Annotated in this window: 50 protein-coding genes, 1 rRNA gene and 1 other RNA gene (1 of these 52 running past the window's edge); 23 read left to right on the top strand and 29 right to left on the bottom strand. The window is 32.2% G+C overall.

The features are described from left to right. The 4 genes from ABD816_RS18030 to ABD816_RS18015 form a co-directional block, all read right to left on the bottom strand. A protein-coding gene (locus ABD816_RS18030) for an ATP-dependent Clp protease ATP-binding subunit (protein ID WP_344929765.1) crosses the window boundary here: on the bottom strand, positions 1-2,195 show its 5' portion. The gene continues 286 nt to the left of window position 1, outside the view; the window shows 2,195 of its 2,481 coding nt (coding positions 1-2,195); its start codon is at positions 2,193-2,195; its stop codon lies off the left edge, out of view. Positions 2,196-2,575: 380 nt separating this feature from the next. Further along, a complete protein-coding gene (locus ABD816_RS18025; RefSeq protein WP_344929763.1) occupies positions 2,576-3,685 on the bottom strand; it encodes a DEAD/DEAH box helicase in 1,110 nt (369 codons plus the stop codon). A 100-nt stretch (positions 3,686-3,785) separates the two neighbouring features. Further along, positions 3,786-4,175 carry a hypothetical protein gene (locus ABD816_RS18020; protein WP_344929761.1) on the bottom strand — a complete coding sequence of 130 codons (390 nt, stop codon included), beginning with the start codon at positions 4,173-4,175 and terminating at the stop codon, positions 3,786-3,788. 206 nt (positions 4,176-4,381) lie between these two features. After that, a complete protein-coding gene (locus ABD816_RS18015) occupies positions 4,382-8,086 on the bottom strand; it encodes a metallophosphoesterase (protein ID WP_344929760.1) in 3,705 nt (1,234 codons plus the stop codon). A 53-nt stretch (positions 8,087-8,139) separates the two neighbouring features. Between ABD816_RS18015 and ABD816_RS18010 the strand changes: the two genes are divergently transcribed. Beyond that, positions 8,140-9,318, top strand: coding sequence for a Pycsar system effector family protein (locus ABD816_RS18010; RefSeq protein WP_344929758.1), 1,179 nt, complete (start codon positions 8,140-8,142; stop codon positions 9,316-9,318). A 171-nt stretch (positions 9,319-9,489) separates the two neighbouring features. Here ABD816_RS18010 and ABD816_RS18005 read toward each other — a convergent pair whose 3' ends face one another. Next, entirely contained in the window at positions 9,490-11,853 is a 2,364-nt protein-coding gene (locus ABD816_RS18005) for a GAF domain-containing protein (protein WP_344929756.1), read from the bottom strand. 247 nt (positions 11,854-12,100) lie between these two features. On the opposite strand from ABD816_RS18005, the gene ABD816_RS18000 reads away from it, so the two are divergent. Further along, complete coding sequence (locus ABD816_RS18000) at positions 12,101-13,240, top strand: redoxin domain-containing protein (RefSeq protein WP_344929755.1); 1,140 nt, start codon at positions 12,101-12,103, stop codon at positions 13,238-13,240. 54 nt (positions 13,241-13,294) lie between these two features. Here the strand turns inward: ABD816_RS18000 and ABD816_RS17995 are convergent, their stop codons facing one another. After that, a complete protein-coding gene (locus ABD816_RS17995) occupies positions 13,295-13,945 on the bottom strand; it encodes a rhomboid family intramembrane serine protease (protein ID WP_344929754.1) in 651 nt (216 codons plus the stop codon). A 75-nt stretch (positions 13,946-14,020) separates the two neighbouring features. Here ABD816_RS17995 and ABD816_RS17990 point away from each other — a divergent pair, with 75 nt between their 5' ends. After that, complete coding sequence (locus tag ABD816_RS17990; protein WP_344929751.1) at positions 14,021-14,926, top strand: lysophospholipid acyltransferase family protein; 906 nt, start codon at positions 14,021-14,023, stop codon at positions 14,924-14,926. 67 nt (positions 14,927-14,993) lie between these two features. Here ABD816_RS17990 and glmM read toward each other — a convergent pair whose 3' ends face one another. Then, a complete protein-coding gene (glmM, locus tag ABD816_RS17985) occupies positions 14,994-16,382 on the bottom strand; it encodes a phosphoglucosamine mutase (protein ID WP_344929750.1) in 1,389 nt (462 codons plus the stop codon). A gap of 170 nt (positions 16,383-16,552) precedes the next feature. Here glmM and ABD816_RS17980 point away from each other — a divergent pair, with 170 nt between their 5' ends. From ABD816_RS17980 to ABD816_RS17970, 3 genes are all read left to right on the top strand, one after another. After that, positions 16,553-17,137, top strand: a complete 585-nt coding sequence (locus tag ABD816_RS17980; protein ID WP_344929749.1) for an acyl carrier protein phosphodiesterase — start codon at positions 16,553-16,555, stop codon at positions 17,135-17,137. A 2-nt stretch (positions 17,138-17,139) separates the two neighbouring features. Then, positions 17,140-18,825 carry a gamma-glutamyltransferase gene (gene ggt, locus ABD816_RS17975; RefSeq protein WP_344929748.1) on the top strand — a complete coding sequence of 562 codons (1,686 nt, stop codon included), beginning with the start codon at positions 17,140-17,142 and terminating at the stop codon, positions 18,823-18,825. Between the two features lie 111 nt (positions 18,826-18,936). Continuing rightward, positions 18,937-20,586 (top strand): leucine-rich repeat domain-containing protein, encoded by a 1,650-nt coding sequence (locus tag ABD816_RS17970; RefSeq protein ID WP_344929747.1) that lies wholly within the window; start codon positions 18,937-18,939, stop codon positions 20,584-20,586. Between the two features lie 171 nt (positions 20,587-20,757). On the opposite strand, the gene ABD816_RS17965 is transcribed toward ABD816_RS17970, so the two are convergent. Further along, positions 20,758-21,648: a DUF72 domain-containing protein gene (locus ABD816_RS17965; protein WP_344929744.1), complete on the bottom strand. Its 891-nt coding sequence runs from the start codon at positions 21,646-21,648 to the stop codon at positions 20,758-20,760. 216 nt (positions 21,649-21,864) lie between these two features. Here ABD816_RS17965 and ABD816_RS17960 point away from each other — a divergent pair, with 216 nt between their 5' ends. Further along, positions 21,865-22,269, top strand: a complete 405-nt coding sequence (locus tag ABD816_RS17960; protein WP_344929741.1) for a glyoxalase — start codon at positions 21,865-21,867, stop codon at positions 22,267-22,269. 94 nt (positions 22,270-22,363) lie between these two features. Here ABD816_RS17960 and ABD816_RS17955 read toward each other — a convergent pair whose 3' ends face one another. Further along, entirely contained in the window at positions 22,364-23,638 is a 1,275-nt protein-coding gene (locus ABD816_RS17955) for a tetratricopeptide repeat protein (protein WP_344929740.1), read from the bottom strand. A gap of 26 nt (positions 23,639-23,664) precedes the next feature. Further along, positions 23,665-26,214, bottom strand: coding sequence for a DNA gyrase subunit A (gene gyrA / locus ABD816_RS17950; protein WP_344929738.1), 2,550 nt, complete (start codon positions 26,212-26,214; stop codon positions 23,665-23,667). Between the two features lie 371 nt (positions 26,215-26,585). Between gyrA and ABD816_RS17945 the strand changes: the two genes are divergently transcribed. Continuing rightward, positions 26,586-29,144 carry an ATP-dependent Clp protease ATP-binding subunit gene (locus ABD816_RS17945; protein WP_344929736.1) on the top strand — a complete coding sequence of 853 codons (2,559 nt, stop codon included), beginning with the start codon at positions 26,586-26,588 and terminating at the stop codon, positions 29,142-29,144. A gap of 329 nt (positions 29,145-29,473) precedes the next feature. Here the strand turns inward: ABD816_RS17945 and rny are convergent, their stop codons facing one another. The 4 genes from rny to ABD816_RS17925 all read right to left on the bottom strand — a co-directional run bounded on the left by rny (position 29,474) and on the right by ABD816_RS17925 (position 31,860). Continuing rightward, positions 29,474-31,039: a ribonuclease Y gene (rny, locus tag ABD816_RS17940; RefSeq protein ID WP_344929735.1), complete on the bottom strand. Its 1,566-nt coding sequence runs from the start codon at positions 31,037-31,039 to the stop codon at positions 29,474-29,476. A 54-nt stretch (positions 31,040-31,093) separates the two neighbouring features. Continuing rightward, positions 31,094-31,215: non-coding RNA, 6S RNA (gene ssrS / locus ABD816_RS17935), on the bottom strand. 56 nt (positions 31,216-31,271) lie between these two features. Then, on the bottom strand, positions 31,272-31,562 hold the full coding sequence (locus tag ABD816_RS17930; RefSeq protein ID WP_344929733.1) for a cell division protein ZapA: 291 nt from the start codon (positions 31,560-31,562) through the stop codon (positions 31,272-31,274). Between the two features lie 7 nt (positions 31,563-31,569). Further along, positions 31,570-31,860, bottom strand: coding sequence for a hypothetical protein (locus ABD816_RS17925; protein ID WP_425549124.1), 291 nt, complete (start codon positions 31,858-31,860; stop codon positions 31,570-31,572). Positions 31,861-32,040: 180 nt separating this feature from the next. On the opposite strand from ABD816_RS17925, the gene ABD816_RS17920 reads away from it, so the two are divergent. Beyond that, a complete protein-coding gene (locus tag ABD816_RS17920) occupies positions 32,041-33,729 on the top strand; it encodes a M23 family metallopeptidase (RefSeq protein ID WP_344929729.1) in 1,689 nt (562 codons plus the stop codon). A gap of 13 nt (positions 33,730-33,742) precedes the next feature. Next, entirely contained in the window at positions 33,743-36,208 is a 2,466-nt protein-coding gene (locus ABD816_RS17915) for a TonB-dependent receptor (RefSeq protein ID WP_344929728.1), read from the top strand. 93 nt (positions 36,209-36,301) lie between these two features. Here ABD816_RS17915 and ABD816_RS17910 read toward each other — a convergent pair whose 3' ends face one another. Beyond that, the gene (locus ABD816_RS17910) at positions 36,302-37,444 is read right to left on the bottom strand and encodes a cysteine desulfurase family protein (protein ID WP_344929726.1); all 1,143 of its coding nucleotides are present in this window, start codon (positions 37,442-37,444) and stop codon (positions 36,302-36,304) included. A gap of 296 nt (positions 37,445-37,740) precedes the next feature. Here ABD816_RS17910 and ABD816_RS17905 point away from each other — a divergent pair, with 296 nt between their 5' ends. Both ABD816_RS17905 and ABD816_RS17900 read left to right on the top strand, forming a co-directional pair. Continuing rightward, positions 37,741-38,793 carry a hypothetical protein gene (locus ABD816_RS17905; RefSeq protein WP_344929724.1) on the top strand — a complete coding sequence of 351 codons (1,053 nt, stop codon included), beginning with the start codon at positions 37,741-37,743 and terminating at the stop codon, positions 38,791-38,793. Between the two features lie 15 nt (positions 38,794-38,808). Next, complete coding sequence (locus ABD816_RS17900; RefSeq protein ID WP_344929722.1) at positions 38,809-39,351, top strand: hypothetical protein; 543 nt, start codon at positions 38,809-38,811, stop codon at positions 39,349-39,351. Between the two features lie 175 nt (positions 39,352-39,526). On the opposite strand, the gene ABD816_RS17895 is transcribed toward ABD816_RS17900, so the two are convergent. Both ABD816_RS17895 and ABD816_RS17890 read right to left on the bottom strand, forming a co-directional pair. Continuing rightward, positions 39,527-40,075, bottom strand: a complete 549-nt coding sequence (locus tag ABD816_RS17895) for a Smr/MutS family protein (RefSeq protein ID WP_344929720.1) — start codon at positions 40,073-40,075, stop codon at positions 39,527-39,529. After that, entirely contained in the window at positions 40,072-40,311 is a 240-nt protein-coding gene (locus tag ABD816_RS17890) for a hypothetical protein (RefSeq protein WP_344929719.1), read from the bottom strand. The genes ABD816_RS17895 and ABD816_RS17890 overlap by 4 nt, the downstream gene beginning before the upstream one ends. A 107-nt stretch (positions 40,312-40,418) precedes the next feature. Between ABD816_RS17890 and ABD816_RS17885 the strand changes: the two genes are divergently transcribed. The 5 genes from ABD816_RS17885 to ABD816_RS17865 all read left to right on the top strand — a co-directional run bounded on the left by ABD816_RS17885 (position 40,419) and on the right by ABD816_RS17865 (position 42,213). Next, positions 40,419-40,685 carry a DUF2752 domain-containing protein gene (locus ABD816_RS17885; RefSeq protein ID WP_344929718.1) on the top strand — a complete coding sequence of 89 codons (267 nt, stop codon included), beginning with the start codon at positions 40,419-40,421 and terminating at the stop codon, positions 40,683-40,685. Next, positions 40,686-41,012: a CCC motif membrane protein gene (locus ABD816_RS17880; RefSeq protein WP_344929716.1), complete on the top strand. Its 327-nt coding sequence runs from the start codon at positions 40,686-40,688 to the stop codon at positions 41,010-41,012. Between the two features lie 61 nt (positions 41,013-41,073). Beyond that, on the top strand, positions 41,074-41,379 hold the full coding sequence (locus ABD816_RS17875; RefSeq protein WP_344929715.1) for a DUF2085 domain-containing protein: 306 nt from the start codon (positions 41,074-41,076) through the stop codon (positions 41,377-41,379). Between the two features lie 12 nt (positions 41,380-41,391). Beyond that, positions 41,392-41,631, top strand: a complete 240-nt coding sequence (locus ABD816_RS17870; RefSeq protein ID WP_344929713.1) for a hypothetical protein — start codon at positions 41,392-41,394, stop codon at positions 41,629-41,631. A gap of 258 nt (positions 41,632-41,889) precedes the next feature. Further along, positions 41,890-42,213 (top strand): CCC motif membrane protein, encoded by a 324-nt coding sequence (locus ABD816_RS17865; RefSeq protein ID WP_344929712.1) that lies wholly within the window; start codon positions 41,890-41,892, stop codon positions 42,211-42,213. Between the two features lie 96 nt (positions 42,214-42,309). On the opposite strand, the gene rocD is transcribed toward ABD816_RS17865, so the two are convergent. The 3 genes from rocD to ABD816_RS17850 all read right to left on the bottom strand — a co-directional run bounded on the left by rocD (position 42,310) and on the right by ABD816_RS17850 (position 44,881). Next, positions 42,310-43,590, bottom strand: a complete 1,281-nt coding sequence (rocD, locus tag ABD816_RS17860) for an ornithine--oxo-acid transaminase (protein ID WP_344929710.1) — start codon at positions 43,588-43,590, stop codon at positions 42,310-42,312. Positions 43,591-43,899: 309 nt separating this feature from the next. Further along, positions 43,900-44,283, bottom strand: a complete 384-nt coding sequence (locus ABD816_RS17855; RefSeq protein WP_344929709.1) for a DUF6768 family protein — start codon at positions 44,281-44,283, stop codon at positions 43,900-43,902. Next, positions 44,273-44,881, bottom strand: coding sequence for an RNA polymerase sigma factor (locus ABD816_RS17850; protein WP_344929708.1), 609 nt, complete (start codon positions 44,879-44,881; stop codon positions 44,273-44,275). The genes ABD816_RS17855 and ABD816_RS17850 overlap by 11 nt, the downstream gene beginning before the upstream one ends. Positions 44,882-44,953: 72 nt before the next feature. On the opposite strand from ABD816_RS17850, the gene rlmD reads away from it, so the two are divergent. Genes rlmD through ABD816_RS17835 form a run of 3 tightly spaced genes read left to right on the top strand, consistent with a single transcriptional unit; the run spans position 44,954 to position 47,679 of the window. Further along, complete coding sequence (gene rlmD, locus ABD816_RS17845; protein WP_344929706.1) at positions 44,954-46,363, top strand: 23S rRNA (uracil(1939)-C(5))-methyltransferase RlmD; 1,410 nt, start codon at positions 44,954-44,956, stop codon at positions 46,361-46,363. 43 nt (positions 46,364-46,406) lie between these two features. Next, the gene (locus ABD816_RS17840; RefSeq protein ID WP_344929705.1) at positions 46,407-46,964 is read left to right on the top strand and encodes a DUF6452 family protein; all 558 of its coding nucleotides are present in this window, start codon (positions 46,407-46,409) and stop codon (positions 46,962-46,964) included. Next, entirely contained in the window at positions 46,930-47,679 is a 750-nt protein-coding gene (locus tag ABD816_RS17835) for a DUF6048 family protein (protein ID WP_344929703.1), read from the top strand. Before ABD816_RS17840 ends, ABD816_RS17835 begins: the two co-directional genes overlap by 35 nt. 51 nt (positions 47,680-47,730) lie before the next feature. Here ABD816_RS17835 and ABD816_RS17830 read toward each other — a convergent pair whose 3' ends face one another. The 5 genes from ABD816_RS17830 to ABD816_RS17810 all read right to left on the bottom strand — a co-directional run bounded on the left by ABD816_RS17830 (position 47,731) and on the right by ABD816_RS17810 (position 53,425). Beyond that, positions 47,731-48,729: an AAA family ATPase gene (locus tag ABD816_RS17830; protein WP_344929701.1), complete on the bottom strand. Its 999-nt coding sequence runs from the start codon at positions 48,727-48,729 to the stop codon at positions 47,731-47,733. 25 nt (positions 48,730-48,754) lie between these two features. Beyond that, on the bottom strand, positions 48,755-50,749 hold the full coding sequence (locus ABD816_RS17825) for a TonB-dependent receptor (RefSeq protein ID WP_344929699.1): 1,995 nt from the start codon (positions 50,747-50,749) through the stop codon (positions 48,755-48,757). A 58-nt stretch (positions 50,750-50,807) separates the two neighbouring features. Next, complete coding sequence (locus ABD816_RS17820; RefSeq protein ID WP_344929698.1) at positions 50,808-51,296, bottom strand: P-loop nucleotide/nucleoside kinase family protein; 489 nt, start codon at positions 51,294-51,296, stop codon at positions 50,808-50,810. Positions 51,297-51,474: 178 nt separating this feature from the next. Further along, positions 51,475-52,167: an energy transducer TonB gene (locus tag ABD816_RS17815; RefSeq protein WP_344929696.1), complete on the bottom strand. Its 693-nt coding sequence runs from the start codon at positions 52,165-52,167 to the stop codon at positions 51,475-51,477. Between the two features lie 112 nt (positions 52,168-52,279). Next, positions 52,280-53,425, bottom strand: a complete 1,146-nt coding sequence (locus ABD816_RS17810; RefSeq protein WP_344929794.1) for a THUMP domain-containing class I SAM-dependent RNA methyltransferase — start codon at positions 53,423-53,425, stop codon at positions 52,280-52,282. 203 nt (positions 53,426-53,628) lie between these two features. On the opposite strand from ABD816_RS17810, the gene ABD816_RS17805 reads away from it, so the two are divergent. Genes ABD816_RS17805 through ABD816_RS17795 form a run of 3 tightly spaced genes read left to right on the top strand, consistent with a single transcriptional unit; the run spans position 53,629 to position 55,468 of the window. Beyond that, positions 53,629-54,360, top strand: a complete 732-nt coding sequence (locus ABD816_RS17805; RefSeq protein WP_344929695.1) for a class I SAM-dependent methyltransferase — start codon at positions 53,629-53,631, stop codon at positions 54,358-54,360. Further along, on the top strand, positions 54,360-55,037 hold the full coding sequence (locus ABD816_RS17800) for a ZIP family metal transporter (RefSeq protein ID WP_344929694.1): 678 nt from the start codon (positions 54,360-54,362) through the stop codon (positions 55,035-55,037). Before ABD816_RS17805 ends, ABD816_RS17800 begins: the two co-directional genes overlap by 1 nt. A gap of 2 nt (positions 55,038-55,039) precedes the next feature. Then, entirely contained in the window at positions 55,040-55,468 is a 429-nt protein-coding gene (locus ABD816_RS17795) for a DUF4268 domain-containing protein (protein WP_344929693.1), read from the top strand. A gap of 6 nt (positions 55,469-55,474) precedes the next feature. On the opposite strand, the gene ABD816_RS17790 is transcribed toward ABD816_RS17795, so the two are convergent. From ABD816_RS17790 to rrf, 4 genes are all read right to left on the bottom strand, one after another. Continuing rightward, positions 55,475-55,945 (bottom strand): SLATT domain-containing protein, encoded by a 471-nt coding sequence (locus ABD816_RS17790; protein ID WP_344929691.1) that lies wholly within the window; start codon positions 55,943-55,945, stop codon positions 55,475-55,477. 150 nt (positions 55,946-56,095) lie between these two features. Continuing rightward, the gene (gene trhA / locus ABD816_RS17785; protein WP_344929690.1) at positions 56,096-56,722 is read right to left on the bottom strand and encodes a PAQR family membrane homeostasis protein TrhA; all 627 of its coding nucleotides are present in this window, start codon (positions 56,720-56,722) and stop codon (positions 56,096-56,098) included. Between the two features lie 72 nt (positions 56,723-56,794). Next, positions 56,795-57,187, bottom strand: coding sequence for a hypothetical protein (locus ABD816_RS17780; RefSeq protein ID WP_344929689.1), 393 nt, complete (start codon positions 57,185-57,187; stop codon positions 56,795-56,797). A gap of 413 nt (positions 57,188-57,600) precedes the next feature. Beyond that, positions 57,601-57,671: ribosomal RNA gene (gene rrf, locus ABD816_RS22325) — 5S ribosomal RNA — on the bottom strand; the annotation flags it as partial.

Raw genomic sequence — 57,671 nt, 5'->3', positions numbered from 1 at the left:
GCAAATGGAACTATTTCTGTTAGTCTACCTAAAAATTCTGGTCTAAAATGTCTTCCCATAATCTCTAATAGATCTGACGATTTTGGAACATCTCCTTCATTAAAAGATTGCACTACATGATCACTACCTATATTAGAAGTGAATAATATAACTGCATTAGAAAAATCTCCGGTCTTACCTAATCTGTCATTTAACTTTCCTTCATCCAGAATCTGTAAAAATATATCAAATACAGATGGATGTGCCTTTTCTATTTCATCAAATAATACTATAGAATATGGCTTTTGTCTAATTTTATTAACCAGTAACCCTCCTTCTTCATAACCCACATATCCCGGAGGTGCTCCATATAATAAGGCAGCAGAATGTTCTTCTTTAAACTCTGACATATCAAATCTAAGAATAGCATCTTCTGTCTGAAATAAAAATTCTGCAAGTGACTTGGCTAATTCTGTTTTACCCGTACCCGTAGGTCCGGTAAAGAAAAAAGACCCAGTAGGTAAGCCTGGCTTACTTAATCCTGATCTGGATTCTAAAATTGCGGCTGATATAGTTTTTACCGCATGATCCTGACCGATTAACCTTTTCTTTAGGGTATCCTCCATTGTCAGCAAACGTTCTTTTTCATCTGCCTGTAACTTTCCGACTGGAATACCTGTTTTATTAGCAATCGTGGCAGAGACATCATTTTTATCAATCAACGTTTTGTCCTCTGATGATTTATCAAGAAAGCTATTAAGAATCCCTAATATTTTCTCTTTATAATTATCAAATGTTTCCGTCCCGAGTACCATTTCATCCTCACTCAATTCTGTAAATAAAAGATAGCTAAACTTACTTTTTAAATTATCAAAGATCCACTTAACCTCTTCAAATTTATTTATTTCTTCAGTATCTCTTGCCCCTATTTCTTCTAAGTTTTTACGAATTTCTTCAATTTGATTAGATGTAGTTTCAATCATATATCTGGAAGCAGACATAGTTCTATCTATCAAATCTATCGCTGCATCAGGTAAGCTTCGATCCTTATTAAACCTTTTAGAAAGACGAATAGCCTCTGCAATGGTGTCATCTATGATATCTAAACTATGATGCTCTTTGTATTTACTAATCGTATTAGAAATCATCTTTAGCGCGTCTTGTTCTGAAGGCTCCTCTAACGCAACGATCTCAAATCTTCTCGACAACCCTTCGTCTGTTTCTATATGTTTTCTATAGGCATCATTAGTAACTGTAGCAATGAAAGTTACTTCTCCTTTTGCCAATTCTGATTTAACTATATTGACCAGCCCTTGATTTCCGCTATCTTTTGCTGTCAGGTTATTTAATTCATCAATTAACAATACAGGTTTATCAAATTCTTTTAGTGCAGCAATAATCTTTTTAAATCGATCTTCTACTTCACTTTTATAACTGGCTCCTGAAACTAAATTAATAAAATCAAGTTCATAAATTTGTGCATTTTTTAAGGATTCAGGTACTTTACCAAGAACTACTGCTTCTGCAAATGCGTCCAGAAGTACAGTTTTACCAACTCCTGGTTCTCCCGTAATTAAAACATTAGGTTTAGAGTGTCTACCTAATATCTCAGTAATCATTTTTACCTCTGCATCTCTCCCAAAAACATCATCTAATTGCTCATTCTTTGCTGCAAAAGTTTTATCAAAACAGTATTCATCTAAGATCCCGGAATCTACCTTCTTTCCCCCTTTGTTAGCTGCTTTACTTGCTCCAGAACTTGCAGTACCATTACTGGAAATATTTTGTGAAGCGGCAATCAAGACTTCATCTGCTTTAAGGGGCAACGTCTTTAATTGTTCATAGGAAAACCCAACTCCTGGTGTACATAATGAAATTAAAATCGCTTTAGCAGTAATCTCATCTTCTCCTAATTTTAGTTTAATTGTATCTGCCTCATTAAATACAGCCTCTATAGATTTATCACCAGAGATAGCATCGGGAATATTTACAACTCTAGGAAGGGCTTCAATTCTAACCTCTGCCCAGTCATCATAGTAATAAATATCTCCATCTATTTGATCAAAAAAATCTTTTAATCCCACATCTTTATGCAAAAGTGCTTTTAATAAATGTGCAGCATTATACTCATCATTATAATATTCTTTTGCTATGGATTGTGCTATATGGATTGCATTATCCACTTTTGGTGACAATTTATAATCTAATATTTGCATTTAATCGGTTTTCTGTAAAGTAAACAAATAAGATAGAAATAAACAAAAAAAAGTGTATCAGCGAGATACACAGATATTCAAATGGTACAATCAATTTATTTTTTATTTGGTCTTTTGATTATTTGCTTCAAAAATATCGTAAAAAAAGAACGTTTACTATGCGGTTTATAGTGAAACACCTACCCCCTGTTTTCAGGGGGTAAAAAATTATAAAAAGTAATGATTTATCTCTACACAATGGTACAAGATAAATCATTACTTTTAAAGTTATCGTTATGGTAGATATACCTTTTTGTAAATCTCTACATATATTAAAGTATTAAGAAAAGTAAAGGGTAAGGTATATTTTTATATGCAATAAAGTAGACTATGGTATTTTATTATCGTACCTGACTGAAGTTGATATTCAATTCTTTTTCTAAGTCTCTAATAACTCTAAGTTCTTTTCTAACAATCAAAGCCAAAGACAAACCAGTTTTTCCTGCTCTAGCGGTTCGTCCACTTCTATGAGTATAATATTCTATTTGATCCGGAAGTTGATAATGAACTACAAAAGCTAAATCTGCCACATCAATACCTCTGGCAGCAACGTCTGTAGAAACCAGAAACTGAAGTGTTTCTTTCTTAAAAGCGCGCATCACTTTATCTCTGTCTTTTTGCGTCATATCACCTTCTAATAACCCTGTATTATAATTCTTAGCGATAAGTTGTTTTGATAAAGTTCTGGCAGCAACTTTTGTTTTAGTAAAAATAATACCGCGCTGACCTTTATGAGATTTTAAAAAATAAGTAAGGGTATCTAATTTATTAGCCTCTTCTACTACCACAAAATTATGATCAATTCCTTTATTAACAGTTTCATTTCTATCTACAGAAATTCTAACCGCTTTTTTATCTACATAGGAATCTATGATCTCACTTAAGGATCCAGGGATAGTTGCAGAAAAAAGCCAAATATTTCTATTGCCTTTCGTTTTACTCAAAATAGTGGTTAAATCTTTCTTGAATCCCATGCTCAACATCTCATCCGCTTCATCCATTACAACAGTCTTAATTTTTGAAATATCAACTGATTTTCTTTCCATTAAATCAATAAGTCGTCCTGGTGTGGCCACAATAATATGAGTAGGTCGCTTTAATCTAGCTATTTGTCGTTCTATCTTTTCACCTCCATATACAGATTCAGTAAAAATTTTATCCGTATACTTCGTATATTTAAAAAGCTGTTTAGCAATTTGCTGTCCAAGTTCTCTGGTGGGTGCTAGGATTAGTGCCTGAACTTCTTCTTTATTGGTATCAATATCAAGTAGTAAAGGTATGCCAAACGCAGCCGTTTTACCTGTTCCTGTCTGTGCTTTACCAATAAAGTCAATTTTATTTTTAATAAGAACTGGTATCGCTTGTTCTTGTATTTTAGTAGGAACGATTATACCCATTTCTTTCAGACCTTTATTTAGATCTTTAGGAACTCCCAATTCTGAAAATGTCATTGTTGCTGTAGTTTAGGCTGCAAAAATAGGAGAATAAATTCATTGCTGAACTATATAACGGAATATACCTCGCAAAACACAATCATATGTATTAAAAATTTTATCCTGAAATTTTCATAAAGTAATCGAATAACTGTCGTTTTAAAGTAAGTCCTTTTTTATGGTAATGTAACTTATTCATACAAAAACCTCCTGAACAATTAAAATCGGCGCCGGCATCAGAAGAAATAATATCAATCAATGATATTTGATTAAAAGTATTACTTTGATTATGATCGCATTTAGGAGTGATATGCTCTTCAAAAGTTTTTACATTGTAAGTAATTTCTTTCAAGACAGCCTCGTGGTTATGTGTATCTTCGTTTAACGTATTTTTATAAGATGGATGAGCGTCAGAGTGATTATGGACATCCTGAACCTCTTGAGCACTAATTGTCGTAGTAATAATACTTAAAATAATAAACAATGTGTTAGGAAGCCATTTAGTCATAAATCTAATTTTTTAGTGTGTTAAAAAACATTATAATAATTTCAAAAATCAAAAAATCTAATTTTTAATAATCGGCAAATTACACAAAAATAGGTTTAAGTGCAAATATTTACATTTTTTTAACACATAAAAAGAGGAATTTTCTTCAAAACTGCTAGAAATTGACTATTTAGGTTATTAATATTCTTGTACCATATCTTCTATCATTAAAAATTCATACCCAACACGAAAGTAAAACGCATCCCATCCTCACTAGTAAATAACCCCATTTTACCGGTAATTGCATCCACGGCATTTATCCATATGCCTCCTCCTGCAGATGAATGCCATATATCGGACTCTTCTTGATCAAACCAAACCCGACCTAAATCATAACCTCCGTATATACCAAGTTGCAAAGGCAATAATCCTGTTTTAAATTTATTGAAACTATACCTGAGATCTGTACTAAAAGCAAGTGCTTTATCCCCAGTGAAACGTTCTTCCCTATATCCACGTAAACTCCTTACTCCCCCTAAGGTTGCCGCTTGATAAAACTCAAATCCATTACCAATCATAACCTTTGACAACACTTCGGTTTTTAACACTAGTTTTCGATTTTTGGTTAGCGCATTATAGAATCCAAGTGTTGTATTCAAATAACCATAGGTTCTATCTACATCATCTATGTTCATTTTAGAACCTCCCTGAAGGCTAAACAACATTCCTCTTGTAGGATTCGCATTATTATCCGCATTTTGATATTCATATTCCATATCGACTCCAGCAAAGAATTTTCTATTAAAAAAATCAGGATCTCCGGAAACTATATCTAAACCTGAGGTAATAAATCGATTCTGAGTATCCTGTACTTCCACACCTTCATACGATCCGGTAAAAGAAAATGAACTACCATAGCGTCCACGCTTAGTAACACCCAAATCCAGAGACCATATTCCAGTCTTTACTCTATTGTAGTCTAACTCTAATGTTTCATCTTGATTCTGTGTATTATTACCAAAACCAAAAAAGTTTTGAGCATAGTTCTCACTGGTATAGCGTCCTCCTGCGATTAAATTCCAGGTACTTATTGCATTCACAAATTCTCCCTTATAAGATATGTCATAACCTTCTGTGGCAAAAAAATAGGCTGCATTCAACATATGTTTACTTTGAAAAGGACTGTCATTAAAACCTTTTACCGTATATGTATTAGTAGCATTGATATTAAATCCATCATCAGGATTAAATCCGATCAAAGGGGTTAACGTATTTATCTTATCAATATGTTTATTGAAATCGTATGTATTATAATTGTAGTTGTTACTAAAAATGAACTTTGCTCCTCCTTTCTGGTTGACCTGATTAGGCTTTGTTTTATGATCATAGATTTTAACTTTTTCTCCCTCAGCAATCGTATAAGTATCTTTATTTTGTCCTCCTATGATTCTAATAGGTATTGCCTTTTTTCCTTTTCCTTGTACTATAAACTCATCTTCATTATCCAATCCATAGATCCATATTTCATTAGTTTCATCAGATAGAATGGTTCTTTGATAATATACTTTTTCTGTAATCTCTTTTTTTAATCTTGAAACTTTTATATGTGTTTTATTATTTTCTCTGGTAATCTCAAATAACTCACTTTTATCGGTTCCTGTAACAATTACCTGTTTAGAGAGGTACTCATAATACCTTGTTGCAATATCTTCGATATCATCTCTTCTTTTTCTTAAGTATTTTTTAATTCTTATAATGGTATCATCCTGCAGTTCTTCTGGCAAATTTTTGAATGCTTTCTCTATAGCTTCATCACTAAGATTATCTTTAATATAAGCAGCCTGATCTAACCACATTTGCCTACTTGAATTTTGTGCGAAGGTTCTGTCTAATTTAATTCCGGCTGTATTAATCCATCTTATATTCTTAAGTTTTTCATCAAATACCTGAAATTTACGAACGACAGGAACCAGTAACTTGATAACATTAATAAGCCCTCCATCATAATTAGAAAATACCTGGTCTCTATCTTTAGGTATAGGTCGGTATACTTTACTTGTATCGGTATCAAAACGAGACCACCTCCATTGATCCGAGTGCCTATCCCAATCTCCTAAAATCATATCAAATAATCGGGTTCGTATATAGTGTGCTTCATCGATCTGATAGGTTGGAGTTTTTCTTATATTCTTAAGAACATCATCTGTACCTTCGATATCATTAGGAATACCAAATGATGCTACGTCTTTAAATTCTTTTCCCGGGCGTTCTTCTAAAAAATACAATTCATCACCAAAATCTTCATTATAAGCTCCCAGTGCCGGGTGTTTTGGTATATAATATACTTTTGGATTGGCATGATAGACATTAATAGCATCTGCTAATCCACCAACTGCCAAAAACGCGTATGGGTAACTAGATGTATAAAAATCTGACAATAATTCTTCTGTAAAGGTATCATCAAAACCGTCTTCAAGATAGGTATTTATAAATGCTCCTTTTTGTAAAAATTGGGTCACACTTTTTCTCATAGCTCTCAGACTATATCGTTTTCCATCTTTATCAACAAGCCTTAACGATCGAGTTACCTGACCTCCTCCTCTTCTATCAATAGTAAAACCTCCCATGAGGGTATCTAAAGTAGCTACCGGGAATTGAATATCTTTACCATAGACATCTCTGTAATGATCTCCCCATAATGATGTATAAAATTTAGATTTTTCTGTTTCTTCTTTTTCATAAATAGATGATGAAATCTGAGCTTCAAATTCATTTTTATACTCATCTGCTGGGTGTTTTTTTGTTTTTGCATGTACTTCTGACTGAAACACTAGCGTTGCAACTCCTGCTTCGTTTCCATAATATCGTACATTAGACGACCCATCTTTATATATATCTAATACAGCAAAACCTTGTCCTGGATAAGAAAACACCCCATCTTCCCCCAAAGAAACTGCAGAAACTTTAGATCCTGAACCTGATATAATTTGCTTTAACCCCTTATTATTAATATACTGTAATGAATGTTCATGACCAGAAGCAAATATGATACGTTCATTATCTCTTGCTATTGTTGATAAACGTTTCATTAGCATATTATAGCTTTGATTATATCTATCCTGAGAAGTCACACTTCCCTGAGAACGTATTTGGGTAGCTAAGGATCCAACGAAAGGCATCGGGATTTTATTGTTAAAAGGAAAAATATGATTTTTAAAACTATACCTTCCTCCATACATACCATTAGTAAACATAGGATGATGCATTGTTACTAAAATTGTTTTCCCATTATATTTTTTAAATTCTCCTGCTACTTCGCTTAAAAATTTATCTCTAGTTTTAATTTCGCAATCGTCATTCATTGTTGGGTTCTTATTCCAATTTTCCAAATACCACTGTGTATCCAGAATTATGAGTTGAATCTGATCACTTACCGCGATACTTTCTATAGGACAACCTTTTCCGGGGAGAAAGGATTTTTTCTTTTTCAATTTTTTAGTTATATATTTTGCCTGTCGTTTTAGGCCTTTTGCTCCTTCAGCATACCAATCGCGATTTCCGGGAATAAAAACAACTTTTCCCTCAAAATCAGTTGAAGCCTCAATTTGCGTATCTATGATTTGTTCAGAAATCAATCTTGCTTCAGAGTTCTTTTCTGGCATTCCTTTTGGATATATATTATCTCCTAAATATATGAGATAGTCATCTTTGGTCTCCTCCCTTTTTACAACCTGTTTTAAAACCTCTAAACCGAGAGAATTTTCATTAATATCAGCATTACCAGCATCTCCTATGAGATAAAAGGACATCTCTATTTCTTTTTCTGGTATCGTTCTAGAGAAATTTTTATCTATATAACCAGGGGAATATGTTGCACAAGAATTTAACAACATAATAGATATAGCAATAAAAGTTAGGATATTTTTATTCATAATGAAGTACATTCATTTTTTTTTAATTAATTTGGATTTTGAAAAAATATAACATGAATACACTTCTCGAAAAAACAGATAACTTTGTTGCAGATCTTTATAAAAAAAAACTATCCGAGAACTGTATATACCATAATTATACACATACCAAAAGAGTATTTAAAAGTACAAAAGAAATTATAGACAATAGCACAATTTCTGAGGAAGAAAAAGAAGTTTTATTGCTAACTGCACTATTGCATGACACCGGATACTCAGAAGGATTTGAGAACCACGAAGAGAAAAGTGTTCGTATTGCTTCAGATTTCTTAGCTAATCAAAAAGCTGACAAAAGACTTATTGATCAAGTTGCCGCTTTAATTATGGCGACTAAAATGAATCATACTCCAACTAATCCCTTAGAAAATATTATTAAAGATGCCGATTCATCTCATTTAGCTAAAGATTATTTTAAAGAAACAAGCGAATTCTTAAGACAAGAATTTAGACTCACCCACGTTAAAAACTATAGTAAATCGCAATGGCTAAAAGCAAATATTAATTTTCTACAAAATTTGCATGAATTTCATACACCATATGCCATAAAAAACTGGGAACCAAAAAAACAAAAACATCTATCTCAAATAATAAAAGAACAAAAGGCTTTAAAAAAGGAAAATAAAGCTAAGAAACTAAAAAAATTGGTTAAACAAGAAAGCCCTGAAAAAGGTATTCAGACAGCTTTTAGAGTTACTTTACGAAATCATCTAAAATTAAGTGATATTGCAGATACAAAAGCAAATATTTTACTTTCTGTAAATGCCATTATTATATCATTAGCACTTTCTAGTCTAATTCCTAAGTTAGATAATCCATCCAATACTTACTTAATTATTCCTACCGGTATTTTTCTTTTTTTCAGTGTTACCTCAATGATTCTTTCTGTATTAGCAACAAGACCTAACGTGACTACTGGAGAGTTTACGCAGAAGGAAGTAAAAGAAAAAAAAGTAAATCTATTATTTTTTGGTAATTTTCATAAAATGCCATTTAATAATTACAAGACAGCCATGCATGAATTGATGGAGAATAAAGATTATATTTATGACACTATGATAAAGGATTTATACTTTTTAGGTAAGGTTTTACATAAAAAGTACAAAATATTACGTATTACATATACTGTATTTATGATTGGTATAATTATTTCTGTTGTTTCTTTCGTTATAGCCTTTAATACACTAGAGAATTAAAAAAACCTAATGTTATACATAATAAAAAAACCAGAAAAGCTAGCTTCTCTGGTCTAATTTAAATTATTAAAAACTGTCAACTTATTTAAGAACGACTTATCATTTTTACCTAAAAAAAAATTATTTAACCTCATTTAAATCATCAGGTTCACTACAGTTCAGGAAACCATACTAATTTAACTCTTTCATCAAATCGTCATAAGTATAATACTCTTTTCCTTCCTTATTCTTATTATAAAGAATATCAACCCGTAATGCCTTAAGACCTGTAACTCCTTGTAAATCTTCTAATTCTACAGTTTCCACATCTTCTTCTAAATACTTTTTTGATTGTAAAAATTCAATGTATTTTTCGTATTCTTTTTCATCAGAGCGCTGAGAATAGACAATGACTAGTTTCCCTTTCTCTGTAATACGTTGATCAGTGCCTTTTATATATGCCTTATCCACTCTTTTCTTTACTACTTCATATCTTGCATTATAGGTTCCATCAACATCAAACCTTTTTTCATCCATTCTAAACCGCACAGATAAAGAAGTATTAAATACTAAAATCATCGATGCTACGTCTAATGCTACTGGCAATTCTTTTTTGAATTGATAATATTCATTCTCCATTTCACAAATCACCTGCAACTGCCAGAGTCTAAGGTTATATAAATAAATTTTATGAAAGCTATTATGCTTTGTAATCGACTCACCTATATACATATTATGTTCTACTCCATCAGTTTTAAACCTTTCGAAATAATGCGGATACATCGCTTGGGCATCTTTTTGCTTTTCATCCAATACGGCAGCCATCTTTTTATTGATTAGCATAACTGATTCGTCATAATGCTTTCGATATTTATAAAGCATTTTACTTCCCTTATCCAATGAGTTAGTATATCTCTCAATTAAATTCTTTAGCTCTTCACTTTTTTTGCTAAGGTGCTTAAATAATGGTGTAATTTCCTTGTTAATAAAGCTTAAGATTTTCTGTTCACTATCTACCTGTAGTTTTTCAGAAATAGTCCTAATATAATTTTCTATTCTATATTTAATCTGATCGTATATTGGTAATGAATCTAACTCGATTATGTTTTTAATAATTTTTAAGATTTCTTTAAGTTGTAAAACTAAGTCTTGTTTTACTGCATCATTACGCGCTTCTGATGAACCTTTGATATCTACCTGACCGAATAATGGATATACATCTTCAAAAACAATTTCTCTAAAAGAGACAGGATTCCCTTCTAGATTTGCCAACATAAAACGCTCAGCCTCTTTTCTAAATTTCCAATAAACACTATGGTGAATTGCAGTGCATTCATCTTGTATAATCAATTCTAATTCATCTTCTACTTTTGCCTTAGATCGTACTACAGAATCCACAAGATATGGCATCACATCCTGAAGTTTATTTGCATTGATACTATTAAGTTCAGAAACATTGGGAGAAACAAGCTCTAACACTCCTAATAATTTATCATTCGCTTTTATAGGAGCAAAAATAGCACTCTGGATATGTTGTGATATTAAATTTTTATACATCTTTTCATCAGGCGCATAACTAGCATATTTTTTAACATCGGAAATTGCAAAATAAGTAGACTCTTTGAACAAATGATGATATGTACCTTTACACAATGCCATCTCGCAATCAAGATCGTATCGATTATGTAAAATATAACTCCCCATGTTCTTAGAGGGTACTTTCTCTAGTGTCTTTTCTTCTTCATTGTAGTTAGAGAAACCAACCTTAATCTCTGGAAGATTAAAGATAGCTCTAAATATATTTTGAAAACTGTTAATAAAACCAGCTTCATTCTTATCATATTTTAAAAGACTAGTTTTAAACTCTGATAAAGAAACATCAGTAGTTACATCAAAAAGATTTGCTATAACAATCCCTTTAAAAACCCAACTATTAGGCGGGAACATTTCTTTCCATATCTCGACCTTATCAAAACTATCTATTAAAATAGCAACATCCTCTTGCGTTATATCTCTCGCTTCATCAGTTTTTAGAATCTCAATAAAATCAGCATTATACATTAATCTATAATGGCGTATGATTCCTTTTGCATCAGGAATATCATAGAAAAAAGGTCTTTTGAAATCAATCTGATATCCATAATATTGATTCAAAATAATACTACATCCCATAATAAAGTAATGATCTTCATCAAGATTTTTTATTTTAAGTTCAAAATCTGATCCTGCCGCCTTTATAATATTTTTATAACGCTGCGTCGATTTTATCACTGTATTATTAAAGGGTACAGTAGCTATTTTTATTTCATTTTCCTGTAGTATCTGAGAAAATGAATCTTCTAATACAAGATTTACCTGAGGCAAAAGTTCTTGCAATCTTTGTTCTGAAGTAATGCCTTCTTCAAGTTCGGGATATTCTTTTGCAATATTCAATATAGAAATCGCACGCTCTCGCAATAGTTGATTATCACTTTCTAAAAACTCTCTATACTTTTTAAAAAATAAAGAAAAGCTTATTTTCAAATCCATGGGAAAATCATATTCTAATACCTGCATAACTCTTTTATTTATGATCCTTTACAAAAATAATCAAACACTATATTTTATATCATCTATTAACAATTTATTACATCAAAATCGATAATTTTGATACCAATTGATACAATGATTATAGAAATCCGATACATTTATAAGTTCAATTGTGAAAACCTACATGAAATTAACAATTAATTATATTTAAAAGTTAATTTGTAGTGTTTCAACCCTAGATTATATATTTTTGCGCTTTATAAAATCATTTAAAATGAAAAAATTAGTATTACTAGCTATTATTTTAATCACAATAGCCTGTGAAAAAGAGGAAAAAGGATATTCAATTTCTGGTATAGCTCAAGGGTTCAACGATGGAGTTATTGTTTATGTCAATTCAATAAATCAATCAAATCGACCAATTATTATTGATTCAACAACCATCAAGGATGAAAAATTCAAAATTTCCTTACCTGTAGTAGAAGATAATGATTTTAATTATATCACTTTTAAAGACACCCCTGGAAAAAAGAATATCCCAGGAAATGTTTTGTTCCTGGCAGAAAATAATCCTATAAAAATGACTGTCTACAAAGATAGTTTACGTTCATCTTTAGTTAAAGGAGGTCCTGAGAATGATTTATTTTCGAAATATATTAAAACCATGACACAATATGCTAAAGAAAAGCAGGAGGTGAGCAGAGAATATCAAATTGCGTCTAAATCTCAAGAAAAAGAGAAGTTAACCGATTTAATGAATAAGCAACTAGAACTTACTGAGAAGGAAAAAACATTCAGAACAGAAATCGCTGAAAAAAATCCTAACTCTTTAATTTCTGTGATTGCATTAACAGACCTTTTAAGCCTAAAAGCAGTACCTGTAAAAAAGGTAAAGGAAATATATACCAGTCTTGAAGACACGTTGAAAACTACTCGTCTTGGCAAAAACTTAGAACAATTAATTAGTACATCTGTTGGTAAAATTGATATTGGTAGTGTAGTCGATGATTTTTCTGCACCTACCCCAGAAGGTACGATGCTTTCTCTAAAAGAGTCAATGGGTAAAATTACGATTATTGATTTCTGGGCATCCTGGTGCAAGCCGTGTAGGGCAGAAAACCCAAATGTGGTTAGAATATATAACAAATATCATGATAAAGGACTTAATATAATTGGAGTCTCGCTAGATAAAACCAAAGAAAAATGGATCACAGCTATTGAAAATGATAAGCTTAACTGGAATCATATTTCTAATCTACAATCCTGGCAGGAACCCATTGCTAAATCATTTGGTGTTCGATCTATTCCGGCTACATTTATAATCGATGAGAACGGAAATGTAATCGCTAAAAACTTAAGAGGACCCGCATTAGAAAGTAGAATTGCTGAATTACTTAGTGAAAAAACGCTGTAAATTAGCACATTAATAAGTGACTAGGCTACCCTTCAAGGCAGCCTTTTTTATTTTTTACAATTTACCTAAGCGTTGCATTGCAAATAAAATGATAATAGGAACTAACAGTAATACTATCATAAGTAAATTTTCTTGAAACAATCCTGGTGCCATGAGTAAAGTAATGATGTACCCTCCTACAGCACCTCCAAAATGAGCATCGTGACCAATATTATCTGCCTTATTTTTCATACCATAAATGGAGTATAAAAGATATCCAATACCAAAAACATAAGCAGGGATAGGGATTGGAATAAACATTAAATAAAGACTTTCATTAGGGTCAAAAAGTATTGCTGAATAAATAATCCCTGAGACTGCACCACTGGCACCTACAGCACTATAATGATACTCATTCTTATGAAAAAATAAAGAAAATAAATTCCCTACAATTAAGCTTCCTACATATACACCTGCAAACTTTACATTACCTAAATTATTTATTACAGTATTAGCAAAGAAAAAAAGAGTAAGCATATTAAAAAATAAATGCTGCATATCTACATGCAAAAAAGCAGAAGAAATCATACGCACTTGTTCTCCTCTGCGTATGCCGCCAATATTAAATTTATACCGTTCAAAAAAAGAAAAATCTTTAAAACCTCTTAATGAAAAAATAACATTCATTGTTATTATACCCAAAACCATAATCTCCATATCTAACATATCCCTTATTTTAACGCCCAAATATACTATATAATTGATGTAAAAGTTATCTTTGCCACCTTAAACAAAGTACGAATGCAATTACTAGTATACTGTTTGGTATACCCTACATTATGGGTGATCTCTAAGTTACCATGGCGTCTTTTCTATATATTTTCTACCTGTGTATACTTAATTGTATATTATATCATTGGGTATAGAAAAAAGACAGTAACCGAAAATCTGGTTTTAGTTTTTCCTGAAAAAGATAAAAAAGAAATACATCGCATTCGAAAAGCGTTTTATAAACATATGTGCGATATGTTTTTAGAAATGATTAAGTCTATTTCTATTAAAGAAGAAGAAATGGTGGATCGTTTTCGATTAAAAAATCTAGATGATTTAACTAAGCTTGAAGAAAAAAACAAAAGTATTATTATCATGATGGGGCATTATACCAGTTATGAATGGACCAATGCTATAGATCTCATTACAAAATTCAGATGTGTAGGTATTTATAAGCCGATCAAAAACAAATATTTTGACCGCTTGGTGCATCGCATTAGAGGTAGGTTTGGCTCCGGTTTAATTCCAAGTGCCAAAGTATTTAGAGAGATTTATAGCAATCAAAATAAAGAAAACCCTGATTTAAACCTTTATGGATTAATCTCTGATCAATCACCCAAATTAGATAGAGCTATGTTTTGGTCAGACTTTATGGGGATTAAAGTCCCTGCGTTTATGGGAGGAGAAGTATTAGCTAAACGATTAGATCTTAGTATATATTATTTTCACGTAGAAAAAATCAAACGAGGGTATTATGAAGCTACTTTAGTTCCAATTGCCGAAGATCCTACTAATGTTCCTGATTATTATATTACAGAACAATTTCTAAGACATCTGGAAACACAAATCCGTAATAAGCCAGAGTACTATTTATGGACCCATAAGCGCTGGAAACATCGTTTCTCTACTCCACCAAATGGAGCTACTATAAAATAAGAATATTAAAAAAGCCTGTAACGTTGATCAACATTACAGGCTTTAGATTTTAACACAAACAAGTATGCTATATTCCTGCTATCTCCTTTAGCGTACTAATAGTATTCTCTGCTAGTTCATCTGCTTTTTGTTGACTTAATGCCTCTGTATATATCCTGATAATAGGTTCCGTATTACTTTTTCTTAGATGTACCCAGCAATCATCAAAATCCACTTTTACACCATCAATGGTATTCACTTCTTCTGCGATATACCTTTTATGAAACCCATCCAGAATAGCATCAACATCTAATCCCGGAGTCAACTGAACCTTATTTTTACTCATAAAGTAAGAAGGATAGCTATTTCTCAATTCACTAATACTACATTTCTTTTCTGCTAAATGTGTTAAAAATAAAGCCACTCCTACAAGAGAGTCTCGACCATAATGCGATGCAGGATAAATAATCCCTCCGTTACCTTCTCCTCCTATGACGGCATTAGTTGCTTTCATCCTTTCTACTACATTTACTTCACCTACGGCACTTGCCTCATAGTTACCTTGATGCTTTTCAGTAACATCCCTTAGTGCTCTACTTGAAGAAAGGTTAGAAACCGTATTTCCTTTTGTTTTACCGAGCACATAATCCGCACATGCAACCAGTGTATATTCTTCTCCAAACATTTCTCCATCCTCACTCATAAATGCCAAACGATCAACATCTGGATCCACTGTAAGACCTAGATCAGCATTTTCTTTAACTACCAGTTCAGATAAATCTGTGAGATGTTCTTTTAATGGCTCCGGATTATGTGGAAAATGCCCCGTAGGATCACAATATAATTCTATTACATCTACTCCCATTTTATTTAGCAATCTTGGTATAGCAATTCCACCTGTAGAATTGACTGCATCAACTACCACCTTAAATCCAGCTTTTTTCACAGCCTCAGCATCTACTAATGCGAGTTGAAGTACTGACTCTATATGTTTATCAATATATGTATCGTTCTCGGTAATCGACCCCAAGTCATCTACTTCTGCAAAATGATAATCATCAGTAGCGGCTATCTCCAAGATCTTTTGCCCATTGACTCCATTTAAAAATTCACCTTTGTTATTAAGTAATTTTAATGCGTTCCATTGTTTTGGATTATGACTAGCGGTCAAAATAATACCACCATCTGCCTGTTCCATTGTTACAGCAACCTCTACAGTAGGGGTTGTTGAAAGCCCTAAATCTATCACATGGATTCCTAATCCTACCAAACTATTCATTACCAATTGCTGAATCATCTCTCCAGATATTCTGGCATCTCTACCAACAACAACTCTGGGATGTTCTTTATTCGTATCTTTTTTTAACCAACTGCCATAAGCAGATGCAAATTTCACTGCATCAATAGGTGTCAGATTATCCCCGACTATACCTCCTATAGTTCCCCGAATACCTGATATTGATTTTATAAGTGTCATATATAAATTTATATTTATTTATTATTTTAACTCTGTTAAGACTACGCTAATCCTATATGAGTTATGCAAGCTTTATAACAAATGTACACGCTACAAATCATTACCACAACTTTAGTATTAAAGTTTATAAAAATAATCAAGCAACTTACAAAAAATTGTACATTGAGCTAATGAATTTCTTAGCCCATATTTATTTATCCGGAAATGATACAGAATTAAAAATCGGTAATTTTATTGCTGACGCCGTAAAAGGAAAAAAATTTGATCAATTTTCTAATAGAATCCAACAAGGTATTATATTACATCGTAAAATTGATTCCTATACCGATAGTCATCCTATTGTAAAACAAAGTGTAAAAAGACTTTTCCCGAGATACGGACATTATAGTACGGTCATCGTAGACATTTTATATGATCATTACCTAGCAGCGTATTGGAGCGAGTACTGTGAAATACCATTAGACCAGTATGTTGCTGACTTTTATGAATTACTACAAGAATATTTTGAAATACTACCTAAACGAATACAAAATTTTCTCCCTTATATGTTGCGAGATAATTGGTTACTCAGTTATTCCACCATACCTGGTATAGGAAGGATTTTATATCAAATGAATCATCGCACTAAAAATAGGTCTAAAATGAATTTCGCAGTTGTAGAACTGGAACAAAATTATTCGGATTTTGAAAAGGAATTCAGATCTTTCTTTTTAGAACTTGAATTATTTACTAAAGACGAAATAAGAAGATTATGAATATGAAGGTATTAATTTATATACTGTGCTTGTTTTTCCTATGTTCCTGTAAAAAAGAAAAAACAATAGCTACCCCAGGAGTCATTAGCAAAAATGCTATGGTTGTTTCTGCCAGAAAAGAGGCTTCGATGATAGGTTCTGCTATTCTCAAAAAAGGAGGAAACGCTTTTGATGCCATGATTGCTACAGAAATGGCTTTAGCTGTAACATACCCTTATGCTGGAAATTTGGGTGGAGGTGGATTTATGGTATACCGCAAAGCAAATGGAGCAACTGGAGCATTAGATTACAGAGAAAAAGCACCAATTGCTGCTCATAAAGACATGTATCTCGATAAAGATGGAAATCCAATCCCCGATAAAAGTCAGATTGGTGGGTTATCTGTAGGTGTACCTGGAACCATAGCGGGGATTTTTGAAGTACATAAAAAATTTGGTTCTCTACCCATAGCAGAGTTATTGACTCCAGTAGTCGAATTGGCTTATAAAGGTTATGCCATTACTAATAAACAACAAAAGCGTTTCGAAAAATATCAGGATATTTTTAAGAAAACTAATGGAGATACTACCTTATATTCAAGATCTTACCAAGCTTATGATACTATAAGAAATGTAGCATTGGGACAAACATTAGAACGAATAATTAAAAATGGAAAAGATGAATTCTATAAAGGTAAAACAGCGCAAAAATTAGTTGAGTATCTACAATCCAGAGGTGGAATCATTACCTTAGAAGATTTAGAAAAATATGAGGCAAAATGGCGCAAACCTATTACATTTCAATACGACAACCTCTCTCTCATTTCGATGTCTCCCCCATCCAGCGGTGGCATTTGCCTGGCACAAATCATGAAGATGATAGAACCATATGATTTACATTCTTATGGTCATAATTCGATGGAAACAATAAAGATACTTACAGAAGCAGAACGAAGAGCTTATGCTGACCGCAGTTATTACTTAGGTGATCCGGATTATGTAAAAATACCCATTGACGCTTTAATAAGTAAAGAGTATGCTAATAGTAGAATGAAAACCTTTAGTTTTGATCAACCTACCCTATCCTCTGATCTTAGTTATGGTAAAATTCCTGGATATGAAAGCGACGAAACCACTCATTATTCGATTGTTGATCCTTTTGGGAATGCGGTATCAGTCACAACTACCTTAAATGGTGCCTATGGTTCTAAATTATTCATAGAAGAACTAGGGTTCTTTTTGAATAATGAAATGGATGATTTTAGCACAAAACCAGGAGTTCCTAATATGTATGGGCTATTAGGAGCAGAAGCTAATGCTATTGTACCAGAAAAAAGAATGCTCAGTGCGATGACACCTACTATCATAGAAAGAGATAATGCGCTATGGATGGTTGTAGGTACTCCAGGAGGCTCTACCATCATTACATCTGTTCTACAAACCATATTAAATGTACACGAATACAAAATGACTATGCAGGATGCTGTTAATGCACCTCGTTTCCATCATCAATGGTTACCAGATTCCATATATTTTGAACCTCATAAATTTGATCAACAATTACTTACAATATTAGAGTATCAAGGATATCCCGTGAGTGAAAAAGCTTCAAAAATAAGTAGTAAAGTAGATGCTATATTAGTGTTACCTAATGGAACTTTAGAAGCAGGGGCAGACAGAAGAGGTGATGACACTGCTATTGGTTTTTAGTAGTTTAGCAAATTAGCGGACATTCAATTTCAGTTTAAAAAATTGATTTTAAGATAAAATTAGCATAAATTTGTAAAAAGTAATACCCCAACCCCAATAATTATTGTACCTATGAAAATTAATACACTAAGCATTCTTGCCTATTTTTCTTTGTTCATTTTTTTTACATCTTGTAGCAAGGAGTTTAGTGATGATCTTATAAAAGCTCAAGAGGAAGAAGTCGTTGTGGAAGAAGAAGAGGAAGAAGAGGAAGAACCTGTCTTTAGCGATGAAAAAGTGATTGTATCTTTTACCTTACCACAAGCTGCTAACACCGCTTTACTAAGTGAAGATAAACAAGCGATCATCAATGAAGATAATACCATCAACTTCCTATTACCTCACGATAGTAATGTGACAGCTGTAGTGCCAGAAATTATTATTTCTGAAGGTGCAACGATTAGCCCCGCCAGTATGGAACCTCAAAACTTTACAATACCAGTAACCTATACTGTTACTGCAGAAGACGGTACAGCATCTACCTATACAGTATCTATCAATTTACCAGGGATTTCAGAACGGAAAGCATTGATTAATATGTATTATGACACCTACATAAACACAACAGTGGATGATGATTACTCTTGGGATTTAGATGATCCGGACATGAATAATTGGTATGGAGTAACCGCAGAGGATGAAAAAGTAATTGAGTTAAATTTTGACTCTGACTTTAAGCTTAATCTTACCAGTGATGTTACTAACCTAATCCATCTTAAAAGTTTAAGCATGGATGATAGTAATAATACATTAATTGAAGAAATTGGTGAATTAACGACATTAGAAAGTATTAGCTGTGAGTATTGTGGTACTGGTGATTCATTAGAGTGGTTAGGCAATCTTGTAAATCTTCAGCGCTTAAACTTATTTGACACCGGTCTTAGAGAAATTCCGGAAAGCATTGGTCAATTAAAATCATTAACCTACTTAAATTTAGAATTAAACCCCATCGGTACACTTCCTGAATCTTTTGGCGAACTTACGGCATTAGAGACGCTAAACTTATATGAATGCGATATCGAAAGTTTACCCTCTAGTTTAGAAGGTCTTATCAATCTAGAAACACTAAATCTCTCTTACAATAAGCTTACGGATATTTCTGCGATTAAAAATTTAACTAATTTAAAAAAACTATATATATCAGAAAATCAATTAACAACGCTTCATTCTAATATAAGTACATTAACTAATTTAGAACTATTATTTGCCTCTGATAATTCTTTAAATTCTATTCCTTTAGAAATTGGAAACCTTACAGCACTTACCAATCTTAATTTAGGAAGAAATAATATTTCAAGTATTCCTCAAGAAATAGGTAATCTAACCAATTTGACCAGCCTTAGTTTGCATACCAATGATATAGCTTCGATTCCAGCCTCCATTGGAAATTTAGCTAATCTAGAGACATTTTTAATCTACGGAAACTCAATCTCAGTAGTACCAAATCAAATAGTAAATTTAGCTAATCTTATTTATCTTAATTTAAGCACTAATAATTTAGACGACATTCCTGCAGATATCGGTAATTTATCTAATTTAGAACGGTTATATCTCCAAAATAATGAATTAACAGAAATACCAGTAGAGTTTGGAAGGCTCGTTAAGCTCGAACAATTATATTTAACAGGGAATATTAATCTAACCTCAATTCCTCAATCCGTATGTAATCTTGCGAATACAGGAACTACAATTTCTGTAGAAGATACAGTGACGTGTAACTAATCATTATATATAATATCTTATTATTACTTCTAAAGATGTATTTATTTTTAAATCCTAACTAATGTCTTTGATCTAAAACACTTCTATTGTATTAATCGTTTGTTTATTGTCAACAACTTTAACGTTGAATTGTATTCCTTCAACTATTTTATAGATAATTAGTAAACATGATCAAAACAAGGACAACTCATCAGACGAATGTTTTGGGATATCAAGAGTAGCGCCCAATTCTTTATTAAGCAATTGAATAAAATGTTTAGATAATAAGGGGGATTCTGTCTCCAGATTCTGATGTACAAAAAAATGAATATGCTCAATCCCTTGTTGTTTCCATATTTTTAATCGCTGTATCCAATCATCTAATCTCGTATAATCACTAGGATGATTTGCTCCTACGTAACGTATAAAAGCTTCTTTATTTGTCAATCTCATATGGAGTAAATCCCTACGCCCTGCTGTATCTGTAATAATATTAGAAACATCATTCTTTTCTAACAATTCATACAACTCCTTAGCAACAGAAGTATCCTGAAACCAGTCTGTATGCCTGAATTCTATAGCCAATCTAATTTCTTTTGGCCATCGATCTAAAAAATTGACAACCCTATCAAAGTTTTTAGGACCAAAATTACTGTGCAGTTGTAAAAAGATAGTCCCTAACTTTTCCTTCAGGTGGATTGCACTGGCTAAATATTCGTCAACATAAGGCTGAACCTCATCATTCAATCGTTTAAAATGTGAAATATTCTGAACTAACTTTGGAAAAAAGGTAAATCCCTCAGGTGTTTTATCATACCATTTTCTAAATTGATCTTCAGAAAAAATTCTATAAAAAGTAGCATTTAATTCTATCGCGTTAAACTGTCTGGAGTAATAATAAAGCTCATCTTTTGTTCCCCTTGGATAAAACCCTTTCAAATCTTGTTTATTCCATTTAGCACACCCTACTGAGATTGACAGTTTTTTAGAAACCCCTTCTTTTAAAATGTTTTTCGTATCAATATGGTCTTTTGGCAATTCAAAATCAATACGTTCCGGAAATTCTACTTTACCAAATTGCATATTTATTACTTTTTCTTTTTTATGTTTATTCTAATAAAAGTTTATCTAAAGTAATCTATTTACCAACATTTTAATAATTAAAATTCTCTAAATGAAAATAAATATTTAAGTAATTATTGAATTGAGTTTTATTTTGTTCATAAGTGGTTTAAAACTCTGTTTCTTCTTGTTCACTTTAGAATAAACAATTCTGTATTTTTAGTAAACATCTTTATTATGGAAAACAGAAAATCTAAATTATTGGCGATACGCCCACAAATTTTGAGTGCGCGAGTATCTGAAAACATGTCTTTTGATGAACAATTTCAGAATAAAACAATCAGACCCATTATCAAATTACAAGATGAATTATTAACCGAAATATTTAAAAATTATATAAAAAAAAGAAAGAATACATTCTATGATTTATCATTAGAGCAGCGTTTACTTTATATTGAAAATGCTATCCAAAAAGATATGAAGTTCAGAAACAGTTTAAAAGGGATGGTCATCGGTCATTTTACAGTAAGTGAGTACTTGTTATATATTAAAAACTCCTCTGCTTTAAACAAAAGAATGATGAATATTGTCAAAGAACGATTACAAAGTAATATTCAGCTGTTAGATCAAGAGTTGGTATAAAGATATTAAAGAACATAATAGCGCTCATCTTTAATGAAGCAAAAAGCCGAAACGATAACGTTTCGGCTTTTTGTATGGTATAAAGAATGTACAATTAGTTTCCTCCTTCCAAGGCTTCCAATTTGCCTTTTATTTCATCTGCTTTTGGATCATCTAATTGAGTGTAAATATTTTTTAATGTTTTCAAAACATCTACGTTATCAGGTGTACTTTTTAAAGCACCTTCTAAATAAGGAATTGCGCTTTTATATAATTCCTCACGCTGAATTTTTAAAGCATCGTATTTTTTATAATCACTACTAGAGGTTCCTAACGCATTCATTTCATCAACGATAGCTGTTTCTTTACCTAAGATTAAAGAAGCAACATTAATCTGTGCCTTTCCATAATCAGGTTTTAGCTCTAAAGCTCTTTTATAATACTCTAACGCTTTATCATTATTACCTAAACGTGAAGCACTAACGCCCAAATTATATAATAAATCAGGATTATTAGGATCTTTCGCAACTATTTGCTCCATGATCTCTTTATATTTCTCCACATTACCTAACTTATAAAACATATCGGCTTCAGCCTGTAATAAAGAAGAATCATCGGGATTTTCTGCTTTTGCTAATTCTAAAGCCTTCATTGCCTCTTCATCCTTACCTTGACTTACATAAATAAGTACGATGTTTTTAGTGATTTCAGATTTTTTAGAACCTGATTCTTTCTTTTCTGGTTTAATATGAGTTCCAGCTTTTACAGAAATATCACGTAAATTTTTTGATGGAAACGCTTCTTCTTCGCTAGTCTCTTTATTTATAGCTACATATTGAGTTTCATTACCATCAAACCCAAGCTCTACTAATTCATTATAATAAGATAATGCTTCATCATACTCTTTTGCATTTACAGCATTAGAAGCCGCATAGTATAAGTATAAAGTATCTTTTTTATTCGTCTTATATCCTAAATATAATTTTTCTGCAGCTGATTTATTATCGCCTGCTTTTTGATCTTCAATTGCTTTAGTCACTAAAGCATCTCTTAATGCTTTTAATTGTGTCTCAGCTTCTCCGGTAAATTTATTGCTACCTGAAGCTTTTTCTATTTCTGAAACCTTAAGATAAGACATTGCTGCTGATTCCAATTGATCTAAAGAATCTCCAGCAGTAGCCGATGTTACTTGTCCATTAAGTAAATAATACTGAGCTTTCATTTTCTCATCTGCCACATCTAATTTTCCTTCTACAGCTTTTAAAGCATTAGCTGCTTCATCCATTTGTCCTGATTTAACCGCTTTTACCGCAGATTTTAGCTCTTGCTTTTGAGAGAATCCAACAGCACTAATGGCTAAAAAAAATACTATTACAAATCTAATTTTCATTACTTCTAATTTTATCTTGGTTTAATTTAATCCTTTTGTGTTTCATCAATATCCGTGCCATCAATACTATTTTCATCATTGTCTTCGGCAGGAATATTTAGATCTATATTATTTTCATCTTCCTCTTCTACCACGTCTTCATCATGCATTACTTTAGCAACGGCCGCAATAGAATCTTTTCCTTTTAAATTAATCAAACGAACCCCCTGAGTTGCTCGTCCCATAACTCTTAAATCCTCAATGGCTAATCTAATTGCAATACCAGATTTATTAATTATCATTAAATCATCAGTATCCATAACATTTTTAATGGCCACAAGATTCCCGGTCTTATCAGTCACAGAAATCGTTTTCACTCCTTTACCACCTCGATTCGTAATTCTATAATCTTCTAACTTAGAGCGTTTACCATATCCATTCTCAGAAACTACAAGTATATCGCTCTCCATATCGTTGACAGCAACCATTCCTATAACCTCATCTTGTTCATCAGCTAATCGTATACCACGAACTCCAGAAGCTCCACGCCCCATAGGCCTCGTTTTCTCTTCCTCAAAACGAATCGCTTTTCCTGATTTTATAGCAAGCATTACCTGGCTTTTTCCATCTGTAAGTTTTGCTTCTAACAGCTCATCATCATCTTTTATTGTAATCGCATTGATACCATTTGTTCTTGGTCGCGAATATTGTTCCAAGGATGTTTTTTTGACCTGACCACGTTTAGTTGCCATTATGACATAGTGAGAATTGATATATTCTTCGTCTTTAAGATCCTGAGTACAGATAAAAGCTTTTACCTTATCATCACTCTCTATATTAATCAAATTCTGTATCGCCCTTCCTTTAGATGTCTTACTTCCTTCAGGGATCTCATAAACTCTCATCCAGAAACATTTCCCTTTTTGAGTAAAGAATAACATATATTGGTGGTTAGTACCCACAAATAAATGTTCTAAGAAATCTTCATTTCTTGTAGTACTTCCTTTCTGTCCCACTCCTCCTCTATTCTGTTTCTTATATTCTGTCAGAGAAGTACGTTTTATATATCCCGCATGCGAGATTGTAATGACTACTTTTTCATCCGGAATCATATCTTCTATACTAAGATCACCTCCGGCATATTCTATCTGAGAACGTCTGGCATCACCATACTTTTCTTTTACTTCTTCGAGCTCTTGTTTAATGATCTCCATTCGACGTTCTTTCTTTGCAAGAATATCTTTAAGATCCTCTATCGTCTTCATCAATTCTTCATACTCTAAGCGTAACTTATCCTGCTCCAGCCCTGTGAGTTGACGCAATCGCATTTCTACTATTGCTTTTGCTTGAATTTCTGAAAGTTTAAAGCGTTCAATCAATTTTTCTCTAGCTTCATCCGCATTAGAAGATGCTCTGATCAATGCTATTACTTCATCAATATTATCAGAAGCTATTATCAATCCTTCTAATATATGAGCTCTCTCTTCTGCTTTTTTCAACTCATACTTTGTGCGTCGCACCACAACATCATGTCTGTGCTCCACAAAGTAATGAATCATTTCTTTTACATTCAGCAACTGGGGTCTTCCATTTACTAAAGCAATATTATTAACACTAAAAGAAGATTGTAATGCGGTATACTTATATAAAAGATTTAATACAATATTAGGTATCGCATCTCTTTTTAAAATATATACGATCCGCATTCCTTTCCTATCCGATTCATCTCGAATTGATGAAATACCATCTATCTTTTTGTCATTAACAAGATCAGCAGTTTTTTTGATCATATCTGCCTTGTTGACCTGATAAGGTATCTCACTAACAATAATGCACTCTCGGCCATTAACTTCTTCAAAACTAGCTTTACCTCGCATTACCACACGTCCCCTACCAGTTTTAAACGCCTCTCTCACCCCATCATATCCATAGATCACGCCACCTGTCGGAAAGTCAGGCGCTTTGATATGCTGTATGAGTTCATCAATTTCTATATCGTTATTATCTATGTAAGCAACGGTTCCGTCGATAACTTCACTTAGATTGTGTGGAGGCATATTAGTTGCCATACCTACAGCAATCCCGGATGCACCATTAACTAATAAACCAGGGATTCTACTAGGTAAAACCGTTGGCTCTTGTAGAGTATCATCAAAATTAAAAGTATGATCTACAGTATCTTTATCTATATCTGCGAGCATATCCTCTGATATCTTACGCATTCTCGCTTCTGTATATCGCATTGCAGCAGGACTATCGCCATCTACAGATCCAAAGTTACCTTGACCATCTACCAGCATATAACGCAGACTCCATTCTTGTGCCATACGCACCATCGCGTCATAAACAGAAGTATCTCCATGTGGATGATATTTACCTAAAACTTCACCGACAATTCTTGCAGATTTCTTGTGTGCACTACTTGCCCTAACACCCAGTTCATGCATTCCGTATAAAACACGTCTATGCACAGGTTTAAGACCATCTCTAACATCCGGTAATGCACGAGATACTATAACGGACATCGAATAATCGATGTACGCTGACTTCATCTCATCTTCTATATTGATAGGAATTAGCTTTTCTCCTTCAGCCATAAAAATTATTTTATTCTAAAATTATTTAATAAACGCGCTAATTTAAATAAATTACGGTTGCTTTAACTGATAAAACCTTAAGTAATATACGTAATTTATTAACAACTTAAACGACCTATATAGTTAATAAGTCTATAATCTTAGATTTTGATTATTAAAGCATTTTTTGTCTATTTACTAATTAAAGGCAAAATTCTTATAAATACATTGCTGATTTAACAGAAAACATTCTGTTTACAAATTAAAAAAGAACTATTGTAAAGTGGCATAGATTTGCGGTAATTATGACAATTTTTAGTTAAAGGAATAGTTTTTGCTATTGTAATTTGAAAAATTACTATATTTATTAAAAAGAAAAGGAACTAAATTGTATGGATGATAATTTTTCACCTAGAGTAAAGGATGTAATTGCTTACAGTAAAGAAGAAGCTCTTAGATTAGGGCATGACTTTATTGGAACAGAACATTTGATGCTAGGTTTGTTGCGGGATGGAAGTGGAAAAGCAATTAATATATTAGACGCCTTAGATATAGACTTAACGAATCTAAGAAGAAAGGTTGAAATACTTAGCCCTGCAAACCCCAGTGTTGCTATTGCAACGAATGAAAAAAAGAACTTACATTTAACAAGACAAGCTGAAAGAGCATTAAAAACAACTTTCCTAGAAGCAAAGCTGTTTCAAAGCTCTTCTATCAATACAGCTCATTTGTTATTATGTATTTTAAGAAACGAGAATGACCCAACTACAAAGCTTTTAAATAAGCTTAAAGTAGATTACGATAATGTTAAAGATCAATTCAAATTTATGATTGCTAACGAAGAAGAATATATAGAAAACCCAAAGGCGGAATCATTTTCTGATGATGACGATATGACTGGGGATGCCTCAAAAGAAAACCCTTTTAACTCTCCTGCTGGAGGTAATAAATCAACTAAAAAATCTAAAACTCCGGTCTTAGATAATTTTGGAAGAGATTTAACAGTAATGGCAGAAGAAGGAAAATTGGATCCTGTTGTAGGCAGAACAAAAGAAATCGAACGTGTTTCTCAGATCTTGAGTCGACGTAAAAAGAACAACCCACTCCTTATAGGAGAGCCTGGTGTAGGTAAATCTGCTATTGCAGAAGGTCTTGCATTGCGAATTGTTCAAAGAAAAGTATCCCGTATTTTATTTGACAAACGGGTGGTCACTTTAGATTTAGCAAGTTTAGTAGCTGGAACTAAGTACAGAGGACAGTTTGAAGAACGGATGAAAGCCGTGATGAATGAATTAGAAAAAAATGATGATATCATCCTTTTTATAGATGAAATTCACACTATTGTAGGCGCCGGTGGTGCTACAGGAAGTCTGGATGCATCAAACATGTTCAAACCCGCTCTGGCAAGAGGAGAAATACAATGTATTGGTGCTACTACACTGGATGAATACAGACAGTACATTGAGAAAGATGGAGCACTCGAAAGGCGTTTTCAAAAAGTAATAGTTGAACCTACTAATGTTGAGGAAACTATTGAAATCCTAAACAACATTAAAGAAAAATACGAAGAACATCATAATGTTACTTATACTGACAAAGCTATTAAAGCTTGTGTCACATTGACAAGTAGATATATGACGGATCGTTTTTTACCAGACAAGGCCATAGATGCATTAGATGAAGCAGGATCGAGAGTTCATATCATAAATATAGATGTCCCGAAGAAAATTTTGGATCTTGAAAAAAAACTGGAAGAAGTCAGAGATCTGAAAAACAGTGTTGTTAAAAAACAAAAATACGAGGAAGCTGCAAAACTAAGAGATGATGAAAAGAATCTTGAAAAGGAATTAAGTATTGCCCAAGAACAATGGGAGAAAGACTCTAAGCTTCATAAAGAGACTGTAGATGAAGAAAATGTTGCTGATGTAGTTTCTATGATGACGGGTATTCCAGTAAATAGAATTGCACAAACAGAAAGCAATAAATTAGCAGAATTACCGCAATTGATCAAAGGAAAAGTAATCGGACAGGATGACGCTGTAAGCAAAGTTGTAAAAGCTATACAACGTAACCGCGCTGGATTAAAAGATCCCGATAAACCTATTGGATCTTTCATTTTTCTAGGTCAGACTGGGGTAGGTAAGACACAATTAGCAAAAGTACTTGCCAGAGAGCTTTTTGACAGTGAAGATGCGCTGGTACGTATTGACATGAGTGAGTATATGGAAAAATTTGCTATTTCAAGACTTATTGGGGCACCTCCGGGATATGTAGGATATGAAGAAGGTGGACAACTAACAGAAAAAGTGAGAAGAAAGCCTTATGCTGTTATTCTATTAGATGAAATTGAGAAAGCACACCCAGACGTATTTAATATGATGCTACAGGTGTTAGATGATGGATTTCTTACTGACAGTCTTGGTCGAAAAATTGATTTCAAAAATACAATTATCATCATGACTTCTAATATTGGAGCACGAAAACTCAAAGATTTTGGTCAGGGAGTTGGATTTGGAACTGCTGCAAAGAAAACCCAATCAGAAGAATATGCAAAAAGTGTGATCGAAAACGCATTGAAAAAAGCTTTTGCTCCTGAGTTTTTAAACAGAGTAGATGATGTGATCGTATTTAATGCTTTAGAACGCGAAGACATCCATAAGATCATCGATATAGAATTAAATAAATTATACAAACGAATCGGTGCATTAGGTTATGATTTATCGCTAACCGAAAACGCAAAGGATTACCTTACTGAAAAAGGTTTTGATAAGCAATATGGAGCGAGACCTCTTAAAAGAGCCATTCAAAAATATATTGAAGATGCTCTAGCAGAAAAAATAATTAATGCAAAACTAGAGGAAGGTGACAGTATTGTTATGGATTTAGATAAAGACAATTCAGATGAACTTATCATTGACATTAAAAAAGCAGAAAAACCTACAGAATCATAGTTAGCGAAAAGTAACAATACTCTGTAAAAAAAATTAGGCTGGTTTTAAAAAACCAGCCTAATTTTTTATCCTATATTTTTAAACGATACTTAACGTATAGTTTTCATCATAACTTAAACCACTTCAACAAACGGTATAAAAGGCTACTTTCTATGGAATAGCAATATAAAGTATACGTGAAAATTTATCTAATTTAAAAGATTCCACCTCAATCAAATACTAATATTAGAGTTGTTGTTTTCTAAAAACTACTTGTAAAAAAAGACTCTCTTTTCAGAAAGTCTCTTTTATGATATAGATTATTACGACAATATCTTTTTATCTACTTACTATTTGGCAATATTCACCGCTCTAGTTTCTCTAATTACAGTTACTTTTACCTGACCAGGATATGTCATATCTGTTTGTATTTTTTGAGATATTTCGAATGACAGACTGGATGCTTTTTCATCATTTACCTTTTCGCTCTCCACAATTACACGTAATTCTCTACCTGCTTGTATGGCATACGCCTTTTTGACACCGCTAAAACCAAAAGCTATGTCTTCTAAATCTTTTAGTCTCTGAATATAAGAATCTAACACCTGACGACGCGCTCCGGGTCTAGCTCCACTAATAGCATCACACACCTGAACAATAGGTGATATTAACGCTGTCATTTCTACTTCATCGTGGTGAGCACCTATTGCATTACACACCTCTGGCTTCTCTCCATACTTTTCTGCCCATTGCATCCCTAATATAGCATGTGGAACTTCTGTCTCCGTATCTGGCACTTTACCTATATCATGTAACAATCCTGCTCTTTTAGCTAATTTAGGATTTACACCTAACTCTGCTGCCATTACACCACATAATTTTGCTACTTCCCTGGAGTGTTGTAATAAGTTTTGCCCATAAGAAGAACGGTATTTCATTCTCCCTACTGTTTTTATCAATTCAGGATGCAATCCATGAATTCCAAGATCGATTACAGTTCTTTTACCAACATCAATGATTTCTTCATCAATTTGCTTTCTGGTTTTCTTCACAATCTCTTCAATACGAGCAGGGTGAATTCTACCATCTGTCACTAACTTATGAAGAGATAAACGCGCTACTTCTCTACGCACAGAATCAAAACAAGATAATATAATTGCCTCAGGAGTGTCATCCACAATAATTTCTACACCAGTAGCTGCCTCAATAGCTCTAATATTCCTACCCTCACGTCCAATAATTCGACCTTTTACATCATCACTTTCTATATTAAATACAGAAACGCAATTCTCTACAGCCTCTTCTGTACCTATTCTCTGGATCGTATTAATAATAACTTTTTTAGCCTCTTGTTGAGCAGTTAGTTTTGCCTCTTCAATCGTACTTTGTATAAGCGCCATCGAATCAGTCTTAGCCTGATCTTTTAAAGAAGCTACTAATTGTTCTTTTGCATCTTCTGCTGATAAACCCGAAATAACTTCTAATTGCTGTACCTGACTATTATGCAATTTTTTTAACTCACTTTGCTTTTTTTCTAAATACTCATTGCGATACGCATAGTCCTTTAATTTCTCCTCTAACTCTGTATTTAATTTTTTATTCTTTGATAATTCATTAGATACTTGAGACTCTTTATCTCTTGTTCTTTTTTCAGCATCAGCAATTTTTTTATCTCGCGACAAAATCACCTTTTCATGTTCTGATTTTAACTCAATAAACTTCTCTTTAGCCTGAAGTATTTTGTCTTTTTTTATGGTTTCCCCCTCGTTTTTTGCCTCTCTTAAAATGCTCTGCGATGTTTTGTTTGCATTTTTTATGATCTCAGAAGCTTTATTACGCTCCAGCACCTTGGCAATAACAAAACCAATAACTAAACCAGCCACTGCAGCAATAATCAAAAATATAATTGTATCCATAATTCTAGTTAATGTTTATATATAAAAAAAGCCTGGACTAGTTGGGTTTTGTATAAACTCTGTTAAAACAGGTTTAGGGCTAACAAATTGCTCAAGGATCCGTCATACTGATTTACATCAGCACGGCTTGCTTTTACAACTTAAACTCACCCTTTTTAAAAAAATTCTTGTTGAGTTTATCAAAAAATAATAACTAGTACAGGCAGTAACCTTATTTATTTAAATGAACGTTTTATAGCAAATGATCTTGTAACAATTCATTCAGCGAATTAAGCCGATCTGTTATAAGTATCTCATCACTATCTTTATCTATTCCCTTTTGCTCTACTTGTGCTGCAAACTGTAAGGCGCTCATCGCCAACACATCTTGCTTATCTCTCACTGCATAACTTTGCTCAAACTGCTTAATCATCTCCTCTATCTTCTTTGCTGCTTTACGCAATCCTTCTTCTTGATCAGGATTAATTGTCAATGGGTATACACGATCCGCAACAGATATTTTGATTTTTAGCTTATTTGCCATATTCTATTTACTCTGATAATTGAGCTATACAGACATCGATCTCTCTTATTAAAGCATTTATTTTGAGTTTGGTTTCCCTTTTGTATTTATCACTGCCTAGCATTGCATTTGCATTCTTGAGCGCACTGAATTTTTCTTCCCAATGCTTTAATTGATCACGTTGAGACTCTGAATCAGACTTCAATTTCTGTATTTCATCCCGAAGACCAGCATTTTGTTGTTTCACTAATTCATATTTGTGAAGCAACTTACTTATCCTATTCTCAAGAGAATCAACAATTTCAATTAAATTACCCATTATACTTTAACACAATACTTCGTTACACAAAGTTAACATACCAATTGAAAAAACCCAATAGTTTTTAAACTAATTTTAGTCACTCGCAATCTTATACATCAAGTGATTAATTTTTAGTCCCTTAGTTTTTCATCTATCAACATTTTAATTTTAAATACTAAATATTTACTTTTACCAACTATGCGAGCAATTATTATACTTTCTCTATGTATTATTACTACTGTATACAGTCAAAAAAACATTCCACAAGATTATTTCAGATCTCCTCTTGATATTCCTCTTGCAGTTTCAGGAACTTATGGAGAATTAAGATCTAATCATTTTCACTCTGGCTTAGATCTTAAAACAGAAGGACGGGAAGGACTCGATGTACATGCTGCTGCAGAAGGAACTGTTAGCAGGATTAAAATTTCTAATTTTGGATATGGAAAAGCAATTTATATCGCACACCCTAATGGATATACCTCTGTATATGCTCATTTAAAAAAGTTTTCTCCAGCAATAGAAGCATACATCAAAAAAAGACAGTATGCTAAAGAATCCTATGAAATCCAGCTATATCCAGAAAGTGGAACCTTGCAAGTAACTAAAGGTGAAATTATAGCTTATAGTGGAAATAGCGGTGGTAGCGGTGGCCCTCATTTACATTTCGAAATTAGAGATGGTAGAGGACGTCCAATGAATCCAATGAGATTTGGTCTCGATATTGCAGACACTAAAAAACCTACTATTAATAGTGCATGGATATACAGCCTAGATAAAAACACCCATACCAATGGAAATCAAAAACCTCATAAACTTCGCTTGATACCACAAGCGGATGGAACTTTTAAAGCAGAGAAGATAACTGCCTTTGGTACTATTGGAATTGGCGTAGCAGCCATAGATCAATTGGATCTTGCAAACAATAAAAATGGCGCTTATACGTATGCTACTGAGGTAAATGGTCAAAAAAACTTTGAACTTAAAATGGATCGTTTTTCGTTTTCAGAAACACGATATATCAATCGACTTATTGATTACGGTTATTTTAAAAAACATCGTGGTAGGATCGCAAAACTTTTTATCGAAAAAAACAATCCTCTGACTATATATAACGATGTTATCAATAATGGATTTATTAATATAAAAGATAGCATGTCGTATACAGTAAAAGTTACTGTTGAAGATTTTAAGAACAATGTCTCTACAATTATTATTCCTATACAAGGGGAAAAAACAAATGAAATATCCGTATCTGAAACAATAAAAACAACTGAATATGCTAAATCAAGTGAAAATTACACTTATAGTTCAGGTATTTTTGATGTTTTTATAGAAAAAGGTTCTCTATATGAGAATACCTATCTTGATATTAAGACTCAGGGAGATGTAATCAAGATACATACCAGTGATGTACCACTGCATAAAAATATGACCATTGCTTTTGATGTATCAAATTATCTAGAAGCGGATAAGCAAAAATTATATATTGGTAGATTAGGCAGTAACAACAAACATTATTATAGCAGTACTAAAAAGAAAGGAAACCGATTTACCACCAGGACAAGAAGTTTTGGTAGTTATTCGCTATTTACAGACATAGAAAAACCTATAATTGTGCCTATAAATGTTTCTGAAAATAAATGGATATCCAGCGAGCAATTTCTAAAATTTAAAATTGATGATACTGATTCTGGAATCAAAAATTATAGAGCAACAATCAATGGTAAATTCATTCTTATGGAGTATGATTACAAAACAGGTACATTGATTTATGATTTTAATGACAAAGTTATTACCGAAACAGAAAATAAATTCAAACTTATCGTGTTAGATAAAGTAGGAAACCGCAGTACTTTTGAAACTACATTCTTTAGAAAATCATAAACTCACTCTCTCTTTGAAAAACTCATATCTATTTCTCATTTTTTGCTTAATTTTTACCAGCAATATATCTTTAGCACAAACGGCCATCTTAAAAGGTGTAATTCTTAATGAATCCAATCAACCGGTATCTGGAGCAGAAATCATGAATAAAGATGGAGGAACGCTTTCTGATGAAGATGGCGTATATGTGTTATCAATACCAGCAAATGAAGATGTAAGAATTAAAATTTCTTATTTGGGGTTGAAAAACATTTCATTCAAAATCAATTTAAAAGAAAATCAGGAATATGAACTTAATCCTGTTCTTAAAACAGATATTGAGCAAATGAGTGAAGTTGTTATTTCTGGAAGAGAGCGCAAGACAGTAGAAGGAATTACAACATTAGATCAGGAAACTATACGCATGACTCCATCTGCACAACCAGGCGTAGAAGGACTTCTAAAAACATTACCTGGTGTTAGTTCTACTAATGAATTAAGCACACAGTATACGGTAAGAGGTGGTAACTTTGATGAAAACCTTGTATATGTTAATGAAATAGAAGTATATAGACCATTTCTTATTCGATCTGGTCAACAAGAGGGTTTGAGTTTTGTTAATAACGATCTTGTAAGAAATGTTGATTTTTCTGCAGGAGGGTTCCAAGCTAAATATGGTGATAAACTGTCCTCTGTATTAGACATTACCTATCGCAGACCTACTCAATTTGATCTTTCTGCAGATTTCAGCCTATTGGGTGGAAGTATTGCTGCCGGAGCAATTTCTAAAAACAAAAAAATTGCTGGAGTTGTTGGGGTACGATACAGAGATAATAGCTTATTAGTCAATGCTAAAGAAACAGAAACAAACTTCAGACCAAGGTTTGTGGATGCACAAACTTATTTATCCTACACAGTATCTAAAAAATTCGAATTAGGATTTTTAGGCAATATTGCTATAAATTCTTACGATTATGAGCCTATTTTCAAACAAACAAATTTTGGTACATTAACAGAACCAATTGCTATCAGTGTTTTTTATGAAGGTCAGGAAAAAGATAAATACGATACATATTTTGGAGCATTAAAAGGAACTTATAGTGTAAATGAAAACTTAACATTACGATTCATTACCTCATTATACCAGACTCAGGAACAGGAATACTTTGATATTCTAGCCGCATATTCGCTAGGAACTGTAAATACAGATATAGGAAGTGAAGATCTCGGTGAAGTAGAGTTTCAAGAAGGTATTGGCGCTCAGTTAACCCATGCCAGAAATGACCTGGATGCTTTAATAATAAATGCTGAACACAAGGGAACGTATATTAAAAACCAACACCAATTAGATTGGGGAATCAAATATACATCAGAAGACATTAGAGATCGAATTCAGGAATATGAGATTATTGATTCTGCAGGGTTCTCGATCAGACCTCCTCTACCCGATTTTATTAATGACCAACCTTATACACCTTATACGAGTCCTATTGTACCTTTTACAGAAGTTCGTGCTACGAATAAAACAAAAATTGATAGAATATCAGGGTATTCACAATATAGTATCAGAACAAATGTTAAAGAACATGAAGTCTGGGCTAATGCCGGGGTACGCTTTCATAATTGGACTGTTAGTGGTGATGGGATTAATAGTCATACGCAAACAGTTTTCAGTCCAAGAGCTCAAGTTGCTATAAAACCTGATTGGAATACGGATATGATTTTTAGAGCATCTGGTGGATGGTATCATCAGCCTCCGTTTTACAGAGAACTACGTGATTCTTTAGGAACAGTTAGACCACAGGTCAAAGCACAGCAATCTATGCATTTGGTCTTAGGAAATGACTATAGTTTTGAGATGTGGGGAAGACCTTTTAAATTAACTACCGAACTATATTATAAAAAGCTTACTGATGTCAATCCATACACAATTGAAAACGTAAGAATTAGATATAGAGCACGAAATAATGCTGTAGCATATGCAGAAGGAGTGGATGTAAGACTTAATGGAGAGTTTGTTCCAGGAACAGAAAGCTGGATTAGTGTAGGAGTACTAAAGACCGAAGAAAACATTGATGACAGAGGATATATTTCAAGACCCACCGATCAAAGACTCAAAGTAGGAATTCTTCTTCAGGACTACGTTCCTAATATACCAAACCTTAAAGGTTATTTAAATCTTGTATATCAAACAGGGGTGCCTGGAGGATCCCCTAGTTATGCAGATCCTTATGACTTTCAATCCCGTCTTCGGGATTACCGACGTGCTGATTTAGGCATTCTATATGTGGTAGTTGATCAAAAGAACAGAAGGAAAGAAGGTAACTTTTTTAATAAATTCAAAGAATTACAGTTAGGATTTGAAATCTATAATATTTTTGATAATCAAAATGCAATTACCAATACATTTGTAAGAGATGTAAATGTAAAACAGCAATATGCACTTCCTAATTTCCTAACACCTAGGGTATTTAACGTGCGCGTAGGCATGAAGTTTTAACCTTTTATAGCTGCTTTTTTTAGAATGACGCTTGTAGAAAGCGCCTAATCAACTTATCCACTAGCGGCTATATATCGTTTCTAAAATAAATACTTATATTAATGCTTTCAATTCATTTATCACATAATCAATCTCTTCTTTCGTATTAAATTTCGAAAAAGAAAAACGAATAGAAGGCTTTTTCATATCCTCGTCAGTCAGAATCTCTGCAAGCACATGCGACCCTTTACCACTACCACTTTGACAAGCACTACCTTTGGAACACGCTATTCCCTTTATGTCTAATTGAAATAACACAATACCCGCTTTATCGGCAGATACAGGAAGACAAACATTAATTAATGTATACGTGTTGTGAGTAACATCCAGACAATTAGCATTAAACTTAACTTCTGGAATCTTTTGTATTAACTGATTGATAAAATATTGCTTTAAATCAGCAATATAAGCTTTTTCTATAGCTAGATGTTCATAAGCCAGACGTAATGCTTCATCCATCCCTGCAATATTATGCACGCTTTCAGTACCTCCTCTATATCCCCGCTCCTGCTCTCCTCCATAAATAAGAGGTTTTAACCCTGTATTTTTCTTAAGGTAAGCAAAACCAATACCCTTAGGACCGTGGAACTTATGAGCGCTGACTGCCATAAAATCTACCTTACTATCATTTAGGTTAACCTCATAATGACCTACGGACTGCACCATATCACTATGAAATAAAGCTTCATAATCTTTACATAAGGCTCCTACCTTATTGATATCTAAAATTGTTCCTATCTCATTATTAATATGCATTAAACTTACCAATGTTTTCGCAGACATATCCATCAGCAACTGTTCTAAATGTGCATAATCTATAGTTCCATCGGTAAGAATCCTAACATATTCTACTGTAATACTTGTTTTGGATTCAATTTCCTGTACGGTATGCAATACGGCATGGTGTTCTATTCTGGAAGTAATAATTCGTTGCACCCCCAGATCCCTCACTGCACTATTTAATACAAGGTTATCTGCTTCTGTACCACCAGAGGTAAAAATAATCTCAGAGGCAGTAACCCCCATATATTTTGCAATATTTTTTCGTGCCTGCTCAATATGATTTTTTGCTGATCTTCCATATGCGTGACTAGAAGATGGATTTCCATAATCACCTTTCAATACAGAGGTGATTACCTCTACAACTTCTGGTCGCAATGGAGTTGTTGCAGCATTATCTAAATAAACCTTTTGCATTAAATTCATAAATTTAGTTGATAACCAGATGCAAATTTAATTAAAATTAAAGATGAGCTATATCTATTAACAAATCCTTAGTTTTAAAGAGACAAATCTAAACCGAATAAATTTATTTTCCTCACGATACCTTATAATCTTTCAATTCCATTATTTTTGTCCTTAACTAATAAAAATGTTCAAAATATGAACATGTATTAATTTTACTCGTCTTTAGATAATACATCTTTTTTAATATTCGTTATTGATAAAGACTATTAACTTAAAATCTTTTACTAATTTTCAAAATAACTCTTGTGAAAAAACTAATTTTTCTTCTTATATCAATGCTCACAGTAGTTTCTTGTGATGATGGAGATATTATCGTTACGAGTTTTGAATTCGATGATAGTACGTTAGAACTTTGTCGAGGCTCCTTATTAAATGAATTTGTTTTTTTTAAAATCAACACAACTACAAATGAAGCTATCTCCTATAATTTTACTAGTCCTATATACAATGATACCACCGTCACAGATACTCCTATTTTAATTGATTTGGAAAATGACGATAATCAATTAGTATATAGACAGTTTAATAATACTGTCACATCTGATTATTATTGCAACACAATACCCGATAGTGATATTACGGTAACTGAGGAATTAATAAGTATTAGTGGAGAAGCCTCTATTATTGTAGAAATAGTAGATGAAGATGATAATGATGGAGTTTTAGCCATTAATGAAGATGTGACTGTTAATGTAGAAGATGAAGATATTAACGGAGATGGAGATCTCGAAAATGATGATACTGACAATGACGGTATCCCCAATTATAAGGATCAGGATGATGATAACGATAATGTCTTAACAAGTGTAGAGATTCCTAACAATGATGTCACTGATGAATCTTTTCTTGATACAGATGAGGATGGAACGCCTAATTATCTGGACGAGGATGATGATGGTGATGGAATTAAAACGATAAATGAAGATTTGGATAATGATGGAAGCCCTAGAGATGATGATTCTGATAATGATGGTATTCCTAATTATCTGGACAATGATGATGATAACGATGGGATTCTGACCATAGACGAAGATATTAATCAAATAAACGATGCCAGAGATGACGATACTGATGATGATGGGATTCCTGACTATCTCGATACTAACTCAGATAATGATGAGGCTCCTTCATTTACCGGAGAGGTTTCTTCTTCTTTGGATAATACAGTGATCACTACATTTAGGACCACCTTAACCGTTAACAATATTCTTTTTGGAGGATCAAATGATCAGTTTACAGATGAAGATTTTTCATTTGGATTTAGAGATCAGGAAATCTCAATTACTACTCCCAAATAAAAACACCTATTACTTATGTATAGATATATCTATCTACTAATTATTATTTTAACCATTACTGGATGCAGTGAGGGTGATATTATCGATGTTTCTATCAACTTTGATGGTGAACTTCAGAATTGCTCTAATGATATAGATAATACGTTTGTCTTTTATAAAGTGGATGCAGACAACAAAAGAACCCTTTCGCTTAGTTTTACCAGCACCACTTATGATAGCACTCCTGATTCTATTTCTACAGATAATGAACCTACGGTAATTACTTTAGATGAGACCGACAATATTTTGATTTATCGTGAATTTGAAACTGCTATCAATGGATCTACATATTTCTGTGCAAGTGTACCACCTAGTATGAATGAAATTTCTGAAGAATATACCAGCACAGACGGAACCGCAGAGATTAGCCTGGAAGTTTTTAATGATGATGACCCTAATAATATTGTTTACCAAAGAACAATCACTTTAAAAAATATAACTTTTATTGGAGATGACATTGAAATTCGTAGAGAAGAATTGCTTCTCGGATCAGATACTCAAGTAGTGATTCCTCAATAATTCATAAAAAAAGCACTTATTGGTTGTAATATAAAATTAATTGCATTCCTTCAAACAAAAAGCATGATATCGCAGTTTACTTATTGCATCTAACTCTAATGTAATATGAGTCAAGTAAATTCGTTGGAAAATTTAACAGTTTTTTCCAGAACTTACAAGATTAAGTAACCTTTATTTATTTAGGGTTCTGCAAAATATATACTTCCATAGCACCTAAACCATATTTTTTATAATCTGCATCTGAAACTCTGACATTATCATACCTCCCAAAAAGATATTTTAATTCTTCTTTTAAAACACCTTGCCCAACTCCGTGAATAAATATAACTCCCGGAATACGTTTATGAATTGCAAAATCTAACTGCCGCTTTGCAGTATCCAACTGTAAGGTAATCATATCATGATTTCCCATTCCTTTTGTTGATTTTATCAATTTATGAATATGTAAATCAACTTCCATAGGTGGAACATGTCTTTCTTTTGGCTTAGGAACTGGTCTTTTGGATTTTTTCTTAAAAATCTCTTTATCCTGTGAATTCTTATATACTTCCTCATAAGAAGGTACAATCACAATACCTGATTCTTCTTTTACTAACTCATTCATTTCATAGGTCATATCAAAACCATCTTCTGAAACGATCGTAACTTCTTTACCTTGAACAGCAATAACTTTACCTGTAATTGGTTCATCAAGTACAGAAACTTTATCTCCAACTTGCATCATAATAACTCTTCTTCTTTCTCTTCTTTATCAAAATTCTCATTAGTAGCAACTATATTCTGGTCAGATTTTGATGTAATAGAAGCATTAATAAGATACAGTCCGATCATTAAACAAACTATTCCCAAACTTTGTAAATAATAATTCTTACTCAAAGAAATCATCTCAATAATTAATAAAATTGTACCTATTCCCATAAGCAGTACACTAGCGACCCGTTTAGTACGTAAACTATTCATAATACAAAAGTATCAAATATTAGTTTTTTTATTGAATTAATCTTTAGAATAATCAAATTGTGTATATTGTTGACTTTTAATTATGAGTTTTGTCCTTAGATAAATACATGCTTCCCTGTTTGAACAAGAAACTTTTCGGAGTAGACTGTTTGGGTTGTGGATTACAAAGATCATTAGTTTTGCTGGTTAAAGGAGAGTTTACAGCTGCTTTTATTATGTATCCAGCGATTTATCCACTACTATTACTTTTAGCATTTCTAGGAGTTAACTTTTTTATAAAATTCAAAAACGACTTACTTATAAAATATTGTTTAATTTTTATAACAGTACTCACAATGGTTGTGAGTTATATTCTTAAAATAAATAGTAACTAAATGACAAAAGAAACATTACCTAACTCTACTCTTATTTTGGTATTCGGAATTTTATCTATTTTAAGTGCTTGTTGCTGTGGGATTTTTGGGATTGTTTTCGGTATTGTTGCCTTAATTATGGTTAAGAATGCTACAACCTTATACGTATCTAATCCTGACATATATGAGGGATATCAAAATGTTAACATTGGAAAAATTTTAGCTATTATTGGAATTGTTCTTAACGTAGCCAGCATCCTTTTTTCTATATTTAGTATTGGAATGGATGGCTACTATGATATCATCGAGGGAATGTCTGGAGGTGGAGGATATTCTGATGATTTTTAACAAATTTTAGACACTTTTGAAAATAAAAAATAATAAAATAAATCTTGTTTCTTGCCATAGAATGGCCTCAAGGTCATTCTTTTGGAAAGGCAAGCAGTTCCCAGTATGTTCTCGCTGTACAGGTATACATATAGGGTATCTATCTTTTCCCCTATTCACATTTGATCTAATTACATTAAACCTTTATTGGACGATTTTTCTTATATTACCAACATATTTAGATGGTTTAATACAAGCTTACTTTGATCTGGAAAGCAATAATATCAGAAGAGTAATAACAGGATTAATGGCAGGAACAGGCATGATGTCATTAGTTGCTATCATTGGAAAATTTATAGGAAATCAAATTTTAATATTAATCAATTAAATCTACAATAGTATGAGCGAAAACTCTATCGATCCAAATAACGGATCACAGGAAGAATTGGAAACAGGATTAAAAGTATTATCATTCTGTATACCCCTAGCAGGAGCAATTATCTATTTTATGAATAAAGATAAAGCTCCTAAAAAAGCAAAAGCAGCCTGTACCATGGCATTATGGGGTTTTGGTATTGCAATTGTTCTAAATATTTTAGCAACTGTTCTAGGAGGTGCCGCTTCCTTTATGGGTAACTAAATACAACCAAAAAATGACTCCATATATAAGTATATGAGAGTCATTTTAATTTTATTATTTCTTCCGTCATTTAATCTCCTTTCTCGTATTCTTTTACAAAAAATTATATTAACCAAAACTAATATCAAGTTTTTAGATTATCGCTATTACTTTTGTTTTCTTTTTTTGGAAGTTTTTAGATTTAATCTGATGACCCCTTTCAAAATACTTTTATATTAAAAATATATTCCTTATTGTTGCAAATTATAAATGTAAATTATGGAAGACAAACAACAAATACCTAACGCTACATTAGTACTAATATTCGGAATCGTTTCTATTATTACTGCTTTATGTTGTTACGGATTTATTGGATTAATTTTTGGAATAATTGGTTTAGTAATTTCTAATAAATCAGTAAAGTTATATAAAAATAACCCCGATTTATATTATGGATATGAAAACCTCAATGCTGGTAGAATTTGTGCTATTATAGGAATTGTTTTAGGAGCAATTTATTTTCTTTTTGTGCTGATTTACTTTATTGCGATGGGAGCTATGTTGCCTTGGGCTGAAATGATGAATGGATCGTCCACATACTAATATGTATCGAGTTTAAAAAATCAAAGTACTTTATCAATAAAAATTCTTTGACACAAAAAATCCTGCTCTTAGCAGGATTTTTTGTGTTGTAACATTTTAATTTTCAAACTCTTTGAGCGTTTTCGTAATAATCTCAACACACGCTAAAAGTTGTTCCTTATTCATAACTAATGGAGGCGCAAAACGAATAATGTTTCCATGAGTAGGTTTTGCTAATAACCCATTTTCCTTTAAAGCAACGCAAATATTCCAGGCAGTTTCACTTTCTTCATCATCATTAATAACAATTGCATTTAATAAACCTTTACCTCTGACTAACTGTACAATGGTAGAGGTTTCGATATATTTCTGAAGTTCTAACCTGAATAATTCACCTAATTGGAAAGCATTTTCTGCCAGATCTTCCTCTCTTACCACTTCTAATGCTGCAATCGCCACAGCTGCTGCAACCGGATTTCCTCCAAAAGTACTTCCGTGGTTACCTGGTTGTATGACCTCCATAATAGCATCATCTGCCAAAACTGCTGAAACGGGGTAAGCTCCACCACTCAATGCCTTTCCTAAAATTAAAACATCAGGTTTTACATCAGGTATCCCTGAACAATTTTTATCAGTACAAGTACAATCACCACAAGTTGCCAATAATCTGCCAGTACGCGCTATACCCGTCTGTACTTCATCAGCAATAAAAAGAACATTATGTTCTTCACACAAAGCTTTAGCCTTTTTAAGATAATCCTCTGCTGGTACATATACTCCCGCTTCTCCCTGTATGGGTTCCACTAAAAATCCAGCTATATTTTTTGTGTTTTCCAGAACTTCCCTAAGTGCAGAAATATTATCATATTCTATTTTAATAAATCCATCGGTATACGGTCCAAAATTTTCTCTCGCAACGGGGTCATTAGAAAAAGAGATGATCGTTGTCGTTCTCCCATGAAAATTATTTTTACATACTATTATTTGTGCCTCATTCTCTGGGATCCCTTTTTTCTCATAGGCCCATTTTCTACAAATTTTCAAAGCAGTCTCTACAGCTTCAGCACCAGTATTCATTGGTAATAACTTGTCAAAACCAAAATACTCAGAGGCATATTTTTCATAAGCTCCTAATTTATCATTATAAAATGCTCTCGAAGTTAAGGTGAGTTGTTGTGCCTGCTCCATCATTGCACCCACAATTTTAGGATGACAATGCCCTTGGTTTACAGCAGAATATGCACTTAAAAAATCATAATACTTTTTCCCTTCTACATCCCACACGTATACTCCTTCTCCCCTAGTTAAAACCACTGGTAACGGATGATAATTATGAGCTCCATACTTATTTTCTAAATCAATTGAATGTTTTGATGACTTTTTTTCTAAAACTGGCATTGTTGTAAGCGTATTAAAGTAAACTTTTTTTGATTCCTGCTTTGATAAAACCACTGGAGAGAAATCATCCTTGCTTTTGTAGAGCGGTTATGAATTATGAGTCTATAATTACAAAAAACAATTGACTATTATTATATCTCAAAACTCGTTGCAAATTACTAAAACTTTATCATATTTTTAATTTAAAACCAGTTAAACTATATAATTCTTATTTTTAATAACATACTGGGTTATTATTTGAGATTTTACTAAAACTAAACCTTCATACTTTAATTTATACTAATCAAAGTGAGTTATTATGTATATTTTTTAAGATACTCTGCTTGCTAATGATGAAACTTGAAGCTCTAGCCTTTTAATTTCTCTCAATAAAGCATTTTTATCCATTTGCATCCACGAAAAAAGTTTAATCATAATCATAAAAGTCAAACAAATACCACCTGCTGCCAACCATTTGATAAGTTCATTAGTTGTATCTGTGTTTAAAAACTGTATGGTGCAATAAATTAAAAATACCAATCCTATAATATTTACAATATTCATAATAATCATAAGCCAAGCTTGTTTCGTTTTAAAAAGTCCTCCAAACATCTCTAACAGATTTTGCTCTTCTAAGTCATCGTAAAACTTTGCTTCTTCTTCAGTTAAAGTTTCTTTTATTAATGCATCAATATCTTCAATATCATTTTTCATAATTTCTGTTTTTAAAAATTTGTTTTAGTTTTTCTCTTGCTGTAAATAATCTTGATTTAACTGTACCCGGCGAAACATCTATAATCTCGCTAATTTCTTTAATATTATAAGATTCCAGATAAAATAAATTAAGTACTATCTGTTGATCAATAGATAATTCTTTAATTACATTTTTTAATTGAGTTATTATATACTTAGTATCATCAACTGTATTGGTTTCAGTATTAGAAATATTAGTTTCATACATATATCGTCCTCTGTTAATCAGTTCTTTTTCATTTTTCCGTAACCAATCTATTGATTTTCTATTAACAATGGTTAATGCCCAATTGCCAAAACGGTTAGGCTCTTTCAAATTATTAATTTTTGTTAAAATGGTTGTCCAGCTATCCTGAGCAATATCTTTTGCCGCATCTATATCATTTGTATACCAATATGCTTGCTTGCATAATTTTTTATGCCATCGTTTTACAAGAAGTCCTGCTGCTTTCTTATTTCCGGACTGATATTGTAATACTAGTAAAGAATCAAATATTTTTTTATCCATTGTATTATCAATCTCTATACTTAAAGACGTATTAAAACCAATCAGGTTCATTTTTTTTTGTTCTTTTTATAAGATATAGCTAATAATTAATAAGTATATGCTTTCTATTCTTATTTTTGCGCTATGGCAAGAAAGAACAAAAGACAGGTTTTTGAGAACATCGAAGTAATCGATGCTGGTGCAAAAGGAAAAAGTATTGCGAAAGCTCCTGATGGAAAAGTAATATTTATCAACAACGCTGTTCCTGGTGACGTTGTAGATATTCAAACCACAAAAAAGCGAAAGGCCTACTATGAAGGTTCTGCAACAACCATTCACACCTATTCTGATAAACGTGTTACTCCTGTATGTGAACATTTTGGAACCTGTGGGGGTTGCAAATGGCAATTTATGGACTATAAATATCAACTTGCTTACAAGCAACAAGAAGTTACCAGTAATCTAACACGTCTTGGTAAAATTGAATTACCAGAAGTTTCTCCTATCCTTGGCTCTGCAGATCAATTTTTCTATAGAAATAAAATGGAGTTCTCTTTTAGTGATAGTCGTTGGTTAACATTAGAAGAAGTACAGAGTGATGAAGAAATCGGTAACCGTAACGCTCTTGGTTTTCACATTCCTGGTATGTGGGATAAAATATTAGATATCAACAAGTGTCACCTACAAGAAGATCCAAGTAATGATATAAGAAATAAGGTAAAAACTTTTGCTAACACTAATAATCTATCTTTTTACAATGCCAGAAATCAAAAAGGATTTCTTCGTACATTGATGATTAGAATTGCGTCAACTGGAGAAATCATGATATTAATTCAGTTCTTTCATGAAGATGTCGAAAAAAGAATAGCACTATTAGAATATATTGCTATCGAATTTCCTGAGGTTACATCTCTTCAATACGTTATAAACTCTAAAGGAAATGATACCATCTATGATCAGGATGTCATCTGTTATAAAGGCAGAGATTATATAGAAGAAGAAATGGAAGGGTTACGATTTAAAATCAATGCAAAATCCTTCTATCAAACCAATTCTAAACAAGCATACGAACTATATAAAGTAACACGAGATTTTGCTGGTCTTACCGGAAATGAAGTGGTATATGACTTGTATACAGGAACTGGTACTATAGCCCAATTTGTTTCTAAAAACGCAAAAAAAGTAGTTGGAGTAGAAGCTGTACCGGAAGCAATAGAAGATGCAAAAGAAAATGCCCGAAATAATAAAATTGATAATGTAGAATTCTATGCAGGTGATATGAAAAAAGTATTTACTTCGCAATTTATTGAAACGCATGGTAAACCTGATATAATCATTACAGATCCTCCCAGAGATGGAATGCATAAAGATGTGGTAGCACAAATACTCACTATTATACCAGATAAAATCGTGTACGTAAGTTGCAATAGTGCAACACAGGCAAGAGATTTATCGTTATTAGATAGTGTATACAAAGTAACAAAAACACAATCTGTGGATATGTTCCCACAAACGCATCACGTAGAAAATGTAGTTTTATTAGAAAAGAGATGATAAATATACTAAACTAAGTATATTTCATATTTAGAATTAACTTATGATTATAAACAATACATATTTAAAAGTTTCTAAAACGGCATTGCTATTTATAGGCTGTTTTGCTATCGTGTATTTTAGTGCCAGTTGTGAACGTGATGATATATGCCCGGAAGATGCTGCTACTACCCCACAGGTAATTATAAAATTTATAGATTTTGTAACAGCTTTGGATATTAATCAGCCTGTAGATCTGGAAGTAAGATCAGCGGATCCCGCAATTACAGATGTTATTTCTGATGTAACTTCTCTGGATTCTATACTGATCCCATTAAAAACAGATGCTAGCATCACTCAATTAATATTTACTACAAATGCTACCAGTGAAGATGAAAGTCTTATAAGAAGGGATACTATTGATTTTCTATATACCCCACAAGAAGAATATGTAAATAGTGCTTGTGGTTTTAGAGTGAACTACTTGGGGCTGGAAGTAGAATTTACAAGAGATAATAGCAATATAGATTTTGACGAAGACAAAAATTGGATAAGAAATATAATAGTTCAACAAAGAGATATAACAGATGAGACTAATGCGCACGTACTTTTTTTACATTAGTATCCTGTTGTGTGGTGTAATTTCTGCACAAGAAGAAAAAGAAAAAGAAGAAGAAAAAAAGATTACCGCAAGAGACACATTACCACCTGCAGAAAAATACGGCTTTAGGGTAGGTGTTGATATTGGTAGACTCATTAGAACAGTATTAAGTGAAGATAATGACGACACTAATGATGAATATACTGGTTTTGAAATTTTAGGTGATTATCGAATTTATAAAAATTACTATCTGGCGGCAGAAATAGGAAATGAATCTTTACTTAGAAATGAAGAAAACATTAGTGTAGAAGGTGCTGGAAGCTATGCCAGGATAGGTGCAGATTATAATGCATATAATAACTGGTATGGAATGCAAAATAGTATTTATGTAGGGCTCAGGTATGGTTTTTCTACATTCAATCAAACTTTAAATAGTTATAAAATTTTTAATAATTCTGATTATTTCCCTGTTCCTGTGAGGAATGAAAGAATTGAAGTTGATAGTTTAACTGCCAGTTGGGTAGAATTCATCTTAGGTATTAAAGTTGAAACATTTAAAAACTTATATCTTGGAGCCAATATTTCGTTAAGAAGATTATTAAGTGAAAAAACTCCGGATAGGTTTGACAATCTCTTTGTACCAGGGTTTGGCAGAACCAATGATTATAGTTCATATAATGTAGGGTATACGTATTCTATTAGTTATTTGATTCCTTTTGTAAAAAAGAAAAGATAGACTCTTAAATTTTAATCAAAAAAGAAAAGCAGTTTATGTACCATCTCTGAGTTAACTAGTATCTTTCTTTTTATCTTGAATACACTTCTCAATTAATAAAACCGCTTGATTAAATCTCTCTGACCAATTTCCAGAAATTTCAGTGATACTTATTTCATTTTCGGTCAATACTTCTCTATGAAATATGTCTAACTTATCCCTATCTGATTTACTAAGTCGTGTTCCATCTTGTATATGCTCCACATCATTGTTTAGATATATGTAAACATCTGCCCTATTTGCTGCATAAATAGCTTCTTTAACTATTAATTCTTTTCCGAATACAAATCTCGAATAAGATTTTGTAATATGTATATCAGTATCTATCAATACGAGTGGACTTTTACCTAAGAGTGCATTATTTATCCGTTTTGCATGTTCTTTTGACACTTTATATAAGTCTTCATAATCAAAATCGTTAGAATTCTCTATAAGCTCTCTTCCTGTTTCAAGAACTAAACTACAATCAAAATAATCAGAAAGCAGCTTTGTTAATGTAGTCTTCCCTGTAGATTCTGTTCCTAGTATTACAATTTTTGTGACAAAGTAAGGTTTCACTGTATCTGGTAAAAAATTCCAATTTAAAAAAATATCATTTCGTACTGCTGTAGCAGAAACCGGCACCAAATTTCTTGGTATATCAAAAGGTATATGAGTCACACCCATAAATTCAGCTACATAATTACCATAAATTTCTGATGTGATTATAAATGAATAATCAAGAAATTGATTCTTAAATGTTTGCGCCCACAAGCGAGACACTTCCTTTGATGACTCTGATGTATTAGGCAATTCACTTTCTAAATAATTAAAAACCCTTACCTCAATAGTGTGTTGATCTTTAAACGTGTTAACAATCCATTCTTTTCTGACAGCGCAGGAAATTTGCTCTTGATCACTGCAACAAATCAAAATAGTCAGAAAATCACATTGCTGAAGTGCAAAATGTATCATAGCTTCATGCCCCTTATGAAAGGGTAAAAATTTACCGAATACAAATGCTTTTTTCATGTATAATTTTTAAAATTCAGCAAGATCAGAAACTATATTGTATAGCCACATGAAAATTAGTAGGTGCTTGTACAAAAAACTTATTAGTCCCATCAAAATCAACATATCCGTTATTAAAATATGTTGTGTTTGTAATATTATTTACAAACACAGAAAATTGATACCGCTCTAATGCATATTGGATTCGGCTATTTAGTAAAACATAAGCATCTATAGCAGCGGTGTTTGCAAAATCCATATACGAATCGTCTTGATATCTAGCAGATAATCCAACAACCAGGTTATTATGAGTGTACACTAATTCCTGATTAATCAATACAGGAGGTGTTAATATTGGAGAAAACACTTCGGATTGTTCTTTGATTCTAATATAATTAAACGATGAATTATTAATTAATGAAAAATTATGATTGATACTATAAACAGCATTGACTTCTACACCTGTTCTATAACTCTCTTCTACATTATTTGTTAAAGCTAAACCATTAGGACCGAAATTACCTTGTAATACAATTTCATTACTAAAATCCATATAATAAAGATTCATATCTAGTGTAAGGTTTTTAGAAGAAAATCTCCATCCTAATTCGTGATCAACCACATATTCCGGATCTTCTATAAAAACAACAGCTGTATTCATATCGTCAGCTAACAAATCATCATTCCCTCCAAAAATATCATTTCGCGTCGGTTCTCTGCCTGTACTTCCTAAACTATAATATAATAAACTGCCTTGTTGAAACTTAAAACTGACTCCTATTTTTGGATTCACAAAATGCCAGGTACGTGGATCAAAATTAACAGACCCTGTATAGTCAAAAGAAGTATATCGATATTGAATATCTGCAAAAAAAGAAAAATCATTCACCATAAAGTCCAACTTGGAAAAAATACTTATCTCATTTTTATGTCCCATATTTTTATATAAATCCCCCAGAGAACGTTCACTCCCTCGATGTTCTCTTTCATAAACATTGCCATGAATACCCGTAGTCCAATTAAACTTCTTTTTTGATACTCTATAATTGCTAAAAAAACCTAATAAGTTAGATTGAAAATCATAGTTAAATAGCTCCTCAGTAGACGGAAGTCCTAAGAATGTATTTAAATTAAAATCATAATCACCTGTTAGATATGTATAGTATACACTTGATTGAAGTGATGAGTGCGTACTAACTTTCCACTTATGTTGAAGTTGCGCTAATGCTTGTACAAATCGATCTTTTTCATTTTCATTCGCATTGGTTCTTCTATCCCTTTGGATCAGAGAATCAGCAACTCCTAACCATGCCAACTCGTTTTTTTGTTGCCCCGCCAGTATATTTAATTTCCAGGTTGACGTGTCATTAAATAGACCGGTACTTAGAAAAACAGATTGAGAATTATTAGATGAATTGTACTTATATCCATCAGAATATATCTGCGATGCTCTTATATAAAATGCTTTTTTATTTTTAATTCCACTATTATAGATCCCAAATGCCCGTACACTATTAAAAGAACCATAATCGATCCCCACAGTCGTTTTTGCAGAATCCTGAAGCTTTGGTGAGAATAACTGAATACTTCCTGCATAACTTGCTACTCCATTTTTTGACGTTCCTACCCCCCGCTGAATCTGAATTTTACTAACAGAATTTACAATATCAGGATAGTTTGAAAAATAAGCACCCTGATCCTCTGGTTCATTAAGAGGAACACCATCCAAAGTAATATTAACTCTTGTCTGATCAATGCCACGCATTCTAAAATAAGAATACCCTTGTGAGTTTCCTGCATCAGAATAATTTGTAATTGATGGAGTTTCTGATAACAAAAATGAGGGTTCCTGACCTGTTGATTTTGCTTTCAATTCTTTTGCCGGGATATCTTGAAAAGTGAAGGGTGTTAATTTATTTGCTTGATAAACAACAATAACTTCGTTTAATATTTTAGTAGAATCAACGGAGGTAGCCTCTTGCGCATTTATCAAAATGCTTTTTAGAAAAACTACAACAAATAATAAAAAGTATTTAGTCATTCTTTATTAGTTATTTATAAACCATATGCTAGATGATTTTTTTAGTTTATCACCTTTATTATTCAGTAATAATTACACCGTTTCTCATTTCTATTTCACTTGGTTTTTCAAACCAATTTTCCATAAAATCAAAATTTTCTTCACTCACCTCAAACTCAAAAGTTACTCCTTTTTCTTTGTTTCGTTTTAAAATTCTTGCATACCTGGTTTCTTTGGGTATATCTATAAAGTGAATTTTTAATAAATATCCTCTTGCATTAGCGAATTTTCTAAACTTTTCTCGATGTTCAAACTTAGATAACCCCAGATCCAAAATAGTATCCGTTTGTATATCTTCAAGCTGTTCTATTAATCTCATCATCACATCTTCTGCTCTTTCAATTCTTTCCAGAAACCATTGCAGCCCATCTTGAGAATTTTTATCCGGAAGAAACAAGGTGTTATTCCAAGTATCTATAGAAAAAATAATTCCTTGTAATCTATCTTTCAATTCGTTTGCATAGGTTGTTTTACCAGCACCTGTATTTCCTACAATTAAGTGAAGCATATTATTTGTTTCTACTGTTACAAAGGATTGGGTTTACAAAAGAGCTCTTATTCTTAATAATACTCATTAATCTACAAAAGGTTATATAAACATTGATTATACTAAAAGGTAACGTCTAATATTTATTCCTTTATGCGACTGTATTTTATAACATTTGAAATAAGAATGCTCGATAATTTTAATTAAAAGAAAAAGGAAGTAAAGAAATGCTTTTTACAAATTTCCCATGCTGAAAACCCGGTTGCCATCGAGGCATTAAATCAAGAACCCTTAAAACTTCTTTATTTAATACATCGTCACCTTTTCGAATAATTATTGCATCCCTCACATAACCATTTCTATCTATAACATACCTTACAAGAACCTCTTGAGGTTTCTTTGTGATTTTTGGAGACCTAACATTTTTCCTCAAAAACTTATTTAACATTTTTTCTCCACCATAAAACATAGCTCTAATCATAGAATAATTACTAACTTGATTTGCTATTTTTTGAGGTAAAGGTACACTATCCTCTATATGCATCGCTATTCGCTTTTTATCTTTAAACATATAATAGCCGTTAATTTTTTTACCTTTATGAAAGAATACAAATTCATTTGGTTTTCTATAAGGTTCTGCTATCTTATATATTACGGAATGTTGATTCTTAATCTCAATAGATCCTATCAAACTATCATTTATATAATTCATTTCTAAATAATGACCATCTTGTTGATCATACAGTTTCCAAACACCTTGTTTTCGTTGATGAAGATCAACTCTGTTAATTATTTCATTCTTATAGTTGATAGAGTCTTGACAAAAAACATTAGTCAATTGTACTAATAAACAAAACGTCGATATTAGTTTTAAAAAATAATTAGTTACCATACATATATTTTTTATTAAATATAAAGAAGTATTGTTTTGTATTAAACGTTAAATAAACAATTAAAAGAGAATTATTGTCTAAGAAAAAAAGGAATCAAAATTTGAATACTTGCTACTCTTTATCCTGAAATTTTGCTTTTTTACTACCCGCGTACATTTCATACTTGACTAATCGAGATTCTAATTTACCATTAAATACTTTGATTTTTCTAGAAGGTCTAAGACCTACAAACTTTAATGATTCCAGATTAGAGGTTATAAACCACGCATTGGTTCCTGGATAACTTTGTTTCAATGTATCACCAATCTGAGCATAAAATGCTTCAGCATCAATTTCCAATCGTTCTCCATAAGGCGGATTAAAAACGATATGTAATGGTTTATCTCCTTCTTTAGTACTCTCAAAGAAATCTCCTTCTTTTATTTTAACAAATTCTACCAGATTAGCATTTTCTATGTTTTGATTCGATTTTCTAATTGCAGATGGAGCTTTATCCATACCGATGATAGTATAAGGAAACTCTCGCGTCTTGTTCAAACATGCCTCTTCTATTTTCTCAAACAATTCCATATCCCAATCTAACCATTTCTCAAAAGCAAATTCCTTACGATTAAGATTTGCCGGAATATTACAAGCAATCATCGCAGCTTCTATAGCCAATGTACCACTACCACACATAGGATCCAGAAAATCACTTTGTCCATCCCAACCAGATAATAGTAATAACCCTGCGGCTAACACCTCATTGATAGGCGCAATATTAGTAACCGTTCGATACCCCCGTTGATGCAATGACCCACCTGAACTATCTAAGGAAACCGTACAAAAATCCTGTTGGATATGAATATTTATTGTTAAATCAGGGTACTCAGTGTCTACATTAGGGCGTTCTCCTTTTTCTGCTCTAAACTTATCTACAATAGCATCTTTAGACTTAAGAGATATAAATTGAGAATGTGTGAATATCGTAGAATTTACAGTAGCATAAATCGCAAAAGAATCATTGGCGTCCAGATATTGTATCCAATCAATTGATTGAATAAGGTTATATAAATCTTTTTCATTGCGGATTTTCTTAGAACCTATAGGTTTTAGAATTTTTAAGGCTGTCCTTAGACATAAATTAGCTTTATACATAAATCCAGTATCACCATAAAAACTTACCATACGGTTTCCTTGTTCCACTTTTTGCGCTCCCAGATTTCTTAATTCTTTGGCTAATATCTCTTCAAAACCAAAAAAGGTTTTGGCTACCATCTTAAATGAATCGTTCACTATATTTATATTCTTTATTAAAGTTATGTCAATCTTTCTGATATGTTAAAAAGATGATCAAACATTCTCGTATTTATCATCTAATCCTTCAATTCAATATTCTAATCGTAAAATTTCAGGTTTAAAATAAAAAGTCGAGATGAGTTGATTAATTAAACCGTAAAAATACACTAATTTTGCGCCCTATGCTAAAAGATTCAACAATGTGGTACGCATCCTGGTTTGACACCCCCTACTATCATATCTTATATAAAGATAGAGGCTCTAAAGAAGCTCAGGAATTTATGGATACCCTGACTCAGTACTTACATCTGGAAAAAGGAGACAAGATTCTTGATCTCGCTTGTGGTAAAGGAAGGCATAGCATTTACCTGAATACATTAGGTTTTGATGTTGTGGGAGCTGACCTTTCTAAAAATAGTATTGCTCATGCATCTCAGTTCGAAAATGAAACATTACATTTTAAGGTTCATGATATGTGTAAGCCATATAACGAACAATTCTCTGCCGTTTTTAATCTTTTCACCAGCTTTGGATATTTTGAAAAGGAAGAAGATAATCTGAATACTATAAAAGCAATAAAATCAGATCTTAATTCAAATGGATTAGGAGTGATTGATTTTATGAATGTAGCGCATGTAATTGCGAATCTTGTACCGCAAGAGACAAAAAAGATAGATGGTATTACTTTTGACATCAAAAGGTATGTAAACGACGGCTATATCTATAAAGATATTCAATTTACCGATCAGGGTGAAGATTATTTCTTTACTGAAAAAGTAAAAGCGATTACACGTGCCGATTTTGAAAGTTATTTTCAAGAAGCTGACATTGATTTATTAGATATTTTTGGAAATTATAAATTACAAAAATTTAATATAAACACTTCTCCAAGACTTATTATGATTTTTAAATAGTGTATACATATCTTCTATCCATATCTGCAGTTTTTATAGGTTCTCTAATTGTTTATATCTTCAAACCTAACAATCAAAAAAGCCTAAAGCTTTTATTAGCATTTAGTGGCGCCTTTTTATTAGCTATCACTATCTTTAACTTATTACCAGAGGTTTTTGAAGACCATACGTATGCCAAACAAACAGGCGTATGGATCATGGTGGGGATATTACTTCAGAAAATACTGGAGTATTTCTCAAAAGGAGCTGAACATGGCCATATTCATCTTAATAAGGAGACAACAAATATTCCTGTTTTATTATTTATCAGTTTGGGAATTCATGCTATTCTAGAGGGGTTTCCTATTCATAATACCGAAGGAATTCTGGTTGGAATTATTATTCATAAAATTCCGGTTGCGATGATCTTAACAACGTTTTTAATTAAAACTGAAATTAAGAAACCTGTGATTCTTTTATTTTTGATTCTTTTTGCATTAATGACCCCTTTAGGTACTTTTATAGCTGAAAATTTTGAGGTTGTTCAGGGGTATTATAAAGAAATCACAGCATTGGTTATTGGTATATTTTTACATGTTTCTACAACAATTCTTTTTGAAAATAATGAAGGCCATACTTTTAATATTTCAAAATTATTAATAATTCTACTTGCTACGATTACTGCATATTTAATATAATCATGTTTAGTAAAGAAGATTCAAAACAAATACGACAAGAATTCTGGACCAGTTTTGGCAATACCTACCCACATAAATGGCTTCTATACAATACAAAAATCAAAGATGTAACACTTAAGTTTACTTTCTCCACAAGCAGAGCACAAGTATCTATTGATATAGAACCAAAAGACAACATCATAAGAGCTTATTATTATGACAAACTAATTAGTTTAAAAAACATCATCACCTCAGAATATCTTCCGTCTACTATATTTAATGATTCTTATGAGTTAGAAAACGGTAAAGTTATTTCAAGAATCTATGTAGAATTAACTGAGGTAAGTATCCATAATAAAAAGGATTGGAAACAAACGATGGTCTTTTTACACGAAAAAATGTCTAAACTAGAGGCTTTTTTTATCGAATATAAAGAATATATTAATGACTAGAATTCATTAATCAGGCATCGTGTTTTGTCTATTAATAGAAATCCCAGCTTTAGCCTTATGAATGTTTTTCTGCCACTTCTCTCCTGCTGCATTTAAAATAGATTGCATTTGATCAAAAAATGGTTGAACATTCATTTTAGTATGATTTTTAAAATACTCAAACTGAAATGCTCTTTTCAGATCACGTAATGAATGATACATATTACGTTCCATTATCCATAATTCACTTGGTTTACGCAATCCCTCGTAAGACCCTGCAACACTCAATGCTGCTGTTATTACTACTAATGCTATATTAAAATATCGTTGCATCGCTCCGGATTCTATAGCAATTCCAGCAAGAATTGTAGAAAGCCCAGTACCTCCAAAAACAAAATATCGTATATTTCTATATAGTTTTTTATGTTTTTTAGATTCTTCATCAAAGATTCTAATCTGTTCATCAATAACCTTTATAAAGTATTCAGCTTCTTTCATATCCAATAACAGTTTTAATCCTTAAAGATATCTAACTATATATTATGTACAAAGGGAGTTATAACTGATTATCAAATAGTGGAATACCCCATTAAAAGACTATTAAAAGAATCGAAGAGCATTTTTTGATATAAATAAGAGTATTAAAAATTAAATAATAAAATTTAAAATAAAAATATAATGAAAAACACTACCCGCCAACACAAAAAGATGCCAAATTACATGACTAAAACTAAGCTTTTTATATGCATAGAAAACAATACCAATAGTATAAGCCAAACCTCCTAAAATTAAATATATAATTCCTAATAGTTCAACTTTATCAGTTAATGCTGCTATATCCAATATAATTAACCATCCCATAGTAACATATAGCACAACAGATAAAATCTCAAATCTACCTGTAAAAAATAATTTCAAAACAGATCCAAATCCTGCTAGTGACCAAACCAGTATACACAGCATTATACCTTTACTCTCCAGTAGACCTATTAATGTAATAGGCGTATAGGTTCCTGCGATCAATAAGTAAATACCAATATGATCCATAATTCTGAACCTTTGTTTATGTATTATATTATTTGAATAATGATATGCGGTAGAAGCAAAATACAAAATCAACAAGGAACCCGAATACACTAAAATAGCAAACACGCTATACATTGTTTTGTTCGTATCCATAAGCATTAATACGATCAACCCAACAATTGAAAATAAAAAGCCTACTCCATGTGTAATCCAGTTCCATTTTTCTTCTATAAACGATTGTTCTTTCATAATAGATATTTCTCATATAACATATTTACGGTCCGAAGATCTCATATACATCATACAAATTATAATAGAGAGTTATTTTTTCTTTAATATTTCCAGATGGATATACTGATGATAGGTTCCATATTCCTTAGTCCATCTAAATCCTAATTTCTTTAACCAATCCTGAAAATCATCATAATAACTCAATAATTCATCGTCATCAACTTCATCTCCTACATTTGTTGTGTGTTGATATTTTTCAAAATTAAATTTATCTCCAATATTTTCAGTTACTCTTATCTTATCATCTGTATACAAATAAGCCTGAATTATCGACCGTACAATTTTACCTTCCTTAAAAAAAGCAAATCGGCAAGTAGCACTAGTGGTTTGTTCGTATGCTATAATGGCTATGATTTGAAATTCTTTAGTCAATTGAAGAATTAAATCATCAAATTCTTTCAAAGACTCTGTAGATTCTATCATTTCATATTCCAACTGTGTCCATTCATCATTTTTATCATTATAAACGACAAAGTCCTTACTTTACTACCTATTTGATTATATTTTAATAATTGAATTTCAGGGTTAGATTCTTTTTGTCCGATTTCATAGTATTTTGATAAAAAAGATATAATTTCTCCCTTATCATCGTGATTTATTAATATATCAGATAATGTTGACATTTATTGTTATTCAATTCTATACAATAAAGATATAAAAGACCTAGGTTTTTGTATTTAAAAATAAAGGATTCATATTGATTTTTCAGTAGTTGATACTCTAAACAAATATGTTCTCTGATATTTGCTATATTTCCTTTCAAAAAAGTGAATAATTTTATTTTTTTAATTTTCGGATATAAAAAAACCCTTCATAATATTTTATGAAGGGTTTAAAGAAGGCGGCGACCTACTCTCCCACGATTGTAGTACCATTGGCGCTAACGGGCTTAACTTCTCTGTTCGGA

It is taken from the genome of Aquimarina addita, from assembly GCF_039539305.1.
Lineage (GTDB): Bacteria > Bacteroidota > Bacteroidia > Flavobacteriales > Flavobacteriaceae > Aquimarina > Aquimarina addita.
This window is presented reverse-complemented; position numbering and strand designations above follow the sequence as displayed.

Coding starts and splice junctions, on each gene's coding strand:
- ABD816_RS18025 (WP_344929763.1), bottom strand. CDS start 3,685: ATGACATTTTCAGAATTGGGAGTTCCTAAAGATCTAAATAAAGGTCTG.
- ABD816_RS18020 (WP_344929761.1), bottom strand. CDS start 4,175: ATGACTAAATGGCTTCCTAACACATTGTTTATTATTTTAAGTATTATT.
- ABD816_RS18015 (WP_344929760.1), bottom strand. CDS start 8,086: ATGAATAAAAATATCCTAACTTTTATTGCTATATCTATTATGTTGTTA.
- ABD816_RS18010 (WP_344929758.1), top strand. CDS start 8,140: ATGAATACACTTCTCGAAAAAACAGATAACTTTGTTGCAGATCTTTAT.
- ABD816_RS18005 (WP_344929756.1), bottom strand. CDS start 11,853: ATGCAGGTATTAGAATATGATTTTCCCATGGATTTGAAAATAAGCTTT.
- ABD816_RS18000 (WP_344929755.1), top strand. CDS start 12,101: ATGAAAAAATTAGTATTACTAGCTATTATTTTAATCACAATAGCCTGT.
- ABD816_RS17995 (WP_344929754.1), bottom strand. CDS start 13,945: ATGTTAGATATGGAGATTATGGTTTTGGGTATAATAACAATGAATGTT.
- ABD816_RS17990 (WP_344929751.1), top strand. CDS start 14,021: ATGCAATTACTAGTATACTGTTTGGTATACCCTACATTATGGGTGATC.
- glmM (WP_344929750.1), bottom strand. CDS start 16,382: ATGACACTTATAAAATCAATATCAGGTATTCGGGGAACTATAGGAGGT.
- ABD816_RS17980 (WP_344929749.1), top strand. CDS start 16,553: ATGAATTTCTTAGCCCATATTTATTTATCCGGAAATGATACAGAATTA.
- ggt (WP_344929748.1), top strand. CDS start 17,140: ATGAAGGTATTAATTTATATACTGTGCTTGTTTTTCCTATGTTCCTGT.
- ABD816_RS17970 (WP_344929747.1), top strand. CDS start 18,937: ATGAAAATTAATACACTAAGCATTCTTGCCTATTTTTCTTTGTTCATT.
- ABD816_RS17965 (WP_344929744.1), bottom strand. CDS start 21,648: ATGCAATTTGGTAAAGTAGAATTTCCGGAACGTATTGATTTTGAATTG.
- ABD816_RS17960 (WP_344929741.1), top strand. CDS start 21,865: ATGGAAAACAGAAAATCTAAATTATTGGCGATACGCCCACAAATTTTG.
- ABD816_RS17955 (WP_344929740.1), bottom strand. CDS start 23,638: ATGAAAATTAGATTTGTAATAGTATTTTTTTTAGCCATTAGTGCTGTT.
- gyrA (WP_344929738.1), bottom strand. CDS start 26,214: ATGGCTGAAGGAGAAAAGCTAATTCCTATCAATATAGAAGATGAGATG.
- ABD816_RS17945 (WP_344929736.1), top strand. CDS start 26,586: ATGGATGATAATTTTTCACCTAGAGTAAAGGATGTAATTGCTTACAGT.
- rny (WP_344929735.1), bottom strand. CDS start 31,039: ATGGATACAATTATATTTTTGATTATTGCTGCAGTGGCTGGTTTAGTT.
- ABD816_RS17930 (WP_344929733.1), bottom strand. CDS start 31,562: ATGGCAAATAAGCTAAAAATCAAAATATCTGTTGCGGATCGTGTATAC.
- ABD816_RS17925 (WP_425549124.1), bottom strand. CDS start 31,860: ATGGGTAATTTAATTGAAATTGTTGATTCTCTTGAGAATAGGATAAGT.
- ABD816_RS17920 (WP_344929729.1), top strand. CDS start 32,041: ATGCGAGCAATTATTATACTTTCTCTATGTATTATTACTACTGTATAC.
- ABD816_RS17910 (WP_344929726.1), bottom strand. CDS start 37,444: ATGCAAAAGGTTTATTTAGATAATGCTGCAACAACTCCATTGCGACCA.
- ABD816_RS17900 (WP_344929722.1), top strand. CDS start 38,809: ATGTATAGATATATCTATCTACTAATTATTATTTTAACCATTACTGGA.
- ABD816_RS17895 (WP_344929720.1), bottom strand. CDS start 40,075: ATGATGCAAGTTGGAGATAAAGTTTCTGTACTTGATGAACCAATTACA.
- ABD816_RS17890 (WP_344929719.1), bottom strand. CDS start 40,311: ATGAATAGTTTACGTACTAAACGGGTCGCTAGTGTACTGCTTATGGGA.
- ABD816_RS17885 (WP_344929718.1), top strand. CDS start 40,419: ATGCTTCCCTGTTTGAACAAGAAACTTTTCGGAGTAGACTGTTTGGGT.
- ABD816_RS17880 (WP_344929716.1), top strand. CDS start 40,686: ATGACAAAAGAAACATTACCTAACTCTACTCTTATTTTGGTATTCGGA.
- ABD816_RS17875 (WP_344929715.1), top strand. CDS start 41,074: ATGGCCTCAAGGTCATTCTTTTGGAAAGGCAAGCAGTTCCCAGTATGT.
- ABD816_RS17870 (WP_344929713.1), top strand. CDS start 41,392: ATGAGCGAAAACTCTATCGATCCAAATAACGGATCACAGGAAGAATTG.
- ABD816_RS17865 (WP_344929712.1), top strand. CDS start 41,890: ATGGAAGACAAACAACAAATACCTAACGCTACATTAGTACTAATATTC.
- rocD (WP_344929710.1), bottom strand. CDS start 43,590: ATGCCAGTTTTAGAAAAAAAGTCATCAAAACATTCAATTGATTTAGAA.
- ABD816_RS17855 (WP_344929709.1), bottom strand. CDS start 44,283: ATGAAAAATGATATTGAAGATATTGATGCATTAATAAAAGAAACTTTA.
- ABD816_RS17850 (WP_344929708.1), bottom strand. CDS start 44,881: ATGAACCTGATTGGTTTTAATACGTCTTTAAGTATAGAGATTGATAAT.
- rlmD (WP_344929706.1), top strand. CDS start 44,954: ATGGCAAGAAAGAACAAAAGACAGGTTTTTGAGAACATCGAAGTAATC.
- ABD816_RS17840 (WP_344929705.1), top strand. CDS start 46,407: ATGATTATAAACAATACATATTTAAAAGTTTCTAAAACGGCATTGCTA.
- ABD816_RS17835 (WP_344929703.1), top strand. CDS start 46,930: ATGAGACTAATGCGCACGTACTTTTTTTACATTAGTATCCTGTTGTGT.
- ABD816_RS17830 (WP_344929701.1), bottom strand. CDS start 48,729: ATGAAAAAAGCATTTGTATTCGGTAAATTTTTACCCTTTCATAAGGGG.
- ABD816_RS17825 (WP_344929699.1), bottom strand. CDS start 50,749: ATGACTAAATACTTTTTATTATTTGTTGTAGTTTTTCTAAAAAGCATT.
- ABD816_RS17820 (WP_344929698.1), bottom strand. CDS start 51,296: ATGCTTCACTTAATTGTAGGAAATACAGGTGCTGGTAAAACAACCTAT.
- ABD816_RS17815 (WP_344929696.1), bottom strand. CDS start 52,167: ATGGTAACTAATTATTTTTTAAAACTAATATCGACGTTTTGTTTATTA.
- ABD816_RS17810 (WP_344929794.1), bottom strand. CDS start 53,425: ATGGTAGCCAAAACCTTTTTTGGTTTTGAAGAGATATTAGCCAAAGAA.
- ABD816_RS17805 (WP_344929695.1), top strand. CDS start 53,629: ATGCTAAAAGATTCAACAATGTGGTACGCATCCTGGTTTGACACCCCC.
- ABD816_RS17795 (WP_344929693.1), top strand. CDS start 55,040: ATGTTTAGTAAAGAAGATTCAAAACAAATACGACAAGAATTCTGGACC.
- ABD816_RS17790 (WP_344929691.1), bottom strand. CDS start 55,945: ATGAAAGAAGCTGAATACTTTATAAAGGTTATTGATGAACAGATTAGA.
- trhA (WP_344929690.1), bottom strand. CDS start 56,722: ATGAAAGAACAATCGTTTATAGAAGAAAAATGGAACTGGATTACACAT.
- ABD816_RS17780 (WP_344929689.1), bottom strand. CDS start 57,187: ATGATAGAATCTACAGAGTCTTTGAAAGAATTTGATGATTTAATTCTT.